Annotated in this window: 32 protein-coding genes, 2 tRNA genes and 1 pseudogene (1 of these 35 only partly in view); 29 read left to right on the forward strand and 6 right to left on the reverse strand. The window is 73.7% G+C overall.

Features of this window, described 5'->3' with window-relative positions; genetic code table 11:
* The 7 genes from ACGF15_RS24265 to ACGF15_RS24295 form a co-directional block, all read left to right on the forward strand.
* Positions 1–1133: the 3' portion of a glycosyltransferase family 4 protein gene (locus ACGF15_RS24265; protein WP_392801883.1), read on the forward strand. It extends 907 nt beyond the left edge of the window; the window shows 1133 of its 2040 coding nt (coding positions 908–2040); its start codon lies beyond the left edge, outside the window; its stop codon occupies positions 1131–1133.
* Between the two features lie 163 nt (positions 1134–1296).
* Complete coding sequence (locus tag ACGF15_RS24270) at positions 1297–2841, forward strand: SDR family NAD(P)-dependent oxidoreductase (protein WP_392801886.1); 1545 nt, start codon at positions 1297–1299, stop codon at positions 2839–2841.
* Between the two features lie 132 nt (positions 2842–2973).
* A complete protein-coding gene (locus tag ACGF15_RS24275) occupies positions 2974–5043 on the forward strand; it encodes a hypothetical protein (protein ID WP_362610241.1) in 2070 nt (689 codons plus the stop codon).
* 199 nt (positions 5044–5242) lie between these two features.
* Positions 5243–6310, forward strand: coding sequence for a glucose-1-phosphate thymidylyltransferase (locus ACGF15_RS24280; protein ID WP_392801889.1), 1068 nt, complete (start codon positions 5243–5245; stop codon positions 6308–6310).
* Entirely contained in the window at positions 6307–7293 is a 987-nt protein-coding gene (rfbB, locus tag ACGF15_RS24285; RefSeq protein WP_345610648.1) for a dTDP-glucose 4,6-dehydratase, read from the forward strand. Before ACGF15_RS24280 ends, rfbB begins: the two co-directional genes overlap by 4 nt.
* Positions 7290–8201, forward strand: a complete 912-nt coding sequence (gene rfbD, locus ACGF15_RS24290) for a dTDP-4-dehydrorhamnose reductase (RefSeq protein ID WP_392801893.1) — start codon at positions 7290–7292, stop codon at positions 8199–8201. Before rfbB ends, rfbD begins: the two co-directional genes overlap by 4 nt.
* Positions 8202–8278: 77 nt before the next feature.
* On the forward strand, positions 8279–9073 hold the full coding sequence (locus tag ACGF15_RS24295) for a class I SAM-dependent methyltransferase (RefSeq protein ID WP_345610646.1): 795 nt from the start codon (positions 8279–8281) through the stop codon (positions 9071–9073).
* A 117-nt stretch (positions 9074–9190) separates the two neighbouring features.
* Here ACGF15_RS24295 and rfbC read toward each other — a convergent pair whose 3' ends face one another.
* On the reverse strand, positions 9191–9787 hold the full coding sequence (gene rfbC / locus ACGF15_RS24300; protein ID WP_345610644.1) for a dTDP-4-dehydrorhamnose 3,5-epimerase: 597 nt from the start codon (positions 9785–9787) through the stop codon (positions 9191–9193).
* Positions 9788–9969: 182 nt separating this feature from the next.
* Entirely contained in the window at positions 9970–12078 is a 2109-nt protein-coding gene (locus ACGF15_RS24305) for a glycosyltransferase family 2 protein (RefSeq protein WP_392801897.1), read from the reverse strand.
* Between the two features lie 261 nt (positions 12079–12339).
* On the opposite strand from ACGF15_RS24305, the gene proB reads away from it, so the two are divergent.
* The 5 genes from proB (at position 12340) to ACGF15_RS24330 (ending at position 17566) form a co-directional block, all read left to right on the forward strand.
* Complete coding sequence (gene proB, locus ACGF15_RS24310; protein WP_345610637.1) at positions 12340–13467, forward strand: glutamate 5-kinase; 1128 nt, start codon at positions 12340–12342, stop codon at positions 13465–13467.
* A 142-nt stretch (positions 13468–13609) separates the two neighbouring features.
* Positions 13610–14110: a hypothetical protein gene (locus ACGF15_RS24315; protein WP_392801900.1), complete on the forward strand. Its 501-nt coding sequence runs from the start codon at positions 13610–13612 to the stop codon at positions 14108–14110.
* A 201-nt stretch (positions 14111–14311) separates the two neighbouring features.
* Positions 14312–15604, forward strand: coding sequence for a glutamate-5-semialdehyde dehydrogenase (locus tag ACGF15_RS24320; protein ID WP_345610630.1), 1293 nt, complete (start codon positions 14312–14314; stop codon positions 15602–15604).
* A gap of 107 nt (positions 15605–15711) precedes the next feature.
* Positions 15712–16284, forward strand: coding sequence for a hypothetical protein (locus ACGF15_RS24325; RefSeq protein ID WP_392801904.1), 573 nt, complete (start codon positions 15712–15714; stop codon positions 16282–16284).
* Positions 16285–16486: 202 nt separating this feature from the next.
* Positions 16487–17566, forward strand: a complete 1080-nt coding sequence (locus ACGF15_RS24330) for a hypothetical protein (RefSeq protein WP_392801907.1) — start codon at positions 16487–16489, stop codon at positions 17564–17566.
* Positions 17567–17745: 179 nt separating this feature from the next.
* On the opposite strand, the gene ACGF15_RS24335 is transcribed toward ACGF15_RS24330, so the two are convergent.
* Positions 17746–18819: a M48 family metallopeptidase gene (locus ACGF15_RS24335; RefSeq protein WP_392801910.1), complete on the reverse strand. Its 1074-nt coding sequence runs from the start codon at positions 18817–18819 to the stop codon at positions 17746–17748.
* 191 nt (positions 18820–19010) lie between these two features.
* On the opposite strand from ACGF15_RS24335, the gene ACGF15_RS24340 reads away from it, so the two are divergent.
* The 8 genes from ACGF15_RS24340 (at position 19011) to ACGF15_RS24375 (ending at position 23976) form a co-directional block, all read left to right on the forward strand.
* On the forward strand, positions 19011–19169 hold the full coding sequence (locus ACGF15_RS24340) for a hypothetical protein (protein ID WP_345610614.1): 159 nt from the start codon (positions 19011–19013) through the stop codon (positions 19167–19169).
* A 38-nt stretch (positions 19170–19207) separates the two neighbouring features.
* On the forward strand, positions 19208–19831 hold the full coding sequence (gene nadD / locus ACGF15_RS24345) for a nicotinate-nucleotide adenylyltransferase (RefSeq protein ID WP_345610611.1): 624 nt from the start codon (positions 19208–19210) through the stop codon (positions 19829–19831).
* 19 nt (positions 19832–19850) lie between these two features.
* Positions 19851–21671 (forward strand): LytR C-terminal domain-containing protein, encoded by a 1821-nt coding sequence (locus ACGF15_RS24350; protein WP_392801915.1) that lies wholly within the window; start codon positions 19851–19853, stop codon positions 21669–21671.
* 88 nt (positions 21672–21759) lie between these two features.
* Positions 21760–22194 carry a ribosome silencing factor gene (gene rsfS / locus ACGF15_RS24355; RefSeq protein WP_256523089.1) on the forward strand — a complete coding sequence of 145 codons (435 nt, stop codon included), beginning with the start codon at positions 21760–21762 and terminating at the stop codon, positions 22192–22194.
* A 5-nt stretch (positions 22195–22199) separates the two neighbouring features.
* Positions 22200–22877: a histidine phosphatase family protein gene (locus ACGF15_RS24360; protein WP_345610605.1), complete on the forward strand. Its 678-nt coding sequence runs from the start codon at positions 22200–22202 to the stop codon at positions 22875–22877.
* Positions 22878–22983: 106 nt separating this feature from the next.
* Positions 22984–23056: transfer RNA gene (locus ACGF15_RS24365), tRNA-Ala, on the forward strand.
* Between the two features lie 372 nt (positions 23057–23428).
* Positions 23429–23662 carry a hypothetical protein gene (locus ACGF15_RS24370; RefSeq protein ID WP_345610603.1) on the forward strand — a complete coding sequence of 78 codons (234 nt, stop codon included), beginning with the start codon at positions 23429–23431 and terminating at the stop codon, positions 23660–23662.
* A gap of 241 nt (positions 23663–23903) precedes the next feature.
* Positions 23904–23976: transfer RNA gene (locus ACGF15_RS24375), tRNA-Ala, on the forward strand.
* Between the two features lie 149 nt (positions 23977–24125).
* On the opposite strand, the gene ACGF15_RS24380 is transcribed toward ACGF15_RS24375, so the two are convergent.
* Positions 24126–25718 carry an NADH-quinone oxidoreductase subunit NuoF family protein gene (locus ACGF15_RS24380; protein ID WP_256523086.1) on the reverse strand — a complete coding sequence of 531 codons (1593 nt, stop codon included), beginning with the start codon at positions 25716–25718 and terminating at the stop codon, positions 24126–24128.
* Positions 25715–27331: a hypothetical protein gene (locus ACGF15_RS24385; RefSeq protein ID WP_345610594.1), complete on the reverse strand. Its 1617-nt coding sequence runs from the start codon at positions 27329–27331 to the stop codon at positions 25715–25717. The genes ACGF15_RS24380 and ACGF15_RS24385 overlap by 4 nt, the downstream gene beginning before the upstream one ends.
* 405 nt (positions 27332–27736) lie before the next feature.
* Between ACGF15_RS24385 and leuS the strand changes: the two genes are divergently transcribed.
* The 8 genes and pseudogenes from leuS to holA all read left to right on the forward strand — a co-directional run bounded on the left by leuS (position 27737) and on the right by holA (position 40470).
* Positions 27737–30589 carry a leucine--tRNA ligase gene (leuS, locus tag ACGF15_RS24390; protein WP_392801921.1) on the forward strand — a complete coding sequence of 951 codons (2853 nt, stop codon included), beginning with the start codon at positions 27737–27739 and terminating at the stop codon, positions 30587–30589.
* Positions 30590–30732: 143 nt separating this feature from the next.
* Complete coding sequence (locus ACGF15_RS24395) at positions 30733–31500, forward strand: hypothetical protein (protein WP_345610590.1); 768 nt, start codon at positions 30733–30735, stop codon at positions 31498–31500.
* Positions 31501–31757: 257 nt separating this feature from the next.
* The gene (locus ACGF15_RS24400; RefSeq protein ID WP_362608159.1) at positions 31758–32603 is read left to right on the forward strand and encodes a DegV family protein; all 846 of its coding nucleotides are present in this window, start codon (positions 31758–31760) and stop codon (positions 32601–32603) included.
* 1621 nt (positions 32604–34224) lie between these two features.
* Positions 34225–34830 carry a helix-hairpin-helix domain-containing protein gene (locus tag ACGF15_RS24405; RefSeq protein WP_392801926.1) on the forward strand — a complete coding sequence of 202 codons (606 nt, stop codon included), beginning with the start codon at positions 34225–34227 and terminating at the stop codon, positions 34828–34830.
* Positions 34831–35645: 815 nt separating this feature from the next.
* Positions 35646–37901: pseudogene (locus tag ACGF15_RS24410) on the forward strand (ComEC/Rec2 family competence protein); the annotation flags it as partial.
* 200 nt (positions 37902–38101) lie between these two features.
* Positions 38102–38911 carry an arylamine N-acetyltransferase gene (locus ACGF15_RS24415; RefSeq protein WP_392801929.1) on the forward strand — a complete coding sequence of 270 codons (810 nt, stop codon included), beginning with the start codon at positions 38102–38104 and terminating at the stop codon, positions 38909–38911.
* A gap of 256 nt (positions 38912–39167) precedes the next feature.
* Entirely contained in the window at positions 39168–39413 is a 246-nt protein-coding gene (locus ACGF15_RS24420) for a hypothetical protein (RefSeq protein ID WP_362608153.1), read from the forward strand.
* Between the two features lie 70 nt (positions 39414–39483).
* Positions 39484–40470, forward strand: coding sequence for a DNA polymerase III subunit delta (gene holA / locus ACGF15_RS24425; protein WP_392801932.1), 987 nt, complete (start codon positions 39484–39486; stop codon positions 40468–40470).
* 230 nt (positions 40471–40700) lie between these two features.
* Here holA and rpsT read toward each other — a convergent pair whose 3' ends face one another.
* The gene (gene rpsT / locus ACGF15_RS24430; protein WP_256527309.1) at positions 40701–40967 is read right to left on the reverse strand and encodes a 30S ribosomal protein S20; all 267 of its coding nucleotides are present in this window, start codon (positions 40965–40967) and stop codon (positions 40701–40703) included.
* Between the two features lie 245 nt (positions 40968–41212).
* Between rpsT and lepA the strand changes: the two genes are divergently transcribed.
* Entirely contained in the window at positions 41213–43078 is a 1866-nt protein-coding gene (lepA, locus tag ACGF15_RS24435) for a translation elongation factor 4 (protein ID WP_345610576.1), read from the forward strand.
* Positions 43079–43205 lie beyond the last annotated feature (127 nt).

Here is a 43205-nt window from a genome sequence, read left to right on the forward strand (position 1 = left end):
TGAGCACCGACTGCGACTACGGGCCCCGGGAGATCGTGCGCGACGGGGTCGACGGCCTGCTGGTCCCCGTGGGGGACGCCGGGGCGGTGGCCCGGGCGCTGCTGCGGCTGATCGACGACGAGGGCCTGCGGCGCGGCATGGGCGCCGCCGCCCTGCGCCACGCACGGCGCTTCGACCCGGGGGTGGTCGCCAAGCAGTACGAGACCCTCTTCGGCGAACTCGCCGCGAGCGCCGGGGAGCGGGCGCCGCTGCGCGGTGCCGCCCCCGCGGCCGACTGCACAGTCGCCGAGGACGGCTCCCTGCGGGTCGACCTCCTCGCCCCGCTGCCGTCCGGCTTCGGCCCCGGGGCCCGTCTGCTGTGCGCCAGCACCGGCGCCCGGACCGAGGTCCGCTCCTTCCCCTTCGACGCGGCGGGCTCGGCCCGGGTCCCGGCCGGGGAGGACGTGCCGGAGGGGGTGTGGAGCGTCTATGCGGAGCTGCCCGGCGGATACCGCCGCCGGCTGGCGGCCCGGGTGGTGGACCAGCGCGGTGCGCTGCACGCCGCCCGGCGCCCCTTCGGGGGCGAGGGCGTGCGGATCCTGCTGCCCTACGAGGACGAGGCCAGGGGCGGGGCCCTGGCGCTGCGGGCCTGGCACCGGCCGGTGCACGCGGAGGTCGCCTCGGTCCGTGTCTCGGGCGGCGGTGCGGTCTCGGTGGAGGGGGCCCTCTTCGGGGCGCTCGGCGGGGCCGGCGGGCCGGAGCCGTCCGGCCGGCCCGTGCTGCTGCTGCGCCGCCGCGGCGCGCCGGAGGAGGAGCTCGCCTTCCGGGGTGCCCGGGTGGGGCGCTACGGCTTCCGCTTCCGGTTCCCCTCGGCCGCGCCCGCCGCGCGCCAGAGCACTCCCCACGACGTCTGGGACCTGTACGTGCGCTGGGCTCCCGGGGGGCCCGGCATCCGTATGGCGGGGCTCCTCGACGACGTGGTGGCGAAGAAGCAGGTCTATGTCTTCCCCCGGACCGTGCTGCCCAGGAGGCGGGAGGGCGGCCGTGCGCGGGCCTGGGCGAAGCGGCTTCTCGGCAGGCCCGTGAAGGAGGTCCGCGTGCACGTGTATTACACGGTCTCCAACGATCTGGCACTCAACGTGGTGGACATGTAGCCATCTCTTGTTTCGATCTGGAATGATTCATTCCGGTGTGGTGGGTGCCCGGCGTCGCACGAGCGTCACCATGCGGTCACGCCCTTCCTCGAAATACTCGGAGGTAGGGGTTTTATTCGAATCTTCGGGGGAGTGACAACGCCTTGCGGGAGGGTAAACACAAATGCAAGCATCAGCTCGCTCCCCCGCCTCCACGAGATTGGTGCCGCCGTCCGTGCAAGATCTGGTCACTTCCCGAAACACGGCCGTCCTCCTCGCCGGCGGTACCGGGCAGCGTGTGGGGCTGTCCATTCCCAAGCAGCTGCTGAAGATCGCCGGAAAGGCCGTCATCGAACACACCCTGGCGGTGTTCGAGCGTGCGGGGTGCATCGACGACATCGTGGTGATGATGGCCCCGGGCTATGTGGAGGACGTCGAGAAGATCATCGCCAAGGCGGGGTTCGCCAAGGTCTCCGCGGTCATCGAGGGCGGCGCCACCCGCAGTGAGACCACCGAGCGCGCCATCGCCGCCCTGGGGGAGGGCCTGGCCGAGGGCGAGGACCGCAACGTGCTGTTCCACGACGCCGTCCGGCCGCTGCTCTCCGAGCGCGTGATCGAGGACTGCGTCGCCGCCCTCGACCGCTACCAGGCCGTCGACGTGGCCATCCCCTCGGCGGACACCATCATCGTCACCCGCACCCACGGGGAGGACGGCGAGTTCATCACCGACGTCCCGGACCGCTCCCGGCTGCGGCGCGGTCAGACCCCGCAGGCCTTCAAGCTGTCCACGATCCGCCGGGCCTACCGCATCGCGGCCTCGGACCCGAAGTTCCAGGCCACCGACGACTGCTCGGTGGTCCTGCGGTACCTCCCGGACGTGCCCATCCACGTGGTCGCGGGCGACGAGTACAACATGAAGGTCACCCAGCCCGTCGACGTCTTCATCGCCGACAAGCTCTTCCAGCTCGCCTCCACCGCGGCCCCCGGCACCGGTGACGAGGCCGCCTACCGGGAGCTGCTGCACGGCCGGACCCTGGTCGTCTTCGGCGGCTCGTACGGGATCGGCGCGGACATCGCGGCGCTCGCCGAGTCCCACGGCGCGCGGGTGTACGCACTGGGCCGCTCCACCACCGGCACGTACGTCGAGAACCCCGAGCACGTGGAGGAGGCCCTGGCCAGGGCTTATGCGGAAACCGGCCGGATCGACCATGTGATCAACACCGCCGGGGTGCTGCGCATCGGCAAGCTCGCGGAGACCGACGCCGCCGCCATCCAGGAGGCGCTGGACGTCAACTACCTGGCCCCGGTGCAGATCGCCCGCGCGGCGCACAAGTACCTCGCCGAGACCCGGGGCCAACTGCTGCTCTACACCTCCAGCAGCTACACCCGCGGCCGCGCCGAGTACAGCCTGTACTCCTCGACCAAGGCCGCCATGGTCAACCTCACCCAGGCCCTCGCCGACGAGTGGGCGGCCGACGGGATCCGGGTGAACTGCGTGAACCCGGAGCGGACGGCCACCCCGATGCGGACCAGGGCCTTCGGTGCCGAGCCCCCCGGCTCCCTGCTCTCCTCCGAGGCCGTCGCACGGACCTCGCTGGACGTGCTGCTGTCGGAGCTGACCGGTCATGTGATCGACGTCCGCCAGCAGGACCCGACGCGCGGGGCCGGCGAGGCCTCCGGGTTCGAACAGGCCCTTGCCGCCGTCCTCGACCGCCATGAAGACTGCTGAGGCCCGCCGCCGGGTCGACGCGCCGGGCCTCCGCGGACGCTGCGGGGGCCCCGTGCTTTGGCGGGCACGCGCGGCTTCTTCCCAGGGAATTCTCAGAAAAGCGCACACGGTACCGTCTGGAGCAGGTTCCTCGTGATCTCGAAAGCCATTCGTCTGGCCCGCGTGGGCAGTGGGCCCGAGCTGGCCGCCGCGATTCTTCTGACGCTCGCCTTCCCGAGCGTCATGCTCGCGGCAATAATCCCGAGCGTCTGGCTCTTCGCGTTCGCCGTTGCGATCAGCTATGCCGCCGACTGGTTTCTGCACCACCGGTCCAGTTATCTGATCAACAGGCTCAGCAAGGTCCGCGCCGGGCTTTCCATCAGATTCCTCGTACGCGAACTCCTGCTGGTCCTGCTGCTCGCCCGCGTCGGGCGGGCCGAGGACACGGTCTTCTATGCGACCGTCGCCTGCCTGCTCGCCTTCTACGGCCTCCAGGCGCCCCAGGGGGCCATGGTCACCCTGCTGCGGCTGCGCCGCAGGCTGCCCGTGGTCACGCGCAACGTCGACCTGTCCGGGATCCGCATCCCCGACGCGCCGCCGCCGGTCCTGATACACCGCAGCGGGCAGAAGATGCTCCACCTCGACGTCTTCGTCTTCGCCGGGGTGCTCGCCGCCCTGCTGACCGGGGAGGACGCCTACGCGTACGCGGGCCTCGGACTGACGCTGGCCCTCGCCACCGCCTACCTCGCCGCCCTGATGCCCCGGCTGCGCGCCTCCCGGCTGCCCGACCCGCCGCAGAAGGTGCTGGAGGGCGTCGACGCCTGGCTGCGCCGGTACCGGCCCACCGTGATGCTCTACTTCTCCGGCTCCAAGGACTCGGCCTACCAGGTCAACATGTGGCTGGACACCCTGGAGCAGCTCGGCGGCCGCCCCCTGATCGTGCTGCGGGAGCGCAACCTCGTCCCCCAGCTCGCCCGCACCTCCGTCCCGGTGCTGTGCGTGCCGGGCGGCGTCCACCTGATGAACCTGGACCTGACCTCCGTGCGGGTGGCCCTGTACGCGGCCAACGTCGGCAAGAACATCCACATGCTGCGGGTGCCGACCATGAAGCACGTCTTCATCGGCCACGGCGACAGCGACAAGCTCGCCAGCGTCAACCCGTTCAGCAAGGTCTACGACGAGGTGTGGACCGCCGGCCGGGCCGGGCGCGACCGCTACGCACTGGCCGACGTCGGCGTGCGCGCCGAGGACATCGTCGAGGTGGGCCGGCCGCAGCTGGCACCCATCCGCCCCTGGCGGGGCGGCCCCCGCCGCTCCGTCCCCACCGTGCTCTACGCGCCCACCTGGGAGGGCTGGGACGACAATCCGGGCAACACCTCGCTGATGCTCGCGGGCGAGGCCATCGTGCGGCGGCTGCTGGACTCGCCCTCGCCGGTGCGCGTGCTGTACCGGCCGCACCCCTTCACCGGCACCCGCGACCCACGGGCCGCCGCCGCCCACCGGCGGATCCTCGCGATGATCGAGCGGGCGGCCGCCGAACGCGCCCGGGAACCGCGGTGGATCCGCGAGGCGGCCGGGAGCGCCGCCGAGCGGGAGGCCGCCCGCGCCGAGCTCCGGGGCGTCGAGGCGCGCCTGGCCGAGCTCGCCGGGAGCATCCGCGCGGGCGGCCGCGACGAGGCCGAGGAGTCCCGCGACGCGGTGGCCGACCCGCCGTGCGCGGCGGAGACCGCCCGCCTGGAGCACCAGTGGAACGACGCCTACTGGCGCTCCTTCGGCTGGTGGGAGCACCGGGTCGTCACCGAACCCCGGCTCTACGACTGCTTCAACCGGTCCGACGCCATGGTCTCGGACATCTCCAGCGTGGTGTCCGACTTCATCGCCACCGGCAAGCCCTATGCCGTGACCGACTCCGCGGGCCTCGGCCCGGCCGAGTTCGCCCGCCAGAACACCGCCGTGCGCGCCGGCGTGGTCCTGTCGAACAGCGCCGTCGAACTGGATCAGCTGCTCGGGGCCGTCACCGATCCCGCCTCCGACCCGCTCGCCGAGGCGCGGCGGGAGCTGAAGCAGTACCTGCTCGGCCCCGACGAACCCCCGGCCATCGAGCGGTTCCGCTCGGCCGTCACCGCGCTCGCGGGCGCCGCGGAGGCCCGCAACGCCCGGGCGCTCCAGCGCGCGGCGGCCCCGGAGCAGGCCCCGGGGCTCGACGACACGCCCGTCGCCTGACGGTCCTCCGCCGTCGCCGCCCGCGCCGCCGCCCTCCCTGCACGCGGCGGCGCGGCCCGCCCTGGCGCCTCGCACTCCCGAGCGACGACACCCCCCTCGGAGCGGGGAACGCAACGGGGCACAGTGAGACATAGGTAACATCGAGGCGCCGCGGCGATGACCGCCGGACGACCACTCTTCCGACGCTTGGGCAGGGGCAGTGAAGGCACTCGTACTCTCCGGAGGGGCCGGCACACGACTGCGGCCCATCACCCACACCTCCGCCAAGCAGCTGGTGCCCGTCGCCAACAAACCCGTGCTCTTCTACGGCCTGGAGGCGATCGCGGAGGCGGGCATCACCGAGGTCGGGGTCATCGTCGGGGAGACCGCGGCGGAGATCGAGGAGGCCGTGGGCGACGGCTCGCGCTTCGGCGTCCGGGTCACCTACATCCCCCAGGAACGCCCCCTCGGCCTCGCCCACGCGGTGCGCATCGCCCGGGACTTCCTCGCGGACGAGGACTTCGTGATGTACCTGGGCGACAACTTCATCGTGGGGGGCATCAGCGGCCTGGTCGACGCCTTCCGGCGGGAGCGGCCCGACGCCCAGATCCTGCTGACCAGGGTGGCCGACCCCACCGCCTTCGGCGTGGCCGAACTCGACGGCTCCGGCCGCGTGGTCGGACTGGAGGAGAAGCCCGAGAAGCCCAAGAGCGATCTGGCACTCGTCGGCGTCTACCTCTTCACCCCCGCCGTGCACGCGGCGGTCCGGGCCGTCCGGCCCTCCTGCCGCGGCGAGCTGGAGATCACCCACGCCATCCAGTGGCTCATCGACCAGCGGTGCGACGTCCGCTCCACCACCATCGCCGGGTACTGGAAGGACACCGGGAACGTCACCGACATGCTGGAGGTCAACCGCTCGGTGCTGGAGACCGTGGAGCCCGCCGAGGAGGGGAGCGTCGACGGCACCAGCGAGATCATCGGCCGGGTCCGCGTGGAGCGGGGAGCGCGGATCGTCGGCAGCAGGATCGTCGGCCCCGCCGTCATCGGTGCGGGCAGCCTCGTGCGGGACTCCTACGTCGGGCCCTTCACGTCCGTCGCGGACGGCTGCCGCATCGAGGACAGCGAGATCGAGTACTCGATCGTGCTCCGCGGCGCCTCGATCACCGGGGTCCGCCGGGTCGAGGCCTCCCTCATCGGGCGGGACGTCGAGGTCACACCCGCCCCGCGCAACCCCTCGTCCCACCGACTCGTCCTCGGCGACCACAGCAAGGTGCAGATCTCCTCATGACCACCAGGATCCTCGTGACCGGCGGAGCCGGCTTCATCGGCTCCCACTACGTCCGGACGCTCCTCGGTCCCGGCGGCCCCGGCGACGTCCGCGTCACCGTGCTGGACAAGCTGACCTACGCGGGCAACCCGGCCAACCTCGCCCCGGTCGCGGACGACCGGCGCTACACCTTCGTCCGGGGCGACATCTGCGACGCGGACCTCGTGGCCAAGCTCATGGCCGAGCACGAGGAGGTCGTCCACTTCGCGGCCGAGTCCCATGTGGACCGCTCCATCGGCGACGGCGCCGAGTTCGTCCGCACCAACGTCCTCGGCACCCACACCCTGGTCGACGCGGCGCACCGGGCGGGCGTCTCGGTGTTCGTGCAGATCTCCACCGACGAGGTCTACGGCTCCGTCGACGAGGGCTCCTGGACCGAGGAGCAGCCGCTGGCCCCGAACTCCCCCTACTCCGCGGCCAAGGCCTCCGGCGACCTGGTGGCCCTGTCCTACCACCGCACCCACGGCCTCGACGTCCGCGTCACCCGCTGCTCCAACAACTACGGGCACCACCACTTCCCGGAGAAGATGATCCCCCTGTTCATCACCCGCCTCCTGGACGGAGGGAAGGTGCCCCTGTACGGGGACGGCCGCCATGTGCGCGACTGGCTCCACGTCGACGACCACGTCCGGGGAGTCGAGCTGGTCCGCACCGGGGGCCGCGCCGGGGAGGTCTACCACATCGGCGGCGGCACCGAGCTCTCCAACCGGGAGCTCACCGCCCTCCTCCTCGACGCCTGCGGCGCCGACTGGGACACCGCCGTGGAGCACGTCCCCGACCGCAAGGGCCACGACCGGCGCTACTCGGTGGACTGCACCAAGATCCGCGAGGAACTCGGCTACGCCCCCCGCACCGACTTCGCGACCGGACTGGCCGAGACCGTGCGGTGGTACCGCGACCACCGCGACTGGTGGGAGCCGCTGAAGGGGCGGGCGGCGCTGTGAGCACCTGGCTGGTCACCGGCGCGGGCGGCATGCTCGCCCAGGACGTGCTCGGGCGCCTCGCCGCCCAGGGGATCGGGGCGGTCGGACTGGACCGTGCCGCCCTGGACATCACCGACCCGGACGCGGTGCGCCGGGCGCTGCGCCGCCACCGTCCCGAGGCCGTCGTCAACTGCGCCGCCTGGAGCGACGTCGACGGCGCCGAGGGCCAGGAGGAGGCCGCACACCGGGTCAACGCCACCGGCCCCCGCCACCTGGCCGAGGCCGCCGGGGAGACCGGTGCGGTCCTGCTGCACCTGTCCACCGACTACGTCTTCGCCGGCGACGCGAGCCGGCCCTACGCGGAGGACGCCCCGACGGCACCGCGCGGCGCCTATGCGCGCGGCAAGCGGGCCGGGGAGCGCGCGGTCCTGGAACTGCTGCCCCGCACCGGCCATGTGGTGCGCACCGCGTGGCTCTACGGTGCGGGCGGCGCGAACTTCGTCCGCACCATGATCCGGCTGGAGGGCGAGCGGGAGACCGTGGACGTCGTCGACGACCAGCACGGCCAGCCCACCTGGAGCCGCGATCTCGCCGATCTGCTGCTGAGGCTCGGCCGGGGTGCGCTCGCCGGGACCGTGCCGCCCGGGGTGCACCACGGCACCAGTTCCGGCGAGACCACCTGGTACGGGCTGACCCGCGAGGTCTTCCGGTTGCTCGGCGCCGATCCCGGCCGGGTGCGCCCCACGACCAGCGCCGCCTTCGCGCGCCCCGCGCCGCGGCCCGGCTACAGCGTGCTGGGCCACGAGGGGCTGCGCAGGGCGGGGGTCGAACCTCTTCGCGACTGGCGTGCGGCACTCGCAGAGGCGTTCCCCTGCCTGGTGGCCGCAGAACGCGGAAAGAGCCGCGAAAGGCATGCTACCCGGCGGTAGAAGTTTACGTTCCCATATCGGCCGCGCTAACTTCGCCAGGAATCAACACAATTGGTTCCCAGGAAAGGGAAGACCCAGTGGACCGCCACGAATTCCTGCGTCGTCTGCACCGCGTCCTCAAGCCCCGGACCTATGGTGAGATCGGGGTCAACGACGGGCGCAGCCTGGCGCTTTCGCGTGTCCCGTCGGTGGCGGTGGACCCGGCGTTCCGGATCGTCACCAGCCTGAGCTGCGACGTCCACCTGGTCCGGTCGACCAGCGACGACTTCTTCGCCCGCCGGGATCCGCTGCAGCACCTGCGCACCGGGCGCAATCCCTTCCGTGCGCTCGCCCGCAGGGACCCCATGGCGGTTCTCGGAGAGCAGCCCCGGCTGGAGCTGTCCTTCATCGACGGAATGCACCTGTTCGAGTTCGCATTGCGTGATTTCATGAATATCGAGCGGCATTCCCGCTGGTCCAGTGTGATCGTCCTGGACGACATGCTCCCCCGAAACGTCGACGAGGCTGCCCGGGACCGCCATACGACGTACTGGACCGGTGACGTCTACAAGGTCGTCCAGGTGCTGCGCCGGTTCCGCCCCGACCTCGTCGTGCTGGAGGTCGACACCGCTCCGACGGGCGTGGTCGCCGTGTTCGGGGCGGACCCGGGGAGCACCGTGCTCGCGGACGCCTACGACCGGATCGTCGAGGAGTACGTCGCGCCCGACCCCCAGGACGTCCCCGAGGAGGTGCTCACCCGGAAGAACGCGGTGGCCCCGGAGGCGCTGCTCGGGGCGGACCTCTGGCCCGGACTGGTCAGGGCCCGCACCCTGCGCAGGGGGCGGGCGGCCTTCGCGCCGGTGCGCAGGAGCCTGGACCGGCTGGCCGGCTGACCGCCGCCCGGCGGCTCCCCACGTCCGCACCTCCGGTGCGCCGGGACGGCGGGTGCGCCGGGGGAGGCCGGCCGCCGTGCGGCGGAGCGCCCCGGGGCCTGCGGCCCCGGGGCGGACTCATGCCCCGCCGAGCCGCCGGTAGTGGGCCACGCAGGCGTCGTAGTCGGGCAGCAGACCCCGCCGCTCCGCCTCGGACAGGGCCGGCGCCGCGGCGTCCTTCTCCGAGAGCAGAGGCTCGACGTCCGCCGGCCAGGCGATGCCGAGTCGCGGGTCCAGCGGGTCGATGCCGCGCTCCCGCTCCGGTGCGTAGCCCTCGGAGCACAGGTACACCACCGTGGCGTCGTCCGTGAGCGCCATGAAGGCGTGCCCCAGCCCCTCTGCCAGGTACAGACAGCGGTGGTCGGCGTCGTCCAGGCGGACGGCCTCCCAGCGGCCGTAGGTCGGAGAGCCGACCCGGACGTCCACGACGACGTCGAGGACGGCGCCGCGGACGCACGACACGTACTTCCCCTGCCCGGGCGGCACATCCGCGAAGTGCACGCCCCGCAGCGTGCCGCGGCGGGAGACCGAGCAGTTGGCCTGCGCCAGACTCAGCGGGTGGGCGGCGGCGCCGCTGAAGTCCGGCGCCCTGAACCACTCGTGGAAGCTCCCGCGGGTGTCACGGAACACCCTCGGCTCATGGGCCCAGGCCCCGGCGATGGAGAGCTGCCGCATCCGATCACGTCCTCGCTGTCGTTCCGACCGCTGTCGTCGCACCCTGGGCCCCGCAGGGCCGCACCGCCGGTGCTCGTCCGGCCGTGCGGGGAGCCTGCGGGCGGCCGGGTGCCCTCCCTCCCTCTCCCCGTCCCCCCCCGGTGGTGCCCGCCCCGGCCCGCGGGGCCGGGCACCACCGCACCTCAGCCGAGGACCCGCGCGGCGAGCCGGCGGGCCTTGCGCCGGCCCGCCGGGGGCAGTCGCCGCACCACCGGCCCCGCCACCGCCTTGAGCACCTGCCTCGCCGCCGAACGGCGCTGCTCGGACGCCAGACGGCGGAGCACGGCCGGTTCGGGGGAGGCCAGCGTGCCGTCCGTCCGGAGCCTGCCGGCGCGGTCCACCTCCGCCCCGCACAGCGGCAGCAGCGGCCCACCCGGTCCGTCCAGCCGCACGCACAGCAGCCAGCTGCCCTCGGGTGCCCCCGCCGCCTGGCGCGGCACCGTCAGATGGGCCCGCCCGAGCCGGGGCCGCAGAGTGCCGGGGAAGGTGTGCACCGCGACGGGCTCCGCCATCCCGTCCCCCTCCGCGGGCTTGGCCAGGGCCAGCTCGGGCTGCCCGGAGCCGCACCCCGTGCCGGAGCCGGTGGTGGAGGCGGTGAACAGGTCGAGCCGCAGTTCCACCGGGGCCCCCGGCATCCGCTGCACCCTGCGGCCCCGCAGCTGGGGCACGGTCCGCTTGCCTCGGCGCGCCACGTCGAGGGTCAGGTTGCCGTGCGGATCGGTGAAGTAGGGGATCACCGAGCGCGGACCGTCGGAGAGCAGCGCGGGCAGGCAGCGCTCGTCCACGTGCCCCGCCCGGTCGGCGCCCACCCGCGCCTTCCGTACGAGGCCGAGCCCTCGGACGGTCACCCAGGCGTCCCAGAAGCCGCGGGGCAGACTGCCCCGGCCCGAGCGTCCGCCCTCGGTCGCGAGCTCGCCGGTTCCCCGGAGCACCACCTCGCAGCGGCCGTCCGCCCCCTCCGGGGCGGTGCCGCCGTCCACGACCTCCGCGGTGAAGGTCGCGCGGCAGTACCACTCGACTGCGGTCTCCCGGTCGCGCAGCGACAGCTCGGCCGTGAAGGCGCCCAGATCGTCGGTGACGTCGATCGGCGCCGGCAGGGCGTGTGCGTCGGCCTCCGGCGCGTCGGCCTCCGGCGCGGCGGCCAGGGACGGGTCGAGCAGGACCCGCCCGCCGCGGCGCACCAGGGGCAGGGCCTCCCGGCCGGGGCCGCAGGCGAGGCGGGCGGTGAGGCCGATCGCGATCCGCCCGTCCGGCCGCCACTCCAGATCCTCCAGGCGGACCGCCCCCTTGACCGCGGAGGCGAACCGGGCGAGGGCCACCAGCCCCTCGGCGTCCCCCGCCCGCAGCAGCTCCGACCTCATCCGGAGCATCGGCCCCAGGCCCTCGTGCACGGCGTCCGTCATGAAGTCCCGCGCCAGCGGACGCACCGCCTCGACCATCTCCCGCAGGTAGTCGCCCCCGTAGGTGAGGACCGCCGGCTCGCTCAGCCGGCCCAGCATCTCCACCCGGTAGAAGCGCCGCAGCACCCGGTCCCTCAGCGGGCCCGGCTCGATCCCGTCGACCACCACGTCGAGCACCTCGCGGAGGTTCCCGTAGTAGCCGGCGGGCACGAGCCGGGCCGAGCCGGCGTTCTTCCCGTCGTCCCGCCGGGAGTAGTGGTAGCAGGTGTACGAGCCGAGGATCGAGACCACCCGGGCCGGGATGTACGCCCGCATCATGTACAGCTGGTCCTCCAGCCGGCGCTTGCCCTCCGGGTAGGCGATGCCGTGCTCGCGCAGGAAGGCGGTCCGGAACATCTTGTGCGGCGTGAGGCTGTCGAACAGCGGCGCGTTGCGCAGGGTGCAGCGCTCGCGGTCCCTGCGGAAGACCCCGTGCGGCACACCGCGGAAGTCGCTGGCGACCTTGCCCATGACGATGTCCGAGCCGTTGCGGTGGCCCATCGCGTACAGACGGCGGAGGGCGTCCGGGGCCAGCCGGTCGTCCTGGTCGAGGAACTGCACGTACTCGCCCACCGCCTCCTCCACCCCGACGTTGCGGGGCTTGCCCGCCCAGCCGGAGTTCGGGATGTGGACCACCCGTACGTGGGAGTGCTGTTCGGCCAGTTCGTCCAGCCGCGCGGATGTCCCGTCCGTCGAGCCGTCGTCCACGAAGAGCGCCTCGAACTCCCCCGGGGGCAGTGTCTGCCCGAGCAGCGAGGCGATGCAGGGGTCGAGGTACTTGCCCGGGTTGTACACCGGGATGACGACACTCACTTTGACCGACACCATGTGCCCCGTCTCTTGTGGAAGCCCGAGTCAAGGAAGGAAACGGCCGGGGGGCGGGACGCTGCGGGCCCGGCCGCCGCCCTCGTGGCCGTCCACCCGATGGTGCAGCAGAAAACAGGACAACTCCGCCATGTAGTACGTGTGTTCCCCCGCTCGTGGCGGCGCGACGGGCGGGCCGCGGCGCCGGATGCCTGTCCAGCGGACGGACCGGCCGCGCGCCCGGGCACCGCCCTGACATAGATTCGGCGTGTGACAGTGGCAAGACAGCAGGTGACGCAGGCCCGGAGGATCGTCGTCAAGGTCGGTTCCTCGTCCTTGACCACGGCCGCCGGGGGGCTCGACGCGGATCGGGTGGACGCGCTCGTCGACGTCCTCGCGAAGGTGCGCAGCGGAGGTGAGAAGGAGATCGTGCTGGTCTCCTCCGGCGCCATCGCCGCCGGCCTCGCCCCCCTCGGCCTCGCCCGCCGCCCCAAGGACCTCGCCCGCCAGCAGGCGGCGGCCAGCGTCGGGCAGGGGCTGCTGGTCGCCCGCTACACGGCCTCCTTCGCCCGCTACGGCGTCCGGGTCGGGCAGGTGCTCCTGACCGGCGACGACACCAGTCGGCGCGCCCACTACCGCAACGCCTACCGGACCATGGACCAGCTCCTGGCGATGGGCGCACTGCCCGTCGTCAACGAGAACGACACCGTTGCCACGGACGAGATCCGCTTCGGTGACAACGACCGGCTCGCGGCCCTCGTCGCCCATCTCGTCCGCGCCGACCTGCTGGTGCTCCTCTCGGACGTCGACGGCCTGTACGACGGCGACCCGTCCCGCGCCGGCACCTCCCGTATCGAGGAGGTCCGGGGCCCCAAGGACATCGCCCATGTGCAGATCGGCAGCGCGGGCAAGGCCGGTGTGGGGACCGGCGGCATGGTGACCAAGGTGGAGGCGGCCCGGATCGCCGCCGCCGCGGGCGTGCCGGTCGTGCTGACCTCGTCCAGCAGGGCGGCCGACGCCCTCGCCGGCCGGGACACGGGCACGTTCTTCCACGCCACGGGACGCCGCTCGGCCGACCGGCTGCTCTGGCTGGCGCACGCGTCCACCCCGAGGGGGGCGCTCACCCTCGACGACGGGGCCGTCCGGGCCGTGGTCGAGCTCAGGAAGTCGCTGCTGCCCGCCGGGATCGCCGCGGTGGACGGGGAGTTCACCGCGGGGGACCCGGTGGAGCTGCGGGACGCCACGGGCCGGCCGGTGGCGCGGGGGCTGGTCAACTTCGACGCCAAGGAGCTCCCCCAGCTGCTGGGGCGCTCCACGCGGGACCTGGCCCGCGAACTCGGCCCGGCCTACGAGCGGGAAGTCGTACACAGGGACGATCTCGTCGTCCTGGAGCCCTGACCCGCCCCGAAAGGGCGGAAAGTGCCGCCCTCCCGCAGAGACCTTTACCAAAACGGCCCCACCGCCTGCCGTGGGCTGGTCAACTTTGTTGCGGACCCGAGGGATCCACGGGTCCGCAACGACCAGCAACAGGAGGCGGCCGGTGAGACGAGCGCGCCCTGGGGACACGCCCCGCGCCAACGGGAAGCCCTCCCTCGCCCGGCGGGCGGCAGGCGAGGAGCGGACGCTGACCAGCGTCCTGGATGCCACCGGTGGGGCGGGGGCTCCGGCGGCGGAGCACGGCGGCGCCCGGGAGCAGCCGCTGTCCAGGCTCTGGCACATCACACTCAGCGTCTCCGGGCCGGAAGAGCCGCTGAAGGAGGTGCGGCGAGGACTGGAGCAACTGGCGCGGGACCACCCGTTCCTCCTCACCAGCCGCTACGCCAACGACCACGCGGAGATCCGCTACTGGGAGGAGGCGCGCGACCTGCACGACGCGGCTGCCGTGGCGCTGCGCCTGTGGGGGGAGCACCGCTCCACGGCACAGCTTCCCCCCTGGGAGATCGTCGGCCTGGAGGTCGTCGACCGGCAGACCTACCACCAGCGGGTCGCCGAGGGGTACGGGCCGCCTCCGGCCTCACCGGTGGGGGTCCACCCCTTCTGATCCGGCCCGGCGCCCCGGACGCGGCACCGGCCGCTCCGCGGGGCGGCGCGACGGCGGAGGAGCCGGTGGAGGAGCCGGTGGCGGCGCCCGACACGGTCGCCCTTGTGGTGCGTATGTCCAGGTGGTGCGTATGTCCAGATATCGTCTCGCACTCCGGGACATGGGCCGGTGCCGCACCGGCGGCGCACTACCCTGCGGGGTATGACGTCGCTCTCCTCGGTCACGCCCCACGACAACCTGTCCCCGGTCGCCCAGGCCGCCCACCGGGCCCGCGCCGCCGCCGCCGACCTCGCGCCACTGCCGCGCTCGGCCAAGGACGAGGCGCTCCAGGCGATCGCCGAGGCCCTGGAGGTGCGCACGGCCGAGATCATCGAGGCCAACGCGGTGGACGTCGAGCGGGCCCGCGCCGCGGGCACGAGCGAGTCGGTCATCGACCGGCTCACCCTCACTCCCGAGCGCGTGCGGGCCATCGCCGCCGACGTGCGCCAGGTGGCCGCACTGCCGGACCCGGTCGGCGAGGTGGTCCGGGGCTCGACCCTGCCCAACGGCATCGACCTCCGCCAGGTCCGGGTGCCGCTCGGGGTCGTCGGCATCATCTACGAGGCCCGGCCCAACGTGACCGTGGACGGCGCCGCGCTCTGCCTGAAGTCCGGCAACGCCGTGCTGCTGCGCGGCTCCTCCTCGGCCTACTCCTCCAACACGGCCCTGGTCGCGGTCATCCGGGACGCCGTCGGCGGGTCCGGTCTCCCGGCCGACGCCGTGCAGCTGGTCCCCGGCGAGAGCCGGGATTCGGTGACGGAGCTGATGCGCGCCCGCGGCATGGTGGACGTCCTTATCCCGCGCGGCGGTGCCTCGCTGATCCGCACGGTCGTCGAGGGTTCCACCGTCCCGGTGATCGAGACCGGTACCGGCAACTGCCATGTGTACGTCGACGCCGACACCGACATCGACATGGCGGTCGACATCCTCGTCAACTCCAAGGCCCAGCGCCCGAGCGTCTGCAACGCCGCGGAGACCCTCCTGGTCCACCGGGACGTCGCCGACGCCTTCCTGCCCCGCGCACTCGACGCCCTCGCCGAGGCCGGGGTGACCGTCCACGGCGACGAGCGCGTCGTCTCCTACGCCGAGGCGACGAAGGCCACCGTCGTGCCGGCGGTCGCCGAGGACTGGGAGACCGAGTACCTCTCCTACGACATCGCCGCCGCCGTCGTCGACTCCCTGGACGCCGCCGTGGCCCACATCAGGCTCTGGTCCTCCGGTCACACGGAGGCGATCGTCACCACCTCCCAGGCCGCGGCACGGCGCTTCACCCGACTGGTGGACTCCACCACCGTCGCCGTCAACGCCTCCACGCGCTTCACCGACGGCGGCCAGTTCGGCTTCGGCGCCGAGATCGGCATCTCCACGCAGAAGCTGCACGCCCGCGGGCCGATGGGGCTGCCCGAACTCACCTCCACGAAGTACATCGTCACCGGCGACGGCCACACCCGCTGATCCGGGCGGCCGCCCGCTGACCTTCGCCCCCCGCCCGGGTATCACCCGGGTGGGGGGACTTCGCGCTCCCGCTGCCGGAAGCCGCCCCCCGGGTCTACTCTGAGAGCGTGCCGGACGACGTGGGGGGCAAGCCGTTCCCGGACGGCTGGGAGCCCGACGACGACCGCGGGGGCGCGGACCAGGACTTCGCCGCCGTGGAGTTCGACGAGGACTTCGTCCGGGCCGCCGCGTTCCACGAGCCCTCGGCCGTCGAGCGGCTGCTCGCCGCCGCCCAGGCCCGTGCCGAGGCCGATGCGGCCGCCCGCTCCGGGCTGCACCCCGACCCCCGGGACGACGCCCCCGGGAGCCGACCCGCCGGAGGCGACGGTCACCAGGCGGACGGCGAGGACGAGCCCGACGGCCCCTACGGGCGCCACGGAGGCGCCCTGCGCCCCTACCGGGGGACCGCCCGGTGGCACCGGCCGGTCGCCTGGCTTCTCGCCCTGCTGATGGGCGTCGGCATGGTCGTCCTCGCCTTCGCCGCGGTCTACCGCGGCGCCGCCGCGGGCAACCGGGACGACCGCATACCGCAGCCGACGAGGACGGGTGTGGACGCCTCGCCGACGGGTGCCACCGTCGGCGGACGCGGCCCCGCGGCCGTTCCCCCCGCGCCCACCCCCGTACGGCCCTACGCGACCTGACCTGTTCGCCGTCCCGAGGCCGGGGGCGCCCCGGGCGGGGCCGGTTCCGCCCGGGGCGCCCGGCCCCGCAGTTCCCGGCGGCCGGACCGGGCCTTCGGCGACGGGTGCGGCCGGCCCCGCCCCCGGCCTCCGGGGGGACAGCGCCGCGATATGCCGTCCGGCGAAGCGTTTATCGTGCCCCTGCCAGACCTACCCTGAAGGTATGGCCCGCCGCGGGGACCCGCCGGAGGAAGGCCCCGAGGGGCTTCCGGGCGGTGACGACGAGTACCGGTCCGTCGTGTTCGACGAATCGTTCGTCCAGGCTGCCCGTGTCCAGGAGTACTCGGCCGTCGAGCGTATGGGCGACCATGCGCGGGCCGTGCGCAGCCTTCCCGCCGTCCGGCGCGGCGGCTCCGGCCAAGTGCTCCTCGTCGTCGTGCTCGTGGCCGTCGCCTTCGCCGGTGCCGTCTATCTCGGCCTGCGCCAGCCGCAGCAGCCCGCCCCCGTCCGGCCCGCCGAGGCCATGCGCATGACCCTCACCTCCCTGGCGCCGCGCGGACAGGTGCCCGGCGGGACACCCCGCCAGGTCCTCGACAACGGCCCGGCCGCCGACTACCGGCCGGGTGCGGAGGGTCTGGCCATGCCCGCCGTCCGTCGGACCGCCCACTTCACCGAGGCCCAGGTCACCGCCGCCCTGGCCACCGTCAAGGACTACCTCGTCGCCTCCTCGCTCGATCCGGATGTGCTCACGGGGGGCGAGGTCCGTGCCGTCAGGGCACTGCTCCATCCCGACCAGCTCGCCCAGTTCGACCGGGCTGTCGCCGACCCCGCCGCCGACGGCAGGCACGCCATGACGGGGTGGATCGTCCGCTTCGACCCCGAGCAGGTGGCCCTCGCGGACCGCGAGGTCCGCGTCAGGGGCGCCCTCCAGGTCAGCGAGGGCTCCTCCGGAGCCCTGGAGGTGACCTCGGACCACACCTTCGCCTACGCCCTGGAACCCGCCGAGGGGGCTGCCGCCCCCGGGGCGCAGGCGTCCCTGTTCACCGTCCGCCGCGAGCTCCACTTCCGGCTGGACCGTGACGACCTCCGCCAGCGCAGGGTCGAGGTGCTGGCCGGCGACACACAGGCGGGCCCCCAGGACTGCGCCGCCGACGCCACCGCCGTGCTCCGTCCGCTGCTGGCCGGGGAGCGTGCCGGGCGGGAGGGGCCCGCCGGAACCGACCCCTATGCGCCGGGCCCGCCCGCGGTCGCCCTGTGCGGAACGCTGTCCGCCGAGGCGCTGCCCGACCCTGCCGCTCCCTGACGGGGCCGCCGCCCGACGCCCCCGTGGCGACCGGCGGGCCCCGCCGTCCGGTGCGCGCCCCGGAAGCCCGGCGGTCTCCCGCGGGACCCTGCCGGGTGCCGGGTGCCGGGTGCCAGGTGCCTGGGCTGGCCCGTCCTGCCCGCCTCGCCCCTCCCGGGGTGGCCGCGTGCCGGGGCCCGCTACTCCCCCTTCTCGCCCGGGCCCGCCGCGCCGGAGCCGTTCGCGGCCCCCGACGCGCCGCCGGTGAACCTGTCCCGCAGCCTGCCGCCCAGGTCGCCCGCGCCTCCCGCGATGTCGCCCACGAGCTTCATCAGAGGGTCCTGGCTGGTGCGCACGGTATCCGCGTAGTGCGAGGCGGACTCCCGGAAGGAGTCCCCGACCGAGGCGTCCTTGTCCTCCTCGCGCCGCGGGTAGTGGCCGTCCATGATCCGCTGGTAGTCGCGGCTCTCGGCCCAGCGCTTGAGCTCCGCGGCCCGGACCGTGGTGAACGGGTGGGAGCGCGGCAGGACGTTGAGGATCTTCAGCACCGAGTCGCGCAGGTCCCCGCCCGCCTCGTACTCCTCGGCCTGCTCCAGGAAGGCGTCCACGTTCATCTCGTGGAGGTGGTTGCCGCCCGCTATCTTCATCAGCCCGCGCATCGAGGCGTGGAGGTCCTGCCCCACCAGCAGACCCGCCCGGTCCGCGGACAGCTCGGACTTGCGGAACCACTCGCGCAGCGCCGTGACGATCGCCGTGATCGCCACGTTGCCCAGCGGGATCCAGGCGACCTTCAGCGCGAGGTTGGTGAGGAAGAGGAGCACCGTGCGGTACACGGCGTGGCCCGAGAGCGCGTGGCCCACCTCGTGGCCCACCACGGCGCGCATCTCCTCCTCGTCGAGGAGTTCCACCAGTCCGGTGGTCACCACGATGAGCGGCTCGTCCAGGCCGATGCACATCGCGTTGGGCTTGGGATCCTGTGTCACGTACATCGGCGGGACCTTCTCCAGGTCCAGGATGTAGCAGGCATCCCTCAGCATCGTGTGCAGATGGGCGAACTGGGCGTCGCTCACCCGTACGGAGTCCGAGAGGAACAGCAGGCGCAGGCTGCGCTCCGGCAGCAGCCCGCTGAGTGCCTTGAAGACGGTGTCGAATCCGCTGAGCTTGCGGAGCGCCACCAGCGCGGAACGGTCCGCCGGATGCTCGTACGTCCGCGAGGAGATGTCCGGGAAGCGGCGCCGCTGCCTGCTCGGTGCCTGCTCATGGCCTTCGGTCATGGGTGCCCCCTGTTTGTCGCGAGTCGTGCTCGTCCCCCTGACAGGTCCCCAGCGTAGGCGCTGGCGCCATGGCGCGGCGGAGCCTGTGGATAACCTCAACGACCGAGTCGGCGTGAGCGTGCCCGAGGGCCCCGCATACGATGTGCGCGAAGTCTCCGAGCCCGAACCCGATCGGATAGGTCCTGCTGAAGATGAGCCTCACGAGCGCCGCCACCCTGGTCACCCTCGCCGAAGGCGCCGAGCACGGCGGCAACCACCAGAGCCTCAGCCCCTACGTCACCGGCATCGGCGCCTTCATCGCCCTGATGCTGCTGCTGTGGATCACCACGCGCTTCAACCGCGACCGCTGAGTCCGGGCCGGACACGTGTGCCAGTAGGCTCTGCACGCATGGAGCAGCAGAACGAGGCCGCGGGGTCCGGCCCCGGCAAGCGCCGACTCGGGGTGATGGGCGGGACCTTCGACCCGATCCACCACGGGCACCTGGTGGCCGCCAGCGAGGTGGCCGCCCTGTTCCACCTCGACGAGGTGGTGTTCGTACCGACCGGCCAGCCGTGGCAGAAGAGCCACAAGACCGTCTCCCCGGCCGAGGACCGCTATCTGATGACGGTCATCGCCACGGCGTCCAACCCGCAGTTCTCGGTCAGCCGCATCGACATCGACCGTGCAGGACCCACCTACACCATCGACACCCTGCGGGACCTCCACCGGCTCAACGAGGGCACGGACCTCTTCTTCATCACCGGCGCCGACGCGCTCTCCCAGATCCTCGGCTGGCGGGACGCCGGGGAACTGTTCTCGCTCGCCCACTTCATCGGAGTGACCCGGCCGGGCCATGATCTGACGGACGACGGACTGCCCGAGGGCGGCGTCTCCCTCGTGGAGGTGCCCGCCCTGGCGATCTCGTCGACCGACTGCCGCGACCGGGTCGCCCAGGGCGACCCGGTCTGGTACCTGGTGCCCGACGGCGTGGTGCGCTACATCGACAAGCGCCGCCTCTACAGGGGCGCATGAGTCACGGAGAGGGGCACCGGTGAACGACCAGCAGCAGCCGTACGACCCGTACGGGCAGCAGCCGCAGATCATCGGCTACGACGAGTACGGTCGGCCGGTCTACCAGCAGCCCCCGCAGTACGACCCTTACGCACAGCACCAGGACCCCTACCCTGGGCACGCGCAGCAGGCCTACCCCGGGTACTCCCCGCAGGACCCCTACCCGGGCGGACCGGGCTACGACCAGGACCCCTACGCCCCCGGCGCCGGTCCCCACGTCCCGGGCACGTACCACGACCCGGAGGTCCCCGCCGGCGACCCCTACGCCACGGGCTCCGGCGGCGCGTACCCGCCGGCCTCCCCGGGCGGGGGCCGGATCCCCGACGGAGGCGAGGCGTACCCCCAGGCCCACGGCTACGACCAGGGCGGCCCCGGCTACGGGACCGGGGGCCGGCCCGCAGCCGTCGACACCACCCGGCAGTGGGGCATCCCGCAGCAGTACCCGGCCCCCGCGGACGGGAACCACCCCGACGCCCCCGCCGTCCCCGAGCAGCGCCGGAACGGCCCGGACGGCGGCCCGGGGGAGGGACGGGGCGAGGCGGACGACCGGGAGTACCGCACCGAGCAGTTCTCCTTCATCGAGGAGCCCGACGAGGACTCCGAGGACGTGATCGACTGGCTCAAGTTCACCGAGAGCCGCTCCGAGCGCCGCGAGGAGGCCAAGCGCCGGGGCCGCAACCGCCTCGTCGCCTTCGCCGTCGTCCTCGCGCTGGCGGCCGTCGGCGGCGTCGGATACCTCTGGTACGCGGGCAAGCTGCCGGGCACCTCGGCGGAGACGGCGTCCGAGGCCGCCCGATCCGGGCCCCAGAAGCGCGACGTGATCGTGGTGCACCTGCACAGCACCAAGAGCGAGCGCACCTCGACCGCGCTGCTCGTCGACAACGTCACCGCCCGGCACGGCACGACGGTCCTGCTGCCCAACACCCTCTCCGTCGCCAACGACGACGGCACGGCGACCACGCTCGCCAAGTCCGTCGAGGACGACGGGTCCACCGGGACCCGCGAGGCCGTCGGCACCCTCCTCGGCGCACGGATCTCCGGCACCTGGCGCCTGGACACGCCGTACCTGGAGAACCTGGTCGAGCTGGTCGGCACGATCGACCTCACCACCGACACCGAGGTCCCCGGCGCCAGGAAGGGCGACCCGCCCCTGGTGCAGAAGGGCGAGAACCAGACGCTCGACGGACGGGCGGCCGTGGCCTATGCCACCCACCTCGGCACCGGCGAGGCCGAGGAGAAGCAGCTCCGGCGCTTCGGCCAGGTGATGCAGGGCGTGCTGAAGAAGATGCCGACCGACCCCGGCTCGGCGACCCTCGTCGTCGAGACGCTGGCCCAGATCCTCGATCCCTCGCTCGACGAGCAGGACCTCGGCACCTCCCTGGCGAAGCTCGCCGAGCACGCCAAGGGCGGCGACTACACCACGGCGGTCCTGCCGGTGCAGGAGGACGGCACGCTCACCGAGAAGACCGCGGCCGGAGTCGTCAAGGACGTGCTCGGCGGCAAGGTCACCGCACCGGAGCAGGGCGCGGCGGTCAGGGTCGGCCTGAGGAACGGCACCGGCGACGACACCTCCACCGAGGCCGCCCGCATCGCCCTGGTGAACGGCGGCTACAGCGTCGTCGACGGCGGCAGCGCGGACGCGGCGGACGCGTCCCGGGTCACCTACGGCGACGACACGCAGAAGGCGAGGGCCGAGGAGGTCGCGAAGACGCTGGGGCTCCCCGCAGCGGCCGTGGTGAAGGGTGAGGCCGCCGCCAACGCGGACGTGTCCGTGGTCCTCGGCTCCGACTACGGGGGCTGAGCGGCCGGGGCGGCGGGAATGCAGGAGAGGCGCGCCGGTGGTGCATGAGACCCTGGAAGGGATTCTGACCGCCGACGAAAGCCTCCCTGTGACCGCTACCGACCGATCCATCGAGCTTGTCACCGCCGCCGCCCAGGCGGCCGCCGACCGGCTCGCGCACGACATCATCGCGTACGACGTCAGCGACGTGCTGTCCATCACCGACGCCTTCGTGCTCGCCTCCGCGCCCAACGACCGGCAGGTCCGGTCGATCGTCGACGAGATCGAGGAGCGGCTGAACAAGCAGCTCGGGGCCAAGCCCGTGCGTCGCGAGGGCGACCGCGAGGCCCGCTGGATCCTCCTCGACTACGTCGACATCGTCGTTCACGTCCAGCACAGCGAGGAGCGCGTCTTCTACGCGCTGGAGCGCCTGTGGAAGGACTGCCCGGAACTCCCGCTGCCCGAGGACGCGCTCAGGACGCGCGGCAAGGGCGAGGAGCACGCCCAGCTCACCGGCAAGGATGCGGAAGGTGAGCTGAGCTGAACCGCATGACCGACCCGGGCGGGGCCGCCGGCGCCCGTGCCGGCAGGAGGCGCGGCCGCCGGATCGTGCTCTGGCGGCACGGCCAGACCCCCTGGAACCTCGAGCGCCGTTTCCAGGGCTCCACGGACATCGAGCTGACCGAGACCGGTCTCGCCCAGGCCCGGAGGGCGGCCCGCCTGCTCGCGGCCCTCGCCCCCGACGCGATCGTCGCCTCCGACCTCAGGCGTGCGGCCGTGACCGCCGCTGAGCTGGGCGCGGTCACCGGTATCGAGGTCACCCACCACACGGCGCTGCGCGAGACCTACGCAGGTGTCTGGCAGGGCCTCACCCACGACGAGATCGTGGCGCGTCACGGCGAGGAGTACGCCGCCTGGAAGCGCGGCGAGCCCGTGCGCCGGGGCGGCGGGGAGTTGGAGACCGAGGTGGCCGACCGGGCCGCCCCGGTGGTCCTGCGCCATGCCGACAAGCTCCCCGACGACGGGACCCTCGTCGTGGTCAGCCACGGAGGCACCATCCGCACCACCATCGGCAGGCTGCTCGGGCTGGAGCCGCACCACTGGGAGAGCCTGGGCGGACTGTCCAACTGCTGCTGGTCGGTCCTCGGCGAGGGCGCCCGGGGCTGGCGTCTTCTGGAGCACAACGCCGGCACCCTGCCGGAGCCGGTGCTCGGCGACGACACCTGAGGCGGGTGCCCCCGGGCCCCGGGGGCACCGGCGACTCGATTTCACTTTCCGGCAGGTCGCAGGCTAGAGTTCTTCTTGTTCGCAGCGCCGAGCGCGAGGAACACGCGGGGCTATAGCTCAGTTGGTAGAGCGCCTGCATGGCATGCAGGAGGTCAGGAGTTCAATTCTCCTTAGCTCCACAGGCAGAAGATCCCGTCCCTTCACAGGGGCGGGATCTTTCGTTCATCCGGTGATTCCGCTTCCGGTCCCCGACGTGCGGCCGAAGCTCCGGTCACCGGGTGGTCTCGTTCACGAACGCCGCTGACCTCCCCGCTCCGCCATGGCAGAATCGGACGGCCGGGAGGGGACGCCGGCGGTACCGGAGGGAGCGCACGATGTCCGCCAGCGGCGAGGACGCCGGAAAGGCTGCCGATGACCTGCGTGCGGTGGCGGAGGTGCCACATGGGCTCAGGTGCCCGGCCTGCGGCTCGTCCCATGTCGCACAGGTCCTGGGGGACAACGGAGGCGTGTCCTCCGTGTGTACGGCCTGCGGCCGCAGCTGGAGCTGACTGATGGGTGCACACAGGCGGAAGTGCGACTGGTGCGACAGCGGCACCCCCATCGTCCGGGACATGGATCCGGTCAACGCCGAGTTCCAGTACTGGTGCGAGGAGTGCGCGCGGGCGCTGATCATAAAAGGCGACCCGATCGAGACGTACCGGGAGCTGGAGGGCGAGCCGATCTACGGCCGTCTGCTGGAGGAGCACTGCACCCTCAAGCGCTTCTACTCCTTCGCCACGGCCTGACGGCCCGCCCCGATGCCGGTGTCCGAGGCCCCGCGGGCGACGCTCGCGGCTCGCCTCCCCGGCAGGTCGGCCCGGCCTCGTCCCGGGCGCCCGGCGGGCACGGGCGGCGGCGGGCAGGCCCGGAACCGGCCCGCCGCGGGGTGATCCCCGCGCTCGAAGAACGGATTTGGAGAAGCGAGCACGGGGGCGTTAATGTTCTCTACGTCGCCGCGAGGGAGACCGCAGCGGAGACACACAGCAAGGGGCTATAGCTCAGTTGGTAGAGCGCCTGCATGGCATGCAGGAGGTCAGGAGTTCAATTCTCCTTAGCTCCACAGGACGCGAAGGCGGCCCATCCGGACGGATGGGCCGCCTTCGCGCATGCCGTCCCGTAGGCCGTCCGGCGCCTCGGACGGGCACCGCGCACCGCCGCAGTGCACGCCCGGGGGGTCCCCGGCGGCCGGACCGGCCGCCGGGGACCGGCTCAACTCCGGCCGCTCCCCAGCTCCTTGCGGCTGCTGCTCGGCAGCTCCGGCCGCGAGGGCCGGGGGGCGGCGGGGGAGTCCACCTTCTCGATCCGCATCGCCAGGGCGGGGCAGCGGCGCACCGCGCGCTGAGCCGCCCCCTGCACATGGATCGGCACCACGGCGTCCGCCACCGAGGGGAAGCCGTCCGGGTTCAGGCGGATCAGTTCGGGGACGATGTCCGCGCACAGCCCGTGCCCCTGGCACAGCGTCCAGTCGATGAAGATCTTCTCGCCGCTCGGGATCGACTCCTCGGCCTCCTCGTATCCGGGCAGCGGCAGGGGGAGCACCCCGGTCGTGGGACGGCCGCAGCCGCCGTGCAGCACGTGCGCGGCCAGGTCGTCGGTGAAGGCGGAGAGCGTCGAGGCGAAGAACCGGGCGCTCCCGTCCGGGTGCTTGCACGCGCCCCGGCCCTTGACGGCCTGGGTCACCTCGCGCAGCGCCTCCAGGGCGGCCGGGCCGCCGCCGTTCATCACGTCCGCCAGACCGCCGGCCGCCGCGGGGAGCCCCAGCTTGCAGGGCCCGCACTGTCCCGCGGTCTCCGCCGCCAGCCAGTTGGCCACGCGCAGCGACTCGCCGAGCGGGCAGGTCTCGGGGCCGATGGGCAGGATCGCCCCCGCGCCCAGGGCGCCCCCCACGGCCGCCAGGGACGCCTTGGAGACGACCGATTCGTGCACGGCGGCCGCGTCGATCCAGTTGCCGTGGTAGCCGCCCGTCAGCACGCCCTGCGGCTGCGGGGGAGCCCCGGCCATCTGCAGCACATAGCGGAGCGGCACCCCCGTCGGCACCTCGACCACCATGGGCCGGGCGACCGCTCCGGAGATGGTGAGCATCACCGTGCCCGGTTCCGACTCCAGCCCGGTGTGGGCGTAGCGGCGGGAGCCGATCCGCGCGGCGACGGCGAGTTGGGCGAAGGTCTCGGCGTTCGACAGCAGCGTCGGCGCCCCTCCCACACCGGACTCGGCGGCGCGCACCCGGCGCCCCGGCGGCAGTGCGGGACCCCCGTTGACCGCGCGGATCACGGAGGACGCCTCGCCGGAGACCATCCGCTCGGGAGTGCGGACCACGCGCGCCCTCAGCTGCTGGCCGCGCCGGTCCGACAGCCCGCGCTCCGCGAGGGCCGCCCGGATCGATATCTCCGTCGAGTTCCGGGTCACCGCGACCACCAGGGTCCGTGCCCCGAGCGCCTCCGCGGCCAGCAGCGCACCGTCGAGGATCAGGTGCGGTGCCCGGTTGAGCAGGACGGTGTCCTTGCGGCAGGCGGGTTCGCCCTCACTGCCGTTGACGACGACGACGGGCCGGACCCCGCGCCTGATGGCCGACTTGGCGACCGCCCGCAGCTTCTTGCCGAACGGGAACCCCGCTCCGCCGCGGCCGGTCAGGGATATCTCCTCGGCGAGTTGCGCGAGGCGCTCCCCGCTCACCGGCTCCAGGGGGCCGTGGACCTTCAGATGCATCTGCAGGTCGAGCCGCTCGACCAGGTCGAAACCCTGCGTCAGCTGCGGGAGGCCGACCACGCGGACCTCGGGGACGTCAGGGAGGGGGGTGTTCACGGTCGTTCTCCTGCAGGTGCGTTCCAGGGTTCCCCGGCCGGCGGCGGGAAGAGGGGGCCGGGCATGGCCGCGGTGTCCTCGGGGCCGAGCGGCCCGCCGCCGGGAGCCGCCTCGCCCGGGTACCCGCCTGCTGCGTACCCGCCTGCCGCGGCCCCTCCGTCCGGGTACGAGCCGTCCGGGTACGAGCCGCCGGGGAAGGGGCCGGAGCCCGGGAACGGCTCGGCGGGCGGCGCATAGCCGGATGCGGTGCCGTAGGGGTCGGCGGAGGAGTAGGCGTCCCGGCCGTAGGAGGCCGGGGGCTCCGGCGCCGCGCCGTACGGGTCCGGCGTGCCGAAGGCCCGCGGGTCCTCCCGGGAGGCCGTGTCGAAGGGAGGCGGCGTCTGGTCGAAGAGCGGGGAGCTCCCCGAGCCGGAGTAGGCCGCGGGCTCCGGCCGGACCGCCTGGGCGGGTGGAGGCGGTGACGGAGTGGGCCAGGCGCCGGCCTGCGGCCCCGTCTCCGCCACCACGGGTATCTCCTCGGTCATCGGTACACGTTCGGCGAGCGGCGGCTGGTCACCGGCGCGCGAGACGGCGCGGTACGCGGCGGCCATGCCGGGCCCGCGCCGCCCGCCCGCCGCCGCGCCGGGTTCCCCGTCGGGCGGCGGCGGGGCCTCGTACAGCGGCGGCGAGGGGGCGGCCAGCCGGGGCGGATCTACGCGCGTCTGCCCGAGCGGAGAGGGCTCCTCCGCCGGTGGGCGCGACGAGGTCGTGCCGCCCGGCCGGTCCATGCGGTCCATGCGGTCCATGCCAGCGGGTACGCGCGCGAAGCCCGAACCGTTCATCGCGGCGGCACCGCTCATGCCGCCCGAGCCGGGCAGCGGTGAGACGGAGAGGTCCCGCTGGGCCTGCTCCTCCGCGGCCGGGGGACGCGCGTCCCCGCCGCCGGTCAGTGCCAGGATCCGCGCGGCGACACGGCGCTGCACCGGAACGGGCAGCAGCCGCACCGACACGGCGGCGGCCACCCCCGCCAGCGCCAGGCAGTACAGCGTGGTCACCCAGCCGGCCGCCGGCCGCCCGGCGTACAGGCCGTGCATCAGGGCGAAGCACCAGGCCGGGTAGGCCAGCATGTGCAGCGGCCGCCAGCGCCCGGCGACCTTGACGTTGCCGGCCAGCGCACTGCGCAGCGCGCCCGTGGTGCCGGCCACCACCATCAGGAAGCCCGCCAGCGAGCCCAGGCCGATCAGGGCGGAGGATCCGGTCACGCCGAGCCCGAAGGGGATCAGCGCGCCGATGAGTTCGGTGTGGCCCAGCGACACCTTCACCGTGGCGTGCAGGAGGAGGAAGCCGAGCGAGGCGATGGCCGTCGTCCGGTGGATCCCCTGGGCCAGAAGGCGCTGGCGGGGGGCGAGCAACACCCGGTCCGTGGCGAGCAGTCCCCAGGCGACGGATGCGGAGAGTGACACCAGGGAAAGGACTCCGGTGGTGAAGTCGAGCGCGGCGCGGAAGCTGTCGCTGCCGACGATCGCGAGGAGAGGCACGAGGAGGAACGCGGCGGCGTAGAGGCCGCCTTGCACCGGGCGGCTGAGTCCCGGCCCGGGTTCCGGCTGCGGAAGCCGTGTGAGACGAGGGTTCATGGGGCAACTCCGAATGGTGCGGGAAAGCGGTCCCGTTGACGCACTCTAGGTCGGGCCATACCGCGTGGTAGGGGGTTTCGGCGTTATCTGAGGTGAAGGAGCGGCAACTGACCCGGGGGTTGCCCTGGATCGGGCCGGTACGCGGAGTAACCCGAACGACAAGATCACATTCCGCTCCCGGCGGGGCCGGAGGACGGCGCATGCACCCGCTTCACCGGCTGCGGTACCCTGACGCCATGCGTGCCGTACGCCTTCTGCTTAGCGAGCCGCGCTGATCAGTCCCGACGAACCCGAACACGTCGGAATCGGCGCGGCGTCCCCTCCTGTGCGAGGGGATTTTTCATTTCGCCGGCGCGACGGAGCGACCGCGGTGGGCAGAGACGATCGATGGAGCTTTCAAGGATCATGAGCGAGACGAACCCTGCTGCCGAGGCGGCAGCCCCGCATCGTTACACGGCCGCGCTCGCGGCGGACATCGAGGCACGCTGGCAGGACTTCTGGGACGCCGAGGGGACGTACGAGGCGCCGAACCCGCGCGGTGACCTGGCCGGCGACCTTGACGTGGCCGCGCGCCCCGAGAAGTTCATCATGGACATGTTCCCGTACCCCTCGGGCGCCGGGCTCCACGTCGGCCACCCGCTGGGCTACATCGCCACCGACGTCTACGCCCGCCACCAGCGCATGACTGGGCACAACGTCCTGCACACCCTGGGCTTCGACGCCTTCGGCCTGCCCGCCGAGCAGTACGCCGTGCAGACCGGCACCCACCCCCGGGTGTCGACCGAGTCCAACATCGTCAACATGAAGGCCCAGCTGCGCCGTCTGGGCCTGGGCCACGACAAGCGCCGCTCCTTCGCCACGATCGACCCCGAGTACTACCGCTGGACCCAGTGGATCTTCCTGCAGATCTTCGACTCGTGGTACGACACGGAGGCGCGGAGGGCCCGGCCCATCGCCGAACTGGTCGACCAGTTCGAGAAGGGCACCCGCGAGGTGCCCGGCGGCCGGGCGTGGCAGGAGCTGAACACCGCCGAGCGCGCCGACGTCCTGGGCGGCTACCGGCTGGCCTACGCCTCCGACGCGCCCGTCAACTGGTGCCCGGGGCTGGGCACCGTGCTGGCCAACGAGGAGGTCACGGCCGACGGACGCTCCGAGCGCGGCAACTTCCCCGTCTTCAAGGCCGAGCTGCGCCAGTGGAACATGCGCATCACCGCCTACGCCGACCGCCTGCTCGACGACCTGGACGCCCTGGACTGGCCCGAGGCGATCAAGCTCCAGCAGCGGAACTGGATCGGCCGCTCCGAGGGAGCCCGGGTCCACTTCGCCGTCGAAGGGGCCCCCGACACGCCCGTCACCGTCTTCACCACCCGGCCCGACACCCTGTTCGGTGCCACCTACATGGTGCTGGCACCCGAGCACCCCCTGATCGACTCGATCCTGCCCGCCGAGTGGCCCGAAGACGTCCCCGGGGCCTGGACCGGCGGCGCCGCGACGCCCGCCGAGGCCGTGGCCGCCTACCGCAAGCAGGCGCAGACCAAGAGCGACGTCGAGCGCCAGACGGAGCACAAGGACAAGACGGGCGTCTTCTCCGGGGCGCACGCCGTCAACCCGGTGACCGGGCAGCGCATCCCGGTCTTCGTCGCCGACTACGTCCTGATGGGCTACGGCACCGGTGCGATCATGGCCGTCCCCGGCCAGGACGAGCGCGACTGGGAGTTCGCCGAGGCCTTCGGCCTGCCCGTGGTGCGCACCGTGCAGCCGCCCGAGGGCTGGGAGGGCGAGGCCTACACCGGGCAGGGCCCGGCGATCAACTCCGCCAACGACCGCATCTCCCTGGACGGCCTGGAGGTGGCCGAGGCCAAGCGCCGGATCATCGCCTGGCTGGTGGCCGAGGGAGCCGGCGAGGGCACCGTCAACTTCCGGCTGCGCGACTGGCTCTTCAGCCGCCAGCGCTACTGGGGAGAGCCCTTCCCCATCGTCTACGACGAGGACGGCACCGCCCACGCCCTGCCCGCGTCCATGCTGCCGCTGGAGCTGCCCGAGGTCGACGACTACTCGCCGCGCACCTTCGACCCGGACGACGCCGACACCCAGCCGGAGACGCCCCTGTCCCGCAACGAGGACTGGGTCAACGTCACGCTCGACCTGGGCGACGGTCCGCGGAAGTACCGCCGCGAGACCAACACCATGCCCAACTGGGCCGGATCCTGCTGGTACGAGCTGCGCTACCTGGACCCGCACAACACCGCCCGGCTGGTCGACCCGGAGATCGAGCGCTACTGGATGGGACCGCGCGAGGGCAAGCCCCACGGCGGCGTCGACCTGTACGTCGGCGGTGCCGAGCACGCGGTCCTGCACCTGCTGTACGCCCGCTTCTGGTCGAAGGTCCTCTACGACCTGGGCCACGTCTCGTCCGCCGAGCCGTTCCACAAGCTGTTCAACCAGGGCATGATCCAGGCGTACGTGTACCGCGACGCCCGCGGCTTCCCGGTGGCGGCCGCCGAGGTCGAGGAGCGCGACGGGGGGTTCTTCTTCGAGGGCGAGCCGGTCAGGCGCGAGCTGGGCAAGATGGGCAAGTCCCTGAAGAACGCCGTCACCCCCGACGAGATCTGCGCCGAGTACGGAGCCGACACGCTGCGGCTCTACGAGATGGCCATGGGCCCGCTGGACGTGTCGCGCCCCTGGGACACCCGTGCCGTCGTCGGCCAGTATCGGCTGCTCCAGCGCCTGTGGCGGAACATCGTCGACGAGGCGACCGGCGAGGTCACCGTCGTGGACACCGAGCCCGACGAGGACACCCTGAGGGCCCTGCACAAGGCGATCGACGGGGCCGGCCAGGATCTGGGGGCGCTGCGCTTCAACACGGCGATCGCCAAGATCACCGAGCTGAACAACCACCTGACCAAGGGCGGCGCGCCGCTGTCCCGCTCCGTCGCCGAGCGGCTCGTTCTGCTGGTCGCCCCGCTGGCGCCGCACATCGCCGAGGAGCTGTGGCACCGGCTGGGCCACACCGGTTCCGTGGTGCACGCCGCGTTCCCGGTGGCCGACCCGGCCTACGTCGTCGACGCGACCGTCACCTGCGTCGTACAGATCAAGGGCAAGATCAAGGCCCGGCTGGAGGTGCCCCCCTCGATCGGGGACGACGAGCTGGAGGCACTCGCCCTGGCCGACGAGTCCGTCGCCGCTGCCCTGGGCGGCGGTGCGATCCGCAAGGTGATCGTCAGGGCGCCGAAGCTGGTCAACATCGTTCCGGCCTGACCGGATGTGACCGTCCCCTAGTGGGCGGTCTGAGGGCAGGTTGGGGGTTCGCAGGAACCCTCGGCCTGCCCCCAGCGTTTACGGTGGCAGTAGTACGGCCAGTGCCGACCCGGCACCGGTGCAGGCGAGGTGGAGGGGCACCCATGGGAGAATTCGTCGTGATCCTTCTGGTCCTCTTCCTCGCCTTCGTGGCCCTCGGGGCGTACGCGGCCGTCAAGGTGGTGCGCGCCGCCGGTCGCGGCGTCGAGCGCACCGTGAACCAGGCCCGCCGCACGGTCGAGGACACGGCCCTGCGGGCCAAGAGCTACGGGCAGGGCGGCGCCGCGGCGGAGCTGGCGCAGCTCCGGCTGTCCCTGCGCACCTCCATGCGGGCCACCCAGGAAGCGCTCGGCGCCGGTGCCCGGGAGGACGCCTCCCTCGCCGAGTCCCTGGCGCTGTTCGAGCGGCTCAGCGCACACGGCCACGAACTGGACGCCGAGCTCAAGCGCCTGGAACGGGAGCCCGACCGCACGGCACTCGCCTCCCAGCTGCCCGGGCTGCGCGAGCGCACCGAACGCGTCACGCACGCGGCGGACTCCCTGCGGTGGGCGGCGCGCGACCGGGCCCAGCGCTTTGCCGAGGACGACCTGGATCTGCTGAGCGCACAGATCGACATGGAGGCCGGTGCGCTCCGGCACTGGGCGGCGGAGGAGCCGTCGGCCCCGGGCGCGGAGCCCCACCCGGGCCAGGCCCCCGCGCACCAGGACCCTGCACACGGCACGGGGCGCGGAGAGGGCACCCCCGCGGCGGGGTCCGACCGGAGCGGTGCGGTGTCCGGCGACGCCCCCCAGGCGATCACCGCCAGGGACCCCAGGGCGCAGACCGCCTACCCGTGGGAGAAGAAGACGCCGAGACCGGAGACGTCCGGCTGAGGCGCACGGCACCGCTCCCTCCTGCAGCGGCTGCCGCGGTTCCGGCGCTGTGGTCCCTGCGCCCTGTACGGTCGGGGCACGCGCCTCACGGGGTGCCCCGGCACGACAACGGCCGGATGCCGTCGGACCGGGGCCGCATGTCGGGCCGTCCGCCCGGATCGGACCGGTTGTCCGGGGAGGGCCGTCCGCCCCGATCGGGCCGGCCGTCCGCAGGGCCGGTCTCCCGCACACCGGCGACTGCGGGTAACCTCCCGCTCATGTCCCGCCATGTCGCCATCGTCACCGATTCCACGGCCTACCTTCCGGCCCCGGCGATGGAACGGCACGGCATCACCGCGGTGCCGCTGACCGTCGTCCTCGGCGACCAGGCCCTGGAGGAGGGCACCGAGATCTCCGCCCGCTCGCTGGCGGCGGCACTCCAGGACCGCCGACCGGTGACCACCTCCCGGCCGAGTCCGGAGACCTTCGCCCGCACCTACCGCTCCCTCGCAGCGGCGGGGGCGACCGGGATCGTCTCCCTGCACCTCTCGTCCGAGTTCTCCGGTACGCACGACGCCGCCGTCCTGGCCGCGAGGGAGGCCGCGGTACCGGTGCGCGTCGTGGACACCGGCATGGTCGCCATGGCCCTGGGCTTCTGCGCCCTGGCCGCGGCGGAGGCGGCCGATGCGGGCGGCTCCCTGGACGAGGCGGCGGCCGCGGCGGAGAAGCGCGCGGGGGGCACGTCCGCCTTCTTCTACGTCGACACCCTCGACTACCTGCGGCGCGGCGGGCGGATCGGTGCGGCGCAGGCCCTTCTCGGCTCGGCGCTCGCGGTCAAGCCGCTGCTCCAGCTGGAGGACGGCAGGATCGGCCCCCTGGAGCGGGTGCGCACCGCGTCGAAGGCGATCGCCCGGCTGGAGGAGATCGCGGTCGAGCGTGCCGGCAGCGCCGCCGTGGACGTCGCCGTGCACCACCTGGCGGCACCCCAGCGCGCCGAGGCCCTGGCCGAGCGGCTGCGGGAGCGGGTGACCGGGCTGGTGGACCTGCACGTCAGCGAGGTGGGCGCGGTCATCGGCGCCCACACCGGGCCGGGGCTCCTGGGCGTCGTGGTCTCGGCTCGCTGAGGCCGGTCGCGGGCGGGCGGTCCGCGGGGGCGGTTGTGCGCTTGGGGCGCGGCAGTGGCCGTGCCCGGGCCGCCGTGCGCGCTGCGAAGGATGGTCGGCCGTTCTCGGCGCCTCCGGCCGTCGGCGTCCCGCCCCGGGGCCGCCGGAGGGTGCGGACGGTCGTGGCCTGCCCCGCGGTGCCACCGTGCTGCGCTCGCGGCGTCTGCTGCCGTTGCCCGGCCGCCGTCCCGCGGTCCTCACGTCCCGCGGTCCCGCCGTCCGCCGCAGGGGGCCGGGGGTGCGGAGGACGGCTGCCGGGGTGCCGCGCCGCCACCACCGGGCGCCCTTCCGCACGACGGCCGACCGCCCGCGAGGGTGCTCGCCACCGGCACGGGTCCGGATCCGACGCGGAGTCATTTCACCTGTACGAGGGGAGGGTTTTTCCACAAGCGCGAGGTTATCCACGGAATTCGGGCTGTTTCCGCGGCCTCCGCGCGATCTCCGTACGGTCCCGGGCATGACGATTCGAGCGACTTCGGCAACCAGCGGCCCCGGCCGAGCCTCCGCGTCCGACGGGCGTGTGCGCCACCGGCGAGCGCGACTGTCCCTGCGCCGGGGACCCGGCGGGAGGCATCGGGCCGGACCCGCGAACCGAGCCCCGGGAGCGGCGCGGAGCGCCGAGGGCTCCCCGTCGTCCGGGTCTTCGGGGACGTCCGCACGGCAGATGGACGGAGCCGTCTCCGACGGCTCAGCGGGGGAGGCCGAGGAGCGGCACGACACGGGGCTGCGCGGGCGTCGGCGCCGCAGCGACGCCGCGGCCTCCACCCGCAGGAGGGTCGACGCGCTGCTCCGGGCGGCGGGCCCGCACGGGGGCGAGCAGGCGGAGCCCTGCCCGGCCGCCCCTCCTCCCGGCGCCTTCGGCACCCTCCGCGGCGAGGGGCCGGAACCCGTGGGAGGCGACGGCGTGGCGAGCGCGCGGTCCGCCTCCCGGCCCACGGCACCGAGCCCGACAGACGCCGGTCCGACGGGGCGCCACGCCTGGCACGAGCAGGCGGCCCGAGGCCGGGACCACACGGCCTGGCTCCGTTCGCTGCGCGAGCCGGTCGCCGCCGACCCCGCCCGCCTCCCCGTGCGTCCCGCCCGCGCCGCACCAGGGGTCCCGGCGGGTGCACCGCCCCGGGTCCCGGCCGCCGCCCCGCAGCCGGCCGCGCCACGAGAGCGGGTCCCGGACCGGGGCCCGGCTCCACCGCCCGGCGGACCGTGCGGGTTGGCCGGCCGGGCCGACGCGCCACGCGCCCCGGGGCCGTCGGGAGCTCGCGACCGCGGCCCTTCCGCACCGGAACGGCGGCCGGGCCCTCCCGCACCGGTATCCCACACCGAGCCGCGGTCCGCCCCGGCCGCCACACGTCCCGTCGCGCCGACGCGGGGGCCGTCGCTCTCTCCCCGGGAGTACCTCCCGCCGGGCGCCGTCGGCGTCGCGGCCGACCGCCCGCGGCCGACGGGGCACGCCGGGAGTCCGCCCGACGAGCGGGACGACGCCGCAGCGGGCGCGGGGCGCCGGTGGGCGGCACTGAGAGACCGCCTGCCGCTGTGGGTCCGGCTGCGCTGCGGCCTCGAACCGCGTGCCCTCACCGCGCTGGTCGTGGTGCTCGTGGCTGCCGCCCTCTTCGCGGGGCAGCACTTCTGGGCGGCCGGTCCGCGGCAGGTTCCCGTCCCGGAAACGCTGGGTCCGGGCGGCACCCGGTCCCAGCCACTGCCCCACCTGGAGCCCGCGTCCGCCGCGGTACCGCCCCCGTCGGTCGCTGCCCCTGCGGGGCCGAGGACCCGCATCGTCGTGGACGTGGGCGGCAAGGTCCGCCGGCCGGGAGTGTTCCACCTGCCGGCGGGGTCCCGGGTCCAGGACGCCCTGAAGGCCGCCGGAGGCGCGGAGGAGGGGGCGGACCTGACGGGTCTCAACCGGGCCCGGATCCTGGTGGACGGGGAACAGGTCGTGGTCGGGCTTCCCCTGCCCGCCGGAGAGCCGGCGCCGGGCTCGGCCGCCCCTGGTGCGGCCACCGGGCCGATCAGCCTCAACACGGCCACCGGCGAGCAGTTGGAGACGCTGCCCGGCGTCGGTCCCGTCCTCGCCGGGCACATCATCGACCACCGCACGCGGACGGGTGGATTCCGGTCGGTCGACGAACTCCGGGACGTCACCGGGATCGGCGAGCGCAGGTTCGCGGAACTCCAGCACCGGGTCACGCCGTGAGCGGGAGCCGGGCCCCTGCTGGCGCCTCTCCACCCGGGAGCCGGGCCCCTGCGGGCGCCACTCCCCCCGGCCGCACCCCCGGCCCTCGACCGGGGGCCGCATTCGGCCGCCTCCCGTCGGCCGGCGCACGGCCCCGCCCCGGACCGGCGGCTCCGGCACCGGACGGCGGAGTCGCCGCCGCCGTCGGCGCCGACCGGAGCACGGAGCCGCCGCCACGCCGCCGAGCAGGACCGGCGGACCTCCGGCTGGTGCCCCCCGCCCTCGCGACCTGGGCGGCCGCCGCACTGGCCCTCGGGGCTCCCGTGCGCTGGACCGCCGCAGGAGTGGCCGGATGCCTGCTGGCCGCGGGCGCCCTGCTCGTCGCGGCCCGGTCCCCGCTTGCCTCCGCCCCTCCCGGCGGGCCCATGCTGCCCTCCTCCGCACCGGATCCGGCCACCGGATGCGAAGGGGCCGACGGTCGGGGAGCCGGGGCGCCGTCCGGCCACCGAGAGGCGCGGCCGACCACCCCGGAACCGGTCCACCCCGCAGTCCCGGAGGCGCACCGCGCGCCTCCGCGCGGCCGGCCGGGCCCCGGTCACCCGCCGCCGCCCGAGGGTCCGCCGCCCGACTCCGGCCGCCACCTCGACACGGCAGGGAGCAGACCTCGGCCCTCCCCCGGCCTGAGCTCTTCCGGCTGCACGGCCCCCCGCGACGCCCCGGCCCCCTCGGCAACAACACAGGGCCTGCGCCCTGCGGGCGCACCGGCACCGGGGCCCACACCCCGGCACACGGCCCCCTCAAGAGGCCCAGCGGCCGGCAGAGGGCTGCACCGCCCGATGGGCGGCAGGCTCCGCGCCGCCTCGCGGCTCCGCACCACCGCTGCCGGGGTGCTGTTCTGCGCCGCGGCCGGAGCGGCGGTCGCCGGCCTCCACACGGCGGATCTGCACCGCGGCCCACTGCCCGGACTCGCCCGCAACGGGGCGCATGTCACGGTCGACGCCGTGGTGGTCTCCGATCCCCGCCGGTCCCGCCCGCATGCCGGCGGAGCCGCACACCACCGGCCGGCCATCGTGCTCGACGCCGAAGTGACCCGGGTGGCCACCGGTCGCATGGGCGCCGTGGAGGTCCGGACACCGGTGCTGGTCCTGGTCTCCCCGGACAGCCACGACGACGCATGGCTCCGGTTGCTTCCCACGACCCGGCTGCGGCTGTCCGGCGGCCTGGCCCTTCCCGACCACCCCGACGGCCGGATCGCCGCAGTGCTGAGGGTCCGGGGTGGCGACGGGCCGCCCGTCGTCGCGCCGCCGACGGGCCTGCAGCGCTTCGCCGGGTCCCTGCGCGCCGGCCTGCGTACGGCGACCGACGGCCTGGCCCCCGACGCCCGCGCCCTGCTGCCGGGCCTGGTCGTCGGCGACACCTCCCGGGTCCCCGAGGATCTGCAGAGCGCCTTCGAGGCAACGGATCTGACGCACCTCACGGCCGTGTCCGGCAGCAACCTCACCATCGTGCTCATGCTGCTCGTCGGCCCGCCCGGCAGGGCCCTGCTCGTCGAACGGGGAGGTGCCGCACCCCGGTTGGGCGTCACACTCCGCGGCACGGCGGTACTCGGCGGCGCCCTGACCCTCGCGTTCGTCGTCGTCTGCCGCCCCGAGCCGAGCGTGCTGCGCGCCGCCGCCTGCGGGCTCGTCACCCTGCTCGCCATCGCCACCGGCCGCCGCCGCTCCCTGCTGCCCGCCCTGGCCGCCGCCGTGCTGCTCCTGGTGCTGTACGACCCACGGTTGGCGCGGAGCTACGGGTTCCTGCTGTCCGTGCTCGCCACCGGCGCCCTGCTGACCATCGCGCCGGGGTGGGGCAGGGCCCTGCGGGACAGGGGCGTCCCGGCGAGACTGGCCGAGCCGCTGGCCGCGTCGGCTGCCGCGCAGGCCGTGTGCGGACCGGTGGTCGCCGTGTTCGCGGCCCGGGCGAGTCTGGTCGGCGTCCCCTGCAATCTGCTGGTCGAGGCGGCCGTCGCACCCGCCACCGTGCTGGGTTTCTCCGCCCTTGCCGCGGCGCCGGTCGCTCCGGGGGCCGCCGAAGCACTGGCATGGTGCGCCGGATGGCCCGCGGGCTGGATCGCCGCGGTCGCCCGCAGGGGCGCCGAACTGCCCGGAGCAGGGGCGCCCTGGCCGGGCGGCCTGACGGGCGGACTGCTGCTCGCGGGGGTCACGGGAGCCGTGCTGCTGCTGGTCCGGAACCTCTCCCGACGACCACTCGCCTGCGCGGTCTGCGCCGTGCTGCTCTGCCTCGTGATCGCCCGCCCGGCGCCGCTCGGACGCCTGGTCACCGGCTGGCCACCCGCCGACTGGAGCTATGCGATGTGCGACGTCGGCCAGGGGGACCTGACGGTCCTCGCGGCGGGCGGCGGTTCCGCCGTGGTGGTGGACGCCGGCCCCGACCCGGCCCCTGCCGACCGCTGCCTCAGGGAACTGGGCGTGACACACATCCCGCTCCTGGTCGTGACGCACTTCCATGCGGACCACGTCGCGGGGCTGCCCGGAGTCCTCGACGGCAGGAGCGTGGGCGCCATCCAGACGACATCGCTCCAGGAACCCGAGGAACAGGCGGAGTTCGTGCACCGGACGGCTGCGCGGGCCGGGATCCCCGTCGTCTCGGCCGTCCCCGGCGAGCGGCGGCGCGCCGGGCCGCTGGAATGGGAGGTCCTGTGGCCGCGGCAGGCCCCCGCTCCCGTCTCCGGCGAGCCCAACGACGCGAGCGTGACCCTCCTGGTGCGGGCCGCGGGAGGGTTGTCGCTCCTGCTCCTCGGCGACCTTGAACCCCCGGCCCAGCAGGCGCTGCTGCGCGCCCGCCCGGACCTGCCGCGGGTGGACGTCCTCAAGGTCGCGCACCACGGCTCGGCCTACCAGCATCCGGGACTGCTGGCCGCGGTCCGCCCCCGTCTGGCGCTGATCAGCTGCGGGCGGGACAATCCCTACGGCCACCCCTCCGCGCGCACCCTCGCACTCCTGCGCGCCCAGGGCGCTCTGGTGCTGCGAACGGACGGCAACGGATCCGTCGCCGTGGGCGGCTCGGGGGAGGGACTGCGCGCGACGGCAGAGCACGGCTCCGCCGAAAGTCCGAGCGGCCCTCCTCCCGAGGACCGAAGGCCACAGGCGCATGGCGCCGGCCCCGTTCCCCGCGGAAGACTGGGCCCATGGCAACCGACACCCGCGCGCAGGAGCCGTCCCCGCCGACGAAGGCGGGACCGCGTGACGAGGCGGGCTCCGTGCCCGCTCCGGCCGAGCGGAGTGCCGCGTTGCCCCCCGCGGTGGTCGGCGCCTACCTCCACCGGATCGATGCCGAGCGGCCGGACCGGGCCGACGCCGCGGCGCTCAGGACGCTCCAGACCCGGCACCTTGCGGCGGTTCCGTTCGAGAACCTCTCGGTCCACCTGCGGGAGGAGGTCGTTCTGGACGAGCGGCGGCTCGCGGACAAGATCGTCGAACGTGGACGCGGGGGCTTCTGCTACGAACTCAACGGGGCGTTCGCCGCCCTGCTGACCTCGCTGGGCTTCACGGTCGCCTTCCACGAGGCACGGGTCCTGGACGGGGACGGACGACCGGGCATCCCGTACGACCACATGGTGCTGCGGGTCGACACCGTCGACGGAACCGGACCCTGGCTGGCGGATGTCGGCTTCGGCGACCACGCCCGCTTCCCGCTGCTCCTCGACGGACGCGGCGACCAGCGCGACCCCGGCGGGCTGTTCCGGTTGATCCCGGGTCCTGCCGACGGCGAGCTCGACCTGCTGAGGGACGGCACTCCGCAGTTCCGGCTGGACACCCGGCCCAGGGCCCTGGCCGACTTCGAGGCGGGCTGCTGGTACCACCGGACCTCGCCCGGTTCGCACTTCACCGCGGGCCTCGTGTGCTCTCGGTTCACCGCGGACGGCCGGATCACGCTCTCGGGCCGCAGACTGGTCACCACCGTCCGCGGGGAGCGCGTGGAGCGGGTCCTGGCGAGCGACGCGGAGGTGCTCGACGCCTACCGCACGCACTTCGGCATCGCCCTGGAGGAGGTTCCCGAGGCCGCGGTGTTCACGGCGGGCGGCACCACCACCCCCTGACCGCCCCGCCCTGGAACCATGCGGTACCGGCACCGGCACCGGCACCTCCACCGCCGCCGGGCCGTTCCGGTGGCCCCCGCCCGGCCGGTGCCATGCCCCGGAACCGCCCGGCCGTCGCACGGGTCGGCCGCGGGTCGGCAGTGCGCCTCCAGGAGGGAGGGAGCCGGCCCGCCCGGTGCGCGGCCGGGCGCGGCCGGCGAGACCCGGAACCGGCCCGCCGCACCGGGCACCCGGGCCGCCCCGGCAGAATGCGGGGGTGAGCGACGTGAGACATGTGCTGGTGCTGCCCGACCGCGACGCCGCCGAGGAGGTGGCCGAGGCGCTCGGCGACCGCTTCGGCGTCCGTGAGGAGCCCCAGCTGGTGCGGGACGCCCTGGCCGGAGAGGACGATGCCGAGGACGCCCAGTGGCTGGTGGTCGTCGAGGACCCGGACGGCGCCCTGGACTCCGCGGCGCTCGACACCTTCGTCGCGGACTGGGACGGCTGGCGCGAGGCCCCCTGACGCCCCGCGCGCCTCACCGGCGCCGACTCCGCGCAGGGGCTGTCGGTGGTGCGTGGGATGCTTGGCGTTGATGGCCAGGAACACTACGACCGACGATCCGCTCGCCTCCGTCACCCTTGCGGTGGGGCAGGAGGACCTGCTGCTGGACCGCGCCGTGCAGCAGGTCGTCGCGGCAGCCCGTGCGGCGGACGCGGACACCGACGTCCGCGACCTCACCGCGGACCAGCTCCAGCCGGGCACTCTCGCCGAGCTGACCAGCCCCTCGCTCTTCGCCGAGCGCAAGGTGGTGGTCGTCCGCAACGCGCAGGACCTCTCGGCGGACACGATCAAGGACGTCAAGGCGTACCTCGGGGCCCCGGCCGAGGAGATCACCCTGGTGCTGCTCCACCCCGGCGGGGCCAAGGGCAAGGGCCTGCTGGACGCCGCCCGCAAGGCGGGGGCGCGCGAGGTGGCCTGCCCCAAGACCACCAAGCCCGCCGAGCGGCTCACCTTCGTCCGGCAGGAGTTCCGGGCACTGGGCAGGTCGGCGACCCCCGAGGCGTGCCAGGCACTGGTGGACGCGATCGGCAGCGATCTCCGGGAGCTGGCCGGCGCGGTGTCCCAGCTGGCGGCCGATGTGGAGGGCACGGTCGACGAGGCCGTCGTGGGGCGCTACTACACCGGCCGTGCCGAGGCGTCGAGCTTCACCATCGCCGACCGCGCGGTCGAGGGGCGGGCGGCGGAGGCCCTGGAGGCGCTGCGCTGGTCCCTGGCCACCGGTGTCGCGCCGGTCCTGATCACCAGCGCCCTCGCGCAGGGCGTGCGCGCCATCGGCAAACTGCTGACCGCCCGCGGCGGACGTCCTGCCGATCTCGCCCGCGAGCTGGGCATGCCCCCGTGGAAGATCGACCGGGTACGCCAGCAGATGCGGGGCTGGACCCCCGACGGCGTCTCCGCCGCGCTGCGGGCCGTCGCCGAGGCGGACGCGGGAGTCAAGGGCGGCGGGGACGATCCCGAGTACGCCCTGGAGAGGGCGGTCGTCGCGATCGCCGGGGCGGCCCGCTCCCGCCGCGGCTGAACCTCCACCGGCGCGCCGCCCGGGAGGCCCCGGGAGCAGCGGCCGGCACGGGAACGGCCGAGGCCCCGGTGGCCGTCCTGGGGAAGGACGGCCACCGGGGCCTCGGCGTCAAGCTCGGTGCGCCGCACCCGCGTGGCGAACGCAGGCCGCGTGCGGCGCGAGGAGTGCCGTCCGGGAGCGGATGAGAGGGCCCGCTGGACCCCCGACGGCGGTCAGTTCAGATGCTCTGCTCAGCCCTGCAGGGAGGAGACACGAGAGGCCAGCGCCGACTTCTTGTTGGCGGCGGCGTTCTTGTGGATGACCCCCTTCGAGACGGCCTTGTCGAGCTCGCGCGACGCGGCGCGGGCGGCGACGGTGGCCTTCTCGACGTCGCCGGCGGCGACGGCCTCGCGGGCCTTGCGGATCGCGGTCTTGAGCGACGACTTGACGGCCTTGTTGCGCAGGCGCGCCTTCTCGTTCGTCTTGTTCCGCTTGATCTGGGACTTGATGTTCGCCACGAAGTGAGCCCTTATCTGGGTTCGCTCCCACCCGCGAGCTGCGAGGGGAACCGGATGATCTCATTGCGCGTGTCCCGGACCGGGAGGGCACGAGACACAGCTGCCCAGGCTAGCAGCCGCCCCGCGGACGGCCCAAACCGGGCGCAGTCCCGCACCCGTGGGACGATGGAGCCTGCGTATCGATCCGACATCGACCCGAGGCGGGTCTCACCGACCCGGCGTCTGCCAGAGAATCAGGACCCTGCGTGCCCGCGACTCCTTCCCACGTGCCCGAGCCGAGTCGTACCGACCCGGCGCTGATCCGCAACTTCTGCATCATCGCGCACATCGACCACGGCAAGTCGACGCTTGCCGACCGGATGCTCCAGCTCACCGGGGTGGTCGAGCAGCGGCAGATGCGTGCCCAGTACCTCGACCGCATGGACATCGAGCGCGAGCGCGGCATCACGATCAAGTCCCAGGCGGTGCGTCTGCCGTGGGCCCCCACCGAGGGCGAGGGCCAGGGCCGGACCCATATCCTCAACATGATCGACACCCCGGGCCACGTCGACTTCACCTACGAGGTGTCCCGCTCCCTGGCCGCCTGCGAGGGCACCATCCTGCTGGTGGACGCCGCCCAGGGCATCGAGGCGCAGACTCTGGCCAACCTCTACCTCGCGATGGAGAACGACCTCACCATCGTGCCGGTGCTCAACAAGATCGACCTTCCGGCCGCCCAGCCGGAGAAGTTCGCCGAGGAGCTGGCGAACCTGGTCGGCTGCGAGCCCGACGACGTGCTGCGCGTCTCCGCCAAGACCGGCCTCGGTGTCGAGGCCCTGCTCGACCGGGTGGTGCGGGACGTCCCCGCCCCGGTGGGCGTCGCCGACGCCCCGGCCCGCGCGATGATCTTCGACTCGGTCTACGACTCCTACCGCGGTGTCGTGACCTACGTCCGGGTGGTCGACGGGCGGCTCGGCAAGCGCGAGCGCATCAGGATGATGTCCACCGGCGCCACCCACGAGCTGCTGGAGATCGGTACCAACTCGCCCGAGATGCTCCCCTCCGACGGTCTGGGCGTCGGTGAGGTGGGCTACCTCATCACGGGTGTGAAGGACGTCCGCCAGTCCAAGGTCGGTGACACGATCACCCAGCAGTCCAAGGGCGCCACCGAGCCGCTCGGGGGGTACAAGGACCCCAAGCCCATGGTGTTCTCGGGCCTGTACCCGCTCGACGGCTCGGACTACCCCGAGCTGCGCGACGCCCTGGACAAGCTCCAGCTCAACGATGCCGCACTGGTCTACGAGCCCGAGACCTCCGCCGCCCTCGGCTTCGGTTTCCGCGTCGGCTTCCTCGGTCTGCTGCACCTGGACGTCATCCGGGAGCGTCTGGAGCGCGAGTTCGGTCTGGACCTGATCGCCACCGCGCCGAACGTGGTCTACCGGGTGGTGATGGAGGACGGCACCGAGCACACCGTCACCAACCCGAGCGAGTTCCCCGAGGGCAAGATCAGCGAGGTCTTCGAGCCGGTCGTACGCGCCACGATCCTGGCGCCGAGCGAGTTCATCGGCTCGATCATGGAGCTGTGCCAGAGCCGCCGCGGCACCATGCTGGGGATGGACTACCTCTCCGAGGACCGGGTCGAGATCCGGTACACCCTGCCCCTGGCGGAGATCGTCTTCGACTTCTTCGACCAGCTGAAGTCCAAGACCCGCGGCTATGCCTCGCTCGACTACGAGCCCACCGGCGAGGAGTCCTCCAGCCTCGTCAAGGTCGACATCCTGCTCCACGGCGACAAGGTCGATGCCTTCTCCGCCATCACCCACAAGGACCAGGCGTACGCCTACGGTGTGCGCCTCGTCGCCAAGCTCAGGGAGCTCATCCCGCGGCAGGCCTTCGAGGTCCCCGTCCAGGCGGCCATCGGTTCCCGGGTCATCGCCCGCGAGACCATCCGCGCCATCCGCAAGGACGTGCTCGCCAAGTGCTACGGCGGTGACATCTCGCGGAAGAGGAAGCTGCTGGAGAAGCAGAAGGAGGGCAAGAAGCGCATGAAGATGGTCGGCTCCGTGGAGGTCCCGCAGGAGGCGTTCATCGCCGTGCTCTCCAGCGACGAGGGCGGCAAGAGCAAGAAGTGACCCCCGCGGTGGGGGGGGGGGGGGGGGGCGCCCCCGCGGGGGGCCCCCCCCCCCCCCCCCCCGGAAGGACCAAATTATTTGTGAAAGAGACCACCCCGGGAGGAGGGGGGGGGGGCCGGGGGGGGTT

It is taken from the genome of Streptomyces sp. NPDC048001 (genome assembly GCF_043203115.1).
Classification (GTDB): Bacteria; Actinomycetota; Actinomycetes; order Streptomycetales; family Streptomycetaceae; genus Streptomyces; species Streptomyces sanyensis.

Coding starts and splice junctions, on each gene's coding strand:
- ACGF15_RS24270 (WP_392801886.1), top strand. CDS start 1,297: ATGCAAGCATCAGCTCGCTCCCCCGCCTCCACGAGATTGGTGCCGCCG.
- rfbB (WP_345610648.1), top strand. CDS start 6,307: ATGACCACCAGGATCCTCGTGACCGGCGGAGCCGGCTTCATCGGCTCC.
- rfbC (WP_345610644.1), bottom strand. CDS start 9,787: ATGCGGCAGCTCTCCATCGCCGGGGCCTGGGCCCATGAGCCGAGGGTG.
- ACGF15_RS24320 (WP_345610630.1), top strand. CDS start 14,312: ATGACGTCGCTCTCCTCGGTCACGCCCCACGACAACCTGTCCCCGGTC.
- ACGF15_RS24330 (WP_392801907.1), top strand. CDS start 16,487: ATGGCCCGCCGCGGGGACCCGCCGGAGGAAGGCCCCGAGGGGCTTCCG.
- ACGF15_RS24335 (WP_392801910.1), bottom strand. CDS start 18,819: ATGACCGAAGGCCATGAGCAGGCACCGAGCAGGCAGCGGCGCCGCTTC.
- ACGF15_RS24340 (WP_345610614.1), top strand. CDS start 19,011: ATGAGCCTCACGAGCGCCGCCACCCTGGTCACCCTCGCCGAAGGCGCC.
- nadD (WP_345610611.1), top strand. CDS start 19,208: ATGGAGCAGCAGAACGAGGCCGCGGGGTCCGGCCCCGGCAAGCGCCGA.
- ACGF15_RS24360 (WP_345610605.1), top strand. CDS start 22,200: ATGACCGACCCGGGCGGGGCCGCCGGCGCCCGTGCCGGCAGGAGGCGC.
- ACGF15_RS24370 (WP_345610603.1), top strand. CDS start 23,429: ATGGGTGCACACAGGCGGAAGTGCGACTGGTGCGACAGCGGCACCCCC.
- ACGF15_RS24385 (WP_345610594.1), bottom strand. CDS start 27,331: ATGAACCCTCGTCTCACACGGCTTCCGCAGCCGGAACCCGGGCCGGGA.
- leuS (WP_392801921.1), top strand. CDS start 27,737: ATGAGCGAGACGAACCCTGCTGCCGAGGCGGCAGCCCCGCATCGTTAC.
- ACGF15_RS24395 (WP_345610590.1), top strand. CDS start 30,733: ATGGGAGAATTCGTCGTGATCCTTCTGGTCCTCTTCCTCGCCTTCGTG.
- ACGF15_RS24400 (WP_362608159.1), top strand. CDS start 31,758: ATGTCCCGCCATGTCGCCATCGTCACCGATTCCACGGCCTACCTTCCG.
- holA (WP_392801932.1), top strand. CDS start 39,484: ATGGCCAGGAACACTACGACCGACGATCCGCTCGCCTCCGTCACCCTT.